The following is a 57,190-nucleotide window of genomic DNA, read 5'->3' as shown; positions in this document are numbered from 1 at the left end:
GCGAGCAGGTCGTGCCCGCCACGGTCGGGAAGGTCGCCGGCGCCCAGGCCCCGGTCACGGGCGAAACCGCCGCCTCGGTCGACTTCAACAAGCAGATGTCGGGCTCGATGCTCCCGGTCTTCGGCTTCGTGGTCGCCTTCGCCTTCCTGCTGATGCTCTGCTCGTTCCGATCGCTGTCCATAGCCGTCACCGCCGTGGTGCTCAACCTGCTGTCGGTCGGCGCCGCCTACGGCGTGCTGACGGTGGTCTTCCAGCACGGCGTCGGCGCCTCGCTGGTCGGCACCGAGGGCGTCGGCGCGGTGGAGAGCTGGATCCCGCTGTTCCTGTTCGTGATCCTGTTCGGCCTGTCGATGGACTACCACGTCTTCGTGGTCTCCCGGATCAAGGAGGCGTACGACCGGGGCCTGCCCACCCGCGCGGCCGTCGCCCACGGCATCCGCACCACCGCCGGCGTGGTCACCAGCGCCGCCATCATCATGGTCGGGGTGTTCTCGGTCTTCGGGACGCTGTCCATGCAGGTGATGAAGCAGATGGGCATCGGCCTGGCGGTCGCCGTCCTGATCGACGCCACGGTGATCCGCGCCGTCCTGCTCCCCGCCCTCATGTCCCTGCTCGGCGACAAGAACTGGTACCTGCCGCGCTGGCTGCACTGGCTGCCCCGGATCGAGGGCGAGGCGCCCGCCCCCGCCCCGGCCGGCGCCGGCGCCCACCGCGGCCGCGACGAGCACGAGCTGACCAGCTGACGCCACCCCCTCCCTCCTGGGACGCCCCCGGTTCGCCGACAATGAGCAGGTGATCTTCGACGAATCGGGGGCCCAGGCCCTCCTGCAGCAGGCGTGCGCCCCGGCCGGCATCGACCCGGCCGGGGCCACGCTCATTTCGCTCGGCCAGAACGCCGTCTTCGACCTCCCGGAGCTCGGCCTGGTCGCCAAGGTCGGCCGCGCCCCCGGCTCGGCCGACCGCGCCGCCCGCGAACTCGCGCTGGCCGGCTGGCTGGACGGCGCGGGCGTGCCGGTGGTCCGCCCGGCCGACCCGGTCGTGCACCTGGCCCAGCAGCATCCCGTCACGCTGTGGCACCGGCTGGAGCCCGCCGTCCGCCCGGCCCGGCCCGCGGACCTCGCCCCGCTGCTGCGCGCCCTGCACGCCCTGCCCGCGGAGCCCGCCCCGCCGGTGCCGCTCGGCCGCCGCGACCTGCTGGCCCCGGTGGACAGCTGGCTGGCGACCGCGGAGGGTCACATCGACCCGGCGGACGCCGCCTTCCTCCGTGACCGGAAAGAGACCTTTGTCACCGCCATTTCCGAATTGACCCCTTACCTCCCGGCCGGCCCGATCCACGGCGACGCGCTGCCGCGCAACGTCCACATCACCCCCGCCGGCCCGGTGCTGCTCGACCTGGAGTACATGGCCTCCGACCTGCGCGAGCACGACCTTGTGGTGCTGGCGCTCAGTCAGGACCGGTACGGCGTACCGGCCGAGGAGGTCGCGGCGTTCAACGCGGCCTACGGCTGGGACGTCCGGGAGTGGCCGGGCTTCACGGTGCTGCGCGGCGCGCGGGAGACCGCGAGCGCCGCCTGGGTGGCGCAGCAGACGGCCGGAAACCCGTCCGCCCGGGCCGAGTTCCGTCGCCGTGTCGACTCGCTGCGTGACGGCGAGGCGGCAGTACGCTGGTTCGCGTTCTGACCGCTTCCGTTCGGTGCCCGCCCTGTGGCGCAGCGCACATCCGGACGGAACCACCTCGTTCGTGCCTGGCGTCGTATCCGACCAGACGCCCCGCCGCACAGGCGGCCGCGGTGCGACGTCAGGAGTCGTTCCATGGTGAAGTCCCGCATAACCGCCCGTCGTCGTCCTCTTCTTCTCGGTGTCTCCGCCGCGCTGCTCGCCCCGGCCGTGCTGGCGGCGTGCGGTGCGCACGGCACCCCGCTGGCGGCGGGGGGCGCCGCGCAGCACTCGGCGTCGCCGAGCGCGAGCACGAGCACGGCGCCGAGCGGGAGCGGGAGCTCCTCGGCGGCGGCCCGGCCGACCCCGGGCGGGGTCTCCCCGTCCCCGTTCGCCTCCCCGGACCGGACCGCCCCGGCCGCTGCCGGGTCGGCCGGCCCGACCGGCGCTGCCGCCACGACGCCGCCCGCCGCCCCGGCCACCACCCCGCCTGCGGGAGCCGGCGCCGCCCCGAAGCCGGCCGACGGGCACCAGACCCCCGCCCCGGCCACCCACGTGCTGGCGCACACCGCCTCGGGCGGCAGGACCGTGGCGCTGACCTTCGACGACGGCCCGGGCCCGGCCACCGGCCAGGTGCTGGACCTGCTGGCGCAGTACGACGCGAAGGCGACGTTCTGCGAGATCGGCAACAACGCGAAGGCCCACCCGGCGGCCGTCAAGCGGATCCTCGCCGAGGGCCACCGCCTGTGCGACCACACCGTCGACCACCCGCAGCCGATGCACACCCAGTCGCACGAGCGGCAGGTGGCGGAGATCGCCGACGCCAAGGCGCAGATCGTCGACGCCGCCGGAGGCGACGCGCAGATCACCTGGTGGCGCGCCCCGGGCGGCGACTTCACCGCCGAGAACGAGCAGATCGGCGCCGACCAGGGCATGAAGTCCCTGGGCTGGTCGGTCGACCCGCGCGACTGGTCCCGCCCGGGCGTGCAGTCGATCGTCCACACCGTGCAGCAGAACCTCCGCCCGGGCGGCGTGGTACTGATGCACGACGGCGGCGGCGACCGCACCCAGACCGTGGCGGCCCTCAAGCAGCTCCTGCCGTGGCTGGTGGCCCAGGGCTACACTTTCGACTTCCCGCAGTCCTGACCGGCCACCCTGCCGAGGCGTCCTGACGGCCCGTCGGGACGCCTCGTCGCGCTGCCGACCACGGTCGACGACCGCCGTCCGCTGCTCAACGGCGTGCTGCCGGACGCGGACGGCGTCCTGCGGGCCCGCTGGCGCACCGGCTGGTCGCCGTGCGACGAGAGCTGGATGTTCCTGAAGTCCCTGCGCCCCGGTCAGGCCGTCACCGGCACTGTCACCGGGATCGCCGACACCGTCGTGTTCGTGGACGTCGACGGCTTCACCGCGCGGGTCCGCCGACCCGAGCTGTCCTGGCGGTCGTTCGCCTCCGCGTCCGACCTGGCCCCGGTGGGTGGGCAGGTCACGGCCGCTGTGCTCGGCGTCAACCTGGTGCGCGAGGAACTGCAACTGTCGCTGCGGGCGCTGCGGGACAACCGCTGGAGGAACTGTCCACCCACGTCGGCGAGTCGGTCGGCGGCGTGGTGACGAGGGTGCTTCCGTTCGGCCTGCTCGTCCGGATCGAGGACCGGGCCGATGGCCTCCAGGGGCTGGTGCCCGCCGCCGAGTCGACCGGCGGGGCCGTTCGGGTCGGCGACGGCCTGACCGTGCGGATCCTCGAAGTCGACCTGGCCCGGCAGCGGTTCGTGCTCTCCTGCCGCTGATCGTCGGCCGCCGCCCTCAGGAGGCCGCCTTGAGCGGCCAGCGCGGGTCGACGGTGGCGGCCGGGTCCTTGCGGCGCAGCCAGGCCTGGAGGTCGGTGGCCCAGGTGCGGTACCAGTCGATCTGGCGGCGGTGGAGTTCGTCGAGCGGCAGGTCGCCGGCCTGGTCGGGGTAGCGGTGGCCGAGGGCGACGGCGACGCGGACGGCGGCGAGGGCGTCGCTGCCGGCTTCGTGGGCGTCGTGGAGTTCGACGCCGTAGACCTCGCAGACCCGCTGGAGGGTACGGGAGCCCTTGCGGTACTTGTCGAGGGCGCGGTCGACGACCATGGCGTCGACCACGGGGGTGACCGGCCCGCCGAGGCGGTCGGCGAGGGTGGGGCGGCCGTGGCGGCGCAGTTCGGCGTCGAGCAGCGACAGGTCGTAGGGGGCGTTGAAGGCGACCACGGGCCGGCCGGCGGCGAGCCGCTGGTGCAGGGCGTGGGCGATCTCCTCGACGGCTTCGGCGGCGGGCCGGCCGTGGGTGCGGGCCTCGGTGTCGGTGATGCCGTGGATGGCGGTGGCCTCGGCGGGTATCGGGACGCCGGGGTCGAGCAGCCAGTTGGTGACGCCTTCGACGCGGCCGCCGAGGGTGTCGACCACGGCGGCGGTGACGATCCGGGACTCCTCCGGGTCGGTGCCGGTGGTCTCCAGGTCGAAACCGGTGAGCGGCCCCTTCCACCAGGTCATGGGCTGTGTCCTTCCGTCAGCACTGCCAAGACGCGGACCATCATCGCCTGCCGCTGTGACAGCGCCGACGGCGCGTCCGCTCCGGCGGGGGCGATCCGGCCGGTCAGGAGACCGCGCGGGAGTCTCCCCAGAGGTCTTCGAACTCCTCCCGGTAGACCTCCAGCAGTCCGGGTTCGGTGCCGCCGGCCTCCTGGCCGGCGCCGCCGCGGAGGACCAGGGCGGGCGATTCGATACCGCGGGCCTTGCGCAGGTAGGGCTGGACGACGCCGATGTCGGTGGAGCGCCGGCGGCCGCCCGTGCCGGCGGTGCGCGGGCCCTCGACCAGGTAGGCGGTGAACCGGGGCAGTTCGTCGAACACCCGGATCTCGAACGAGCCGGGGTCGCGCAGCCGGGCCCGGACCCGGCGCACGTGCATGATGTTCATCTCCACCGTGCGGCCCAACTCGCCGCGCCCGATGCCGAGTTCACGTTCGCGGCGGCGGACGGCGCTGCTCGCCGGGTTGAGGAACAGCAGCCGGACCCGGCAGCCGTCGGTGGCCAGCCGCACCAGGCGCTTGCCGGTGTAGTTCTGGCAGAGCATGCCGAGGCCGATGCCGACCGCGTCGAGCCGCCGGGCGCCGTCGAGCAGGTCCTCGACCGGCAGGTCGCGCTGGAGCCGGACCCGGTCGGGGTGGACGGCAACCACGTCGGCGTAGCGGCCGGCGACGAGTTCCTCGACCACGTCGGCGGGCACGCCGCCGTGGGCGCCGTCGAGCAGGGCGAGCAGCCGGGCGGCGGCGCGTTCGGTCTGGTCGAGGACGGTCTGGGTGAGGGCCCGGTTGCGGGAGACGACGTGCCGGGCGACCTCGAGTTCGTCGAGGGCGAGTTCGATCTCGCGGCGGTCCACCAGGTGGGGTTCGAAGCACGGCCAGTGCTGCACCATGAGTTCGCGCAGCTGCGGCAGGGTGAGGAAGACCAGCGGGTCGTCGTCGACGGGGTCGAGCAGGTAGCCCTTGCGGCGGGAGACCTCGCGGACGGCGGCGGCCCGGTGCACCCACTCCTCGCCGACCGGCCCGGCGGCGGCGGTGACCCACTCCTCGCCGTGGGCGGGCGCGTAGACGGGGCGCAGCACCTCGTGGACCAGGGCGCGCATCCGCTGTTCGACCAGGTTGAGCCAGACGTAGGCGCGGCCGGCCAGCCGGACCCTGCGGTAGGCGTCGTCCCACTGCTCGGCGGCCCAGGCGGGCGGCATGCCCTCGACGGGGCCGCCCTGCGGGGGCAGCGGTCCGCGTCCGGCTCCGGTGCGGACGACCAGCGTCGGGGCCTCGCTGCCGCCGGCCCGCGGGTCGGGTCCGTCGCCGTCGGCGGGGAACGCCATCCGCCACCTCACCTCTCGCCCGCCGCCCACCGGCTGACGGCCTGTCCGCTGACTCGGTCCACCATGACGGCCTCTGGTCCTCGGCCGCACGGGCCCGGGGTTCTCGCGGTCCGGACGATCAAGGGTATCGCCCCCGGTGGCCGCGACACAGCCCTCTTGACAGCACGCGCCCCGGCAGCCGACGGACCGTCACGCCCCGGCCACGGCGGGCTGTCCGGCCCGGAAGCTGGGACACCCGTTCGGGCGAACAACGGGCGAATGGCCACGGATGGGCGCGGAGTCGGGGCGTCCGGCGAGGAGGATGCGAAGGTGCCGTGTGCCACTCCCGTGACGCACGCACCTGTTCGGGCGCTCCACCGGGTGACCACCCGCGGGGGCGCCGATTTGGCGTCTGGCACGGGGAAGTCGAGGACACATGCAGGTCTGGCCGGGGCAGCCCTACCCGCTCGGCGCCACCTATGACGGCGCGGGCACCAACTTCGCGGTGTTCTCCGAGAGCGCGGACCGGATCGAGCTCTGCCTGATCGCCGAGGACGGCTCGGAGACGGCGGTCGAACTGCGCGAGACCGACGCCTTCGTCCGGCACGCGTACCTGCCGGGCGTCCAGCCGGGCCAGCGCTACGGCTTCCGGGTGCACGGCCCGTTCCAGCCGGGGCTGGGCCTGCGGCACAACGGGTCGAAGCTGCTGCTGGACCCGTACGCGAAGGCGATGAGCGGCCACATCGACTGGGACGAGTCGGTGTACGGCTACCACTTCGGCGCGCCGGAGCGCCGCAACGACCTGGATTCGGGGCCGCACACCATGCACTCGGTGGTGATCAACCCGTACTTCGACTGGGGCACCGACCGGCCGCCGCGCACCGACTACCACCGCACGGTGGTGTACGAGGCGCACGTGAAGGGCCTGACCAGGCTGCACCCGGGCATCCCGGAGGAGATCCGCGGCACGTACGCGGGCCTGGCGCACCCGGCGGTGATCGAGCACCTGGCGAAGCTGGGCGTCACCGCGATCGAGCTGATGCCGGTGCACCAGTTCGTCCGCGACCACCGGCTGCGCGACCTGGGGCTGTCCAACTACTGGGGCTACAACACGATCGGCTTCTTCGCCCCGCACTCCTCGTACTCCTCGACGGGCGACCGCGGGCACCAGGTGCAGGAGTTCAAGTCGATGGTGAAGGCGCTGCACGCGGCCGGCATCGAGGTGATCCTCGACGTGGTCTACAACCACACCGCGGAGGGCAGCCACCTCGGGCCGACGCTGTCCTTCCGGGGCCTGGACAACGCCTCGTACTACCGGCTGGCGAAGGACCAGCGGTTCTACGAGGACACCACCGGCACCGGCAACTCGCTGCTGATGCGTTCGCCGCACGTGCTCCAGATGATCATGGATTCGCTGCGCTACTGGGTCACCGAGATGCACGTCGACGGGTTCCGCTTCGACCTGGCGGCGACGCTGGCCCGGCAGTTCCACGAGGTGGACCGGCTGTCCTCGTTCTTCGACCTGGTCCAGCAGGACCCGGTGGTCTCGCAGGCCAAGCTGATCGCCGAGCCGTGGGACCTCGGCGAGGGCGGCTACCAGGTCGGCAACTTCCCGCCGCTGTGGACGGAGTGGAACGGCAAGTACCGCGACACCGTCCGCGACTTCTGGCGCGGCGAGAGCGCCACCCTGGCCGAGTTCGGCTCCCGGCTGACCGGCTCCTCCGACCTGTACCAGGACGACGGCCGCCGCCCGATCGCCTCGATCAACTTCGTCACCTGCCACGACGGCTTCACGCTGCGCGACCTGGTGTCGTTCAACGACAAGCACAACGAGGCCAACCGGGAGGACAACCAGGACGGCGAGTCCTTCAACCGCTCGTGGAACTGCGGCGCCGAGGGCGACACCACCGACCCGGGCGTGCTGGAGCTGCGCACCCGGCAGCAGCGCAACTTCATCGCCACCCTGATGCTCTCCCAGGGCGTGCCGATGCTCTCGCACGGCGACGAGCTGGGCCGCACCCAGCACGGCAACAACAACGCCTACTGCCAGGACTCCGAGCTGACCTGGGTGGCCTGGCCCAGCCGCGACGGCGAGCGGGCGGACATCCGGCTGCTGGAGTTCACCCAGGGCATGATCTGGCTGCGCCGCGACCACCCGGTGTTCCGCCGCCGCCGGTTCTTCCACGGCCGCCCGGTCTCCGGCACCCACGACGCGCTGACCGACATCGCCTGGTTCACCCCGGGCGGCGAGGAGATGACCGGGCAGGACTGGTCGACCTCGTACGCCAAGTCGCTGACGGTCTTCCTGAACGGCAACGCCATCTCCGAGCCGGACCGGCGCGGCGGCAAGATCGTCGACGATTCGTTCCTGCTGATGTTCAACGCCCACTCGGAGCCGATCGCCTTCACCGTCCCGGCCGGTCACGGCGAGGTCTGGCAGGTCGTCGTCGACACCTCGCTGCCCGCGCTCCCCGCCCCCGGCACCGGCCCGCGCGCCAAGGCCGGCGACACCCTGCAGCTGCTGGACCGCTCCCTGATGGTCCTTCAGCGACCGGCCTGACGACGCCCGTTCGGCTGAGTGAGCGGTACTGGCCCGGCGACCCGGGTAGGGATGCCGGTATGACGTCAGCCGCTGCGCGCCCTTCCACGGCCCGCTTCCCGACGGCCACCTACCGGCTCCAGCTGCAACCGGGGTTCACCCTGCACGACGCCCGCCGGGCGGTGCCGTACCTGGCGGCGCTCGGCGTCTCGCACCTGCACCTGTCGCCGCTGCTGGAGGCCGTACCGGGCTCCACGCACGGCTACGACACGGTCGACCACGGCCGGGTCGCCGAGCAGCTGGGCGGCGAGCCGGCGCTGCGCGAGCTGGCCGAGGCCTGCCACCGGCACGGCCTCGGCCTGATCGCGGACGTGGTGCCCAACCACATGGCGCTGCCGGTGCCCGAACAGCTGAACCGGCCGCTGTGGCAGGTGCTGGCGAACGGCCCGGACGACCCGTTCGCCGCCTGGTTCGACATCGACTGGACGGCTCAGCCGGGCCCGGTCGACGCCCCCGGGCGCGGCCGGCTGCTGCTGCCGCTGCTCGGCGACCGCCTGGGCGCGGAACTCGGCGCGCTGACGGTCGACGGCGAGGTGCTGCGCTACCACGAGCACGAGTTCCCGCTGCGCCCCGGCACCGCGCGGCTGCCGCTGCCGGAGCTGCTGGACCACCAGTGGTACCGCCTCGCCTGGTGGAGACTGGCCGACGAGCAGATCAACTACCGGCGGTTCTTCACCGTCAACGAGCTGATCGCGGTGCGGATGGAAGTCCCCGAGGTGTTCGAGGCGACGCACGCGGTGCTGCTGCGGCTGCACCGCGAGGGCGTCCTGGACGGCTTCCGGATCGACCACCCGGACGGGCTGGCCGACCCGCGCGGCTACCTGCGGCGCCTGGCGGAGGCCACCGGCGGCGCGTACACGGTGGTGGAGAAGATCCTCACCGGCGACGAGCGGCTGCCCGCGGACTGGCCGTGCGCGGGCACCACCGGCTACGACGCGCTGCGCCGGATCGACGGCGTGCTGACCGACCACCTGGGCGCGGAACGGCTGGCGGTCGCCTACCGGCGCGACGTCGGGGACAGGGCGGACGCGGCGGCGTCGGCGCTGATCGGCCGGGCCGAGATGGTCGCGCCGGACGGTGCGCTGTCGGCGGAGACCGACCGGCTGGTGCGCCTGGTGGAGCGGATCTGCGCGGACGGCCCGGAGCTGGCCGACCACTCGCCGCTGGCGGTGCGCCGGGCCCTGGAGGGCCTGCTCACGCAGTACCCGGTGTACCGCCCGTACGTGGTGCCGGGCGAGCCGGCCCCGCCCGAGGCCGCCGAGGCGCTCGCCCCGCCCGAGGGCGCGTCGGACACCGAGCGGCTGGTGCGCCGCCTCGCCCTGGGCGAGCTGGGCCGCTCCCCCGCCAAGGACGAGTTCTGCCACCGGTTCGGGCAGACCGCCTCCGCGGTGGCGGCCAAGGGCGTGGAGGACACCGCGTTCTACCGGTTCAACGCGCTGCTGTCGCTGAACGAGGTCGGCGGCCTCCCCGAGCACCCGGGCGTGCCGCCGGCGGAGTTCCACCGCTGGTGCGAGCGGCAGGAGCGCGACTTCCCGCACGCGATGACGGCGCTGTCCACCCACGACACCAAGCGCAGCGCGGACGCCCGGGCCCGCCTCGCGGTGCTGGCGGAGCTGCCGGAGGCGTGGACGGCGGAGTGCGCGGCGTGGACGGTGGCGGCCGGGCCGTGCCCGGACCGGGCCTCGGCGTGGCTGCTGTGGCAGACCCTGCTGGCGGCCTGGCCGCTGTCCGAGGAGCGGCTGCTCGGCGTGGTGCTGAAGTCGGTGCGGGAGGCGAAGCGCCGCACCTCGTGGACGGCGCCGGACGAGGCGTTCGAGCAGCGGCTCGCCGGGTACGTCCGGGAGGCGCTGGCCAACCCCGGGCTGTGCCCGCGGATCGCCGGGTTCGTCGGCATGCTGGAGCCGTTCGCCCGGGTGAACTCGCTGTCGGCGGCGCTGCTGCACCTGCTGGCGCCGGGCGTGCCGGACGTCTTCCAGGGCGGCGAGGAGCCGCTGTACACGCTGGTCGACCCGGACAACCGGGCGCCGGTCGACCTGGACGCGCTGGCGGCGCGGCTGGCCGACGCGCCCACGCCGCGCCCGGGCGACCTGGCCCGGGAGAAGCTGCACCTGACCGCCGCCGCCCTGCACCTGCGCCGCGAGGGCCCGCTCGGCGCCTGGCACCCGCTGGCGGCGGCGGGCCCGGCGGCCGACCACCTGGTGGCGTTCGCCCGCGGCGGGCGGGTGCTGGGCGCGGCGACCCGGCTGCCGTACGGGCTGCACCGGGCGGGCGGCTGGGGCGGCACCCTGCTGGAGCTGCCGCCGGGCCGCTGGACGGACCGCCTGACGGGCCGGCACTTCACCGGCGGCCCGGTCGAACTGTCGTATCTGTTGCAGCAGTTGCCGGTGGCGCTGCTGGTGGAGGGGGCGTAGATGCGGTACCGGGTGTGGGCGCCGGCGGCGAAGGTCGTCGAGGTGGAGGTCGGGGCGATCCCGTACCTGCTGGAACGCGACCCGGCGCACCCGGGCTGGTGGCACGGGGACGGCCCGGACGGCGACTACGGCTTCCGGCTGAACGGCGGCCCCGCGCTGCCCGATCCGCGCTCGCCCCGCCAGCCGTTCGGCCCGGACGGGCTGAGCCGCCCCGTCGACCACACCGAATTCGCCTGGTCGGAGACCGCCTGGCGGGGCCGCCCGCTGCCGGGCGCGGTGGTGTACGAGCTGCACGTGGGCACCTTCACCGCCGACGGCACCTTCGACGCGGCCGCCGACCGGCTCGACCACCTGGTCGAACTCGGCGTGGACTTCGTCGAGTTGATGCCCGTCTGCCCGTTCCCGGGCCGCCACGGCTGGGGCTACGACGGGGTGTCGCCCTGGGCGGTGCACGAGCCGTACGGCGGCCCGGACGGGCTGAAGCGCTTCGTGGACGCGGCGCACCTGCGCGGCCTCGGCGTGATCCTCGACGTGGTGCACAACCACCTCGGCCCGTCCGGCAACCACCTGCCCCGGTTCGGCCCGTACTTCACCGACCGGCACCGCACCCCGTGGGGCTCGGCGGTCAACCTGGACGCGCCGGGCTCGGACGAGGTCCGGGCGTACCTGATCGGCAGCGCGCTGGCCTGGCTGCGCGACTACCGGATCGACGGGCTGCGGCTGGACGCGGTGCACGCCCTGGCGGACGGCCGGGCGCTGCCGTTCCTGGAGGAACTCTCCGCCGCCGTCGAGGAGTTGGCGGAGGCGACCGGCCGCCCGCTGTTCCTGGTCGCCGAGTCGGACCTGAACGATCCGCGCACCACCGCGCCCCGGCCGGCCGGCGGCCTCGGCCTGACCGCGCAGTGGAGCGACGACTTCCACCACTCCCTGCACGCGCTGCTGACCGGCGAGAGCCAGGGCTACTACGCGGACTTCGCGGCCGACCCGTGGGCGGCCCTCGCCAAGACCCTCACCGGCGGGTTCTTCCACGACGGCAGCCGGTCCTCGTTCCGGGGCCGCTCGCACGGCCGCCCCTTCCCGGCCGGCTACGGGCACCGGCTGCTGGGCTACGCGCAGACCCACGACCAGATCGGCAACCGGGCCACCGGCGACCGCCTGTCCGCGTCGCTGCCGCCCGGCCGGCTGGCCGCCGCGGCGGCCCTCGTCCTGACCTCCCCCTTCACGCCGATGCTGTTCATGGGCGAGGAGTGGGGGGCGTCCACGCCCTGGCAGTACTTCACCGACCACACCGACCCGCAGCTCGCCGAGGCCGTCCGGCAGGGCCGGCGCCGGGAGTTCGCCGAGCACGGGTGGCGCGCCGAGGACGTCCCCGACCCGCAGGACGCCGCCACGGTGCGCGCCTCCACCCTGGACTGGTCCGAGCCGGGCCGCGCCCCGCATGCCGAACTGCTCGCCTGGTACCGGGAGTTGATCAGGCTGCGGCGCGCCGTTCCCGAGCTGGCGGCCGGCGACCTGGCGGCGGTCCGGGTGCGGCACGACGCGGCGGCGGGCTGGCTGGCCGTGCACCGCGGCCATCACCGGGTGCTCGTCCGGCTCGGCGGCCTCGGCGGCGGCCGGCCCCTCGCCGTCCCGTTGGAGGGCGAACTCGCCGCCCTGGAGGCCTCGTTCGGCGAGGTCCGGGCCGGGGCGAACGGGGCGGTGCTGCTCGGGCCGGACGCGGTGGCGGTGGTGCGGACGGCCTGATTCACCACAGGAAGGAAGCGATCCGGGCGTTCAGGTGGGTCGCGTCCAGGCCGTACGCCGCCAGGTGCTCGGGCAGCGACCCGTAGTGCCGGTGCTCGGCCACCGGCACGCCCAACCCGAGGACGCGGTGCGGCAGTTGCTCCAGCGCCAGGTGAGCCTCGCGCTCCGAGGTGCCGGCCAGGTACGGCTCGACCAGCACCACGTCGGCCCGGCCGCCGATCGCCGCCCGCAGGCCCGCCGCGTCGAACGGCCGGACGGTGGCCGCGTACAGCACCGTCACGTCCAGCGTCTCGGTGGCCTCCAGCACCGCGTCCAGCATCGGGCCGACCGCCAGCACCACGCCGCGGGAGCCCTCACGGACCGTCAGGAACCGCCCGGGGACGATCGGCCGGGCCTCCCGGTTCTGCTGCACGGACAGCCGCACGTACTGCAGGCTGTCGCCGGCCGCGACGGCGTGGCGCAGCAGCAGGTCGGCCTCGGCGGGGTGGCCGGGGACGTGCACGCTCCAGTCCGGCAGGGTGTCCAGCAGGGCGACGTCGCCGGGCGCCATGTGGGTGCGCCCGCCGGCCGGCCAGTCGTAGGAGCCGGCCGCGCTCACCAGCACCGCGCCGACGCCCTGGTGGTTCAGGTCCAGCTTCACCTGCTCGAAGGGCCGCTCGATCAGGAAGCTGGCGAAGGTGTGCGCGATCGGCCGCATCCCGGTCAGCGCCAGGCCGCCGGCCACCCCGATCAGCAGCTGTTCGCGGATGCCGACGTTCACCACCCGGTCGGGGTGGGCGCGGGCCGCCTCGGGGAACTGGGCGGCGCCGATGTCGGCCAGCACCAGGGCGGTGCGCGGGTCCTGGTCGAGCAGTTCGGCGGTGGTCAGCGCGAACTGGTCGCGCATGGTGAACTCTTCGGTGGTCATGGCCTGCTGTCTCCGCTCTCGGCTGCTTCAGCTGTTCTTCGGCTCGGTACGGGCCACCACCACGTGCGGGCGGCCGGGGTGCGGGGCGGTGTACGCCCGGTACAGCTCCTCGTGGTCGCGGCCGTCCACGGTGGCCGTCGACCAGCCCTCGCCGGCGAACCGGGCCGCGATGCCGCCGCTCCAGCCGTGCGTGGCCGAGGAGTTGTCGATCACCACGACGTGCAGCCGCTCCAGGCCGTACGCCCCGGCGAACGCCACCGCCTCGTGGTTGCTGCCCTCGTCGAACTCGGCGTCCCCGACCAGCACCCACACCGCCGGCCCGTCCAGGCCCTGCGCCCGCAGGCCCAGCGCGGTGCCCACGGCCAGCGGCAGGCCGTGCCCCAGCGACCCGGAGCCGATCTCCGCGCCGGGCACCAGCAGCCGGTCCGGGTGGTGGCCGAGCGGCGAGTCGTACGACCCGAAGCTGGACAGCAGCTCCACCGGGAAGAAGCCCTTCGCGGCCAGCACCGCGTAGTACGCCATCGGGCCGTGGCCCTTGGACAGCAGGAACCGGTCCCGGTCGGCGGCGTCCACGGTGTCCGGGCCCACCTCGAGCACCCGGTCGTACAGCACCCACAGGGCGTCCAGGGTGGAGGTCGCGGCCGGCGAGTGCTTCTCGTCGCCGGTCATCAGGGAGATCAGGTGCGGCAGGTCGTCGAAACCGCCGGGAGTGCGCGTCGCTTCGCTCGTCATGCCTACGAGCATCCAACTTCAAGTCCGCTTCAGGTCAAGCCCCGCCCGCCGGTAGTCTTCCGGGCCATGACGCCCACCCGGCACGACCGCCTCACCATCGGCCAGCTCGCCGAACGCAGCGGCCTCGCCACCTCCGCGCTGCGCTACTACGAGAGCCTCGGCCTGATCCACGCCGAACGCACCAGCGGCAACCAGCGCCGCTACCCGCGCGCCGCGCTGCGCCGGATCGCCTTCGTCCGGGCCGCCCAGCAGGTCGGCCTCTCGCTGGAGGAGGTCCGCACCGCACTCGCCCGGCTGCCCGTGGACCGCGCGCCCACGCCCCGCGACTGGCACGCCGTGGCCAGCACCTGGCAGCACCGGATCGACCGGCAGATCGCCGAACTGCAACTGATGAAGGCCAAGTTGACGGGCTGCATCGGCTGCGGCTGCCTCTCCATGAGCCGCTGCCAGCTGTACAACGCCGACGACCGCGCCGCCGCCGCCGGACCGGGCGCCCGCTACCTGCTCACCCGCGACCCGGACGACGGGCCCGAACCCGAACCCGCTGTCGGACCGGACCGCTAGCCTGCCCGGAGGGACCGGATTCGGCCATCCGTCGTCGAACCGGTTTCCCCGCCGTCTATGCTGCCCCCGAAAGCGTGTTCCACCGACCCGGGGGCCGGATATGACCGATCATCAGGAGATTTCGCTCGACTGGATGTCCGGCGACCAGAGTCCGCCGCCGTCCTCCGAACTGCGCCCGGAGATCCCGCACCCGGCCCGGATGTACGACTACTACCTCGGCGGCAAGGACAACTTCCCCGCCGACCGGGCCGCCGCCGAGAAGGTGCTGGCGCTCAGCCCGCTGGTGCGGATCAGCGCGCTCGCCAACCGCGCCTTCCTCCAACGCGCGGTGCGCACCCTCGCCGCCGAGCACGGCATCCGCCAGTTCCTCGACATCGGCACCGGCATCCCCTCCGCCGGCAACACCCACGAGATCGCCCAGGCCGTCGACCCCGCCGCCAAGGTCGCCTACCTGGACAACGACCCGATCGTGCTGGTGCACGGCCGGGCCCTGCTGTCCGGCGCGCAGCAGGGCAGCGTCAGCGTCCTGCAGGCCGACCTGCGCGACCCCGGGGCGATCCTCGCCGACCCCGCCGTCCGCGAACTGCTCGACCTCGAACAGCCGGTCGCCGTCCTGCTGTTCGCGATCCTGCACTTCATCGACGACGCCGACGACCCGTTCGCCGTCGTCCGCACCCTGATCGACGCCCTGCCCTCCGGCAGCTTCCTGGCGCTCTCGCACGGCACCGCCGACTTCATCGACAACGCGGAGCACGCCGCGAAGGGCCCCGCCGTGTACCGCAGCGCGACGGCGCAGCTCACCATGCGCAGCCACGCGCAGGTGCTGCGCTTCTTCGACGGCCTGGAACTGCTCGAACCCGGCCTGGTCACCGCGCCCCGGTGGCGCCCCGACCAGGCGCCGCAGGACACCGACAGCCAGGTCGCCATCTGGTCCGGCGTCGCCCGCAAGCCCTGACACCGCCTCAACTGCCGGGCGGCGGCAGTGCGATCATTCTCGCCTCCCTCACCTCTGGAGCCTGCGCCATGACCGCACTGCCGCCGCCCCTGGTCGACCCCTCGTGGCTGGCCGACCGCCTCGCCGACCCGGACCTGGTCGTCCTCGACGCGAGCATCGGCGCCCACCGCCACGCCGCCCGCCGCATCCCCGGCGCCCGGCCGTTCGACCTCGACGGACCGCTCTCCGACCCCGCGTCCCCGCTCCCCCACACCATGCCGTCGGCCGCCGACTTCCAGCGCGAACTGCGCGCCCTCGGCGTCGACGACCGCTCCACCGTGGTGGTCTACGACGGCGCCGGGGTGTACTCCAGCCCCCGCGCCTGGTGGATGCTGCGCGCCATGGGCTTCGACCGCGCGGCCGTCCTGAACGGCGGACTGCCCGCCTGGCAGGCCGCCGGCCACCCCGTCACCGACCGGCAACTCCCCTGTGCCCCCGGCGACTTCACCGCCCGCCCGCGCCCCGGCCTGCTGGTCGACCGCCCCGCCGTGGCCGCCGCCCTGGCCGACCCCGACACCGCCGTCCTGGACGCCCGCTCCCACGACCGCTTCACCGGCGACGCCCCCGAACCCCGCCCCCAGCTGCGCCGCGGCCACCTCCCCGGCTCCACCAGCCTCCCCTTCACCGAACTCCTCACCCCCGACGGCCGCTACCTCCCCCTCCCCGACCTCCACGCCCGCCTCGCCGCCGCCACCGCCGGACGCCCCCACCTCCTCACCACCTGCGGCTCCGGCGTCACCGCCTGCATCCTCGCCTTCGCCGCCCACCTCACCACCCACCCCACCCCCACCGTCTACGACGGCTCCTGGTCCGACTGGGGCCGCCCGGAGACCGACCTGCCGGTGGCCACGGGAGACTGACCGCCCGACACCTCGCGCACACCTCGTCCACGTCGGACAGCCCGGGGACGAGGACGGCGAGCTCGTCCGCGATCCGGGTCAGGTCGAGGTGCGAGGTGCGCAGGTCCAGTCGCCGGTGCTGGCAGTGGGCGAGGGCGGCGAGCGGCTCGGGGAGGCGCTCGCGGCGCAGCCTCGGGGTGTCGCCGACCAGCACCGGAACGACCAGCGCGCCCGCCGCGAACGCCTCGGCGATCTCGCGGCGCGGCCAGTCCTCGGGGTCCTCCACCGCGGGGCGCCCGTCCTCGCCCGGGAGGTCGAGCCAGCGCGGGCCGATCACCGCGAGCAGCACCCGGCAGCCGCGGGCCGCCGCGATCAGCTCCTGCGGGTAGCAGCTGCCGGGCGCGATGGACCTGCCGGCCCGGAACACCCGTTCGCTGCCGAACCGGTAGGACAGCCCGTGGTCCAGCAGTGCCGCGACCGCTTCCTGGTCGCCCGTTCGGTAGTTCACGAAGATCTCGGGCATGGCACGTCGACCTCGTCTCTGCACGCCGGACCCGGGCCGTGCGGCTGCCGGGTCAGCCCCGGCGCTGTTCCAGGTGGTGCCAGAGTTCGTGGACGCGGGTGGTGAGGTGGTCGAGGTCGCCGCTGTTGTCGAGGATCAGGTCGGCGACGGCGAGGCGGTCCTCGCGGGTGGCCTGGGCGGCCATCCGGGCGAGGGCCTCGGATTCGGGCATGCCGCGGAGGGCGGTGAGGCGGCGGAGGCGTTCGGCGTCGGGGACGTCGATGACCACGACCAGGTCGTACAGCGGGGCGAGGCCGTTCTCGGCGAGCAGCGGGACGTCGTGGACGACGATCGCGTCCGGGCCGGCGGCGGCCTCCAGTTCGGCGGACCGGGCGCGCACCAGCGGGTGGACGACGGCGTTGAGCGCGGCGAGGCGGGCCGGGTCGGCGAAGACGATCCGGCCGAGCGCGGGGCGGTCGAGCGAGCCGTCGGGGAGCAGGACGTCGGGCCCGAACTCGGCGACCACCGCGGCCAGTCCGGGCGTCCCGGGGGCGACCACCTCGCGGGCGATCACGTCCGAGTCGACGATCACCGCGCCCAGCGCGGCCAGTTGGCGGGAGACCTCGCTCTTGCCCGCGCCGATGCCGCCCGTCAGTCCGATCCTCAGCATGCCGTCAGGCTACCGGCCCGTACCGGGAGGCCCGAAGGGGCCCGCCCCGGGACGAACGCGGGACGAACTTCACGGGAACTCTCCGACCCCTTCCCCATGGGGCGTCCGGAAAAAGTTGTCCGTACAGGTCTACGGGCCCGATCGGGCCGCTAGGGTGCCGAACACCCGCACTGCCATCGAACGCACCTGCGCCACCTCGAACGATCGGAGCACCACCCCGTGTCCAGCATCTGGCCCGCCGGCCCGCGCCGGGTCCTGGTCGTCGGCATCGACGGCGTCCGTCTCGACCTGCTGCCCGAGCTGCACACCCCGCACCTGGACGGGGTCGCCGCCGCCGGCTTCCTCGCCCCCGTCGAGGTGGACGACGCCACCCCGACCATGTCCGGCCCGTGCTGGGCGACCATCGCCACCGGCGTCGGCGTCGCCAAGCACGGCGTGCTCGGCAACCACTTCGGCGGCCACCGGCTCGACGTCTTCCCCGACTTCACCACCCGCCTGGCCAGGCAGCACCGCCGCCGCACCTTCGCCGTCGGCGGCTGGGAGCCGCTGTTCCTGGCCCGCGACGGCGGCCCGCTGTTCAACGCGCCCGGCCGCCTCTCGTACATCGCGCCGCTGGAGGACACCCCGGAGGCGTGGGAGGTCTGCGACGAGCGGGTCACCGCCGAGGCCGAGTACGTGCTGGCCCGCTCCGACGACGACCCGCAGGCGTCGTTCGTCTACCTCGGCGCGGTCGACGAGACGGCGCACTTCCGCGGCTGCGGCGAGGACTACCGCCGCTCGATCGAGGCCGCCGACGTCCGCCTCGGCCGCCTGCTGGCCGCGCTGCGCGAGCGCTCCACGTACGCCGCCGAGGAGTGGACGGTCGTCGTGGTCACCGACCACGGCCACGTCGACGCGGGCGGCCACGGCGGCCGCAGCGCGCTGGAGCGCACCGCGTGGATCGCCGCGTTCGGCCCCGGCATCACCCCGGGCGCACCCGTCGGCCCGCTGCACCACACCGACGTCGCGGCACACGTGTACGCGGCGCTGGAGATCGTCCCCGACCCGCACTGGACGCTCGACGGCCGCCCGTTCACCGCCGCCGCCCCTGCGCTCTGACCGTCCGTCAGGCCAGGTCGACCGATTCGCCGGCGGCGAGCATCCGGTACGCCACGCCGCCGGTGCCGGGCCCCTGCGGGCCGAGCAGCCGCCCGTGCACGGCCTGCCCGGCCTCGCTGAGCGTCGCCTCGTGGATCCCCACCGCCTGCCGGGGGCGGGCGTCGCGCAGGTAGTCCACCAGTTCGCCGACCTTCACCCAGGGCGCGCCGACCGGCAGCAGCAGCGTGTCGACGGTGTCCGGCGGGACGGTCAGCGCGTCGCCCGGGTGAAACACCCGGCCGCCGAGCAGGAACCCGATGTTGGGGATCCGCTCGATGTCCGGGTGGATCTCCGCGTGCCACTCGCCGTGCACCGTCACCGGCAGCCCGTCCAGTTCGAACGCGTCGCCCTCGCCGACCACCGTGACGCGCGCCCCGATGCCGTCCAGCTGCCGGGCCACCGAGCGGTTGGTGAACACCCGCAGGCCCGGGTTGGCCTCGACGGCGGCCCGCACCTGCGGCTCGGTGAAGTGGTCGGCGTGCTCGTGGGTGATCAGCAGGGCGCTCACGTCCCGCACCGCCTCGGGGCCGGTGAACATGCCGGGATCGATCAGCACCGCCCCTTCCGCGTGCTCGATCCGGACGCAGGCATGGCCGAACTTCGTCAGTCGCATACCGCCAGACTAAGGCGCACCCACCAGGCCCGGCCGCTTCGGAAGGCGCGGCGCGGGCACCGCCGGGGGCGGCAGCGGCGGCAGTTCGACGTGCTCGCTGAGGCCGATGATCCGGTGCAGGCGGCGCAGCGGGGCGGGCGCCCACCAGTTGAGCCGGCCGAACAGCGACATGGTGGCGGGCACCAGCAGGGTGCGCACCAGGGTGGCGTCCACCGCGACGGCGATGGCCAGTGCGATGCCCATCTGCTTGACCATGAGCATCTGCCCGGCGGCGAACCCGGCGAACACGATCACCATCAGCAGCCCGGCCGAGGTGATGATCCGACCGCTGCGCTGCAGTCCGAGCTCCACCGACCGCAGGCAGCCGTGGCCCTGGTCGTGCAGCTCCTTGATCCGGGACAGCAGGAACACCTCGTAGTCCATCGACAGCCCGAACGCGAACGCGAACACCAGCACCGGGATCATCGTCTCCAGGCCGCCGGTCGGGGTGAACCCGAGCAGTCCGCTGAAGTACCCGTGCTGGAACACCAGGGTGAGCGCCCCCAGCGACGCGCCCAGCGACAGCACGTTCATCAGCAGCGCCTTCACCGGCAGCACCACCGACCCGGTCATCATGAACAGCAGCAGCAGCGTCCCCGCCGCGACCAGCCCCACCGCCCACGGGCCGCGCGAGGCGATCTCGTGGTGGAAGTCCACCAGCGACGCCGCGTCCCCCGTCACGTACGTCTCCAGGCCGCCCCGGTGCTCGCGCAGCTCGGCGACCACCCGCTTGGCCTCCGCGCCCTGCGGGTCGCCCTTCACCAGGACGTCCACGGTCTGCACGCCGTCCGAGACGGGGGTGACGGCCCGCACTCCCGACACGCCCGGCAGCCCCGCCACCACGGTGTCCGCGTAGCTCTGCGCCTGCTGCGGCGTACCCTCGACGACCACCTGCACCGGGGCCGGGGCCTGCGCCGGGAAACGTTCCTGCACGGCCTCGGCGACCTGCCGGGACGCGAAACTCTTCGGCAGCACGTCGGCGCCCGAGTTGCGGAAGTGCGACCCCAGGAACGGCGCGCCCGCCGCGAGCAGCAGCGCCACGCACGCCAGCATCACCGGCACCGCCCGCCGCTGCACCCGGCGCACCGTCCGCGAGAAGAACCCCTCGTCCGGGACGGGCGTGCTCGGCGCCTTGATCCGCCGCCCCATGAAACCCAGCAGCGCCGGCACCAGCGTCAGCGCCGCCGCCACCGCGATCACCACCACGCTCACCCCGGCCGCCGCGACCGCCCGGAACACCGGGCTGGTGAAGACGAACAGGCCGCTCAGCGCGACCGCCACCGTCAACCCCGAGAACGTCACCGTCCGGCCGGCCGTCGCCGACGTCCGCTCCACCGCCTGCGCGATCGTCGCGCCCAGACCGCGCTCCTCACGGAACCGGTTCACCATCAGCAGCGCGTAGTCGATCGACAGACCCAGCCCCAGCACCGTCGCGATCGGCAGCACGCTGGTGTCGATGTCCATGATCCGGCTGAACCCGAACATCGCCAGCAGCGCCCCGCCCACCGACGCCACCGCCCCGATCCCCGGCAGCCCGGCCGCGGCCAGCCCGCCGAACACCAGCACCATCACGATCAGGGTGAGCGGCAGCGTCACGATCTCCCCGAACCGGGTGTCCCTCGCGGTCTGCTCCTTCACCTCCTGCTGCAGCACCAGGTCGCCGCCGACCACGGTGTGCGCCCCGTCCGCGGTGATCTGCTCCAGCCGGTCCGTCACCGCCGTCAGCTGCTTCGCCGACGCCCCGTCCGCCATCCGCACGTTCACCAGCGACGCCCGGCCGTCGCCCGCGCTCAGCTGTCCCCCGGTCGAGTACGTGTCCGCCACCGAGAGGACGCCCGGCAGCTTCGCCACCTCCGAACTCGCCTGCTGGACGGCCGCCTTCACCCCGTCGCTGCCCACCTGCGGCCCGTCCACCACCGCCGTCACGGTCCCCTGCGCCGGATCCGCGGCCTGCACGACCGCCGTCCCCCGAGCCGACTCCGACCCGCCGCCGCCCGTCCCCGCGACCGACCCCTCGAACACCCGCCCGCCGATCAGCACCCCCGCCGCGAGCACCAGCGCCCAGAACCCCAGCACCCAGCGCCGATGCCGAAAACACGCTCGCCCGAGCCCGGCCAACCGACCGGACACCTGGGGAACCTGGACCTCTGCTGCGGTGGAGCGGGAGCTGCGCATGCGGGGAGCCTTTCGGACAAACTCACCCCAAGGTATGCGTGCCACCCCGAACGTCCTATAGCCGGACGATGAGCCTCATCTCACAATTCCCTTCACATAAACGCCACTTAAGCTCCTCCACTCCCACCCAGCCGCAGCGCAGAGGGCGCGCTGCGCAGCGCAAGGCAAGCACGTGGCGTTCCGACCGCCCGGCGCACCATCTGCCGGTGGCTGGGCGCAAAAACAGGAACCCCCTGCCCAGGGAAAGCCTGGGCAGGGGGTTCCTGTTGAGTCAGCTACTCAGCGAGAGCGAGCTTTCAGCTCTGGCCGCCGGCCAGCTTCTCGCGCAGAGCGGCCAGGGCCTCGTCGGACGCCAGCGCGCCCGAGCCCTCGTCGCTGCTGGAGGAGTACGAGCCGCCACCGGACACCGGGGCCTCCTCGCCGGCCTCGGCGGCAGCAGCCGCGTCCGCCTCGCGGGACTTGATGACCTGGGCCTGGTGCTGCTCGAAGCGGGCCTGGGCCTCGGCGTACTGCCGCTCCCACTCCTCGCGCTGCTTCTCGAAGCCGGGCAGCCAGTCGTTCGCCTCGGGGTCGAAGCCCTCCGGGTAGATGTAGTTGCCCTGGTCGTCGTACGAGGCAGCCATGCCGTACAGGGTCGGGTCGAACTCGACCGACGCCGGGTCGGCACCGAGGGACTCGTTGGCCTGCTTCAGCGAGAGGCTGATGCGACGACGCTCGAGGTCGATGTCGATGACCTTGACGAAGATCTCGTCGCCGACCTGGACGACCTGCTCCGGGATCTCGACGTGGCGCTCGGCCAGCTCGGAGATGTGGACCAGGCCCTCGATGCCCTCGTCCACGCGGACGAACGCACCGAACGGAACCAGCTTGGTGACCTTACCCGGCACGACCTGGGAGATCTGGTGCGTGCGGGCGAACTGCTGCCACGGGTCCTCCTGGGTCGCCTTCAGCGACAGGGAGACACGCTCGCGGTCCATGTCGACGTCGAGAACCTCGACGGTGACCTCCTGGCCGACCTCGACAACCTCGTTCGGGTGGTCGATGTGCTTCCAGGACAGCTCGGAGACGTGAACCAGACCGTCGACGCCGCCGAGGTCCACGAACGCACCGAAGTTGACGATCGAGGAGACGACGCCGGAGCGGACCTGGCCCTTCTGCAGGGTGGTGAGGAAGGTCTGGCGGACCTCGCTCTGGGTCTGCTCGAGCCAGGCACGGCGGGACAGGACCACGTTGTTGCGGTTCTTGTCCAGCTCGATGATCTTCGCCTCGAGCTCCTTGCCCACGTAGGGCTGGAGGTCGCGGACGCGACGCATCTCGACCAGCGAGGCCGGGAGGAAGCCGCGGAGGCCGATGTCGAGGATGAGACCACCCTTGACGACCTCGATGACGGTACCGGTGACGATGCCGTCCTCTTCCTTGATCTTCTCGATCGTGCCCCAGGCACGCTCGTACTGAGCGCGCTTCTTGGACAGGATCAGGCGACCCTCCTTGTCCTCCTTCTGGAGAACCAGGGCCTCGATGTTGTCGCCAACAGCGACAACCTCGTGGGGGTCGACGTCGTGCTTGATCGAGAGCTCACGGGACGGGATGACACCCTCGGTCTTGTAACCGATGTCGAGGAGCACCTCGTCACGGTCGACCTTCACGATGACGCCCTCAACGATGTCGCCGTCGTTGAAGTACTTGATGGTCTCGTCGATGGCGGCGAGGAAGGCCTCGGCGTCGCCGATGTCGTTGACCGCAACCTGCGGGGTGGTGCTGACAGAGGTGTCGGTGGGGCTCGTCATTAGGAAAAGGGCTCCGGTACGGACATGAAGTCGTAGTAATGCCACGCGGAGGGCCCTGATCGCTCCCACCGAAAGCCGTACAGGCCAGAAAACGGCCACCGAATTGATTCCATCGACCGGAATCCCGATGCCCGTCTGACGACCGTGGGGTCTTCGACAGATGCGAGCGCGACCTGCTCCGTCCGAGGCGCGCAGGCCCGCAGCGCAACTTGTAGCATACGGGGACACCCGGACACGGTCAATGCCGAAGTCGGCGAGACCGGTAGAGGCCGGGACGGATCAGGCCATATTCTCCGAAGGCGCACCTCGCGGCGGCTCGAACACCGGCCCTACCCCGGATGCCACGGCCCGACCCGGTCCCGTCAAGGACCGACTCCGCGGCAGTGGCGCTTCCGCGTTCCATAGCCTACGTGACGGATTCCATGAACCACTCCACCACCCCCGGTCCCATCGAGCCCGGCGACTACGACCCTGCCGGGTACGACGTCCCGAGCACCTACCACGTCGAGTCCGAGCAGGACGACGACGGCGACGAGGCGCTCCGCCGGGAGGCCGGTGAGCAGGAGTCGAGCCGGGCGAGTCGGCACTGGTGGGACCGGAACGCGGACGAGTACCAGGACGAGCACGGCGAGTTCCTCGGGGACGACCGGTTCACCTGGTGCCCGGAGGGCGTGGACGAGGCCGAGGTGCGGCTGCTCGGCGAGCCGGCGGGCCTGAAGGGCGCGGACGTGCTGGAGATCGGCTCGGGCGCCGCCCAGTGCTCGCGCTGGCTGGCCGCGCAGGGCGCCCGGCCGGTGGCGCTGGACATCTCCTACCGGCAGTTGCAGCACTCGCGGCGGATCGACCTGGGCCGCGGCCTGGAGCCGGTCGCGGTGGTGCAGGCGGACGCCGCGACGCTGCCGTTCGCGGACGGCTCGTTCGACCACGCGTGCTCGGCGTACGGCGCGGTGCCGTTCAGCGCGGACACCTCGCGGCTGATGCGCGAGGTCCACCGGGTGCTGCGGCCGGGCGGGCGGTGGGTGTTCTCGGTGACCCACCCGATCCGCTGGGCGTTCCCGGACGAGCCGGGCGAGGAGGGCCTGACGGCGTCCTCCTCGTACTTCGACCGCACGCCGTACGTGGAGCAGGACGAGCAGGGCGTGGCGACGTACGTCGAGCACCACCGGACGGTGGGCGACCGGGTGCGGGAGCTGGTCGGGGCCGGGTTCGTGCTGCTGGACCTGATCGAGCCGGAGTGGCCGGAGGAGCTGGAGCAGGAGTGGGGCGGCTGGAGCCCGCTGCGCGGCGCGCACATCCCCGGGACGGCGATCTTCGTCGCCCGCCGGGACGGCTGACGGTGCGCACCGGGGGGCTCGAACTGCCGGTCCGCACCGCGCTGCCCGCCCTGGCCGGGGCGTTGGAGGAGCACGGCGCGGCGGTGCTGTCCGCGCCGCCGGGCACCGGCAAGACCACCCTGGTGCCGCTGGCGCTGGCGGGCCTCGTGGACGCTTTCCCGGGCCCGCCGCGCCGGGTGCTGGTCGCCGAGCCGCGCCGGCTGGCGGTGCGGGCGGCGGCCCGGCGGATGGCCTGGCTGCTGGGCGAGCCGCTGGGCGATGGGGGCACCTCCCAGCCCCCCCGGGGCTGGGGGAAGGTCGGCGGGCAGGTCGGGTTCACCGTGCGCGGCGAGCGCCGGGTCGGCCCGGACACCGTGGTCGAGGTGGTCACCACCGGCGTCCTGCTGCAACGCCTCCAGCGGGACCCCGAGCTGCCGGGCGTCGACACGGTGATCCTCGACGAGTGCCACGAGCGGCACCTGGACGCCGACACCGCGCTGGCGTTCCTGCTGGACGTCCGGGCGGCGCTCCGCCCGGAGCTGCGGCTGCTGCTGGCCTCGGCCACCGCCGACACCGACGCCTGGGCCGAACTGCTGGACGGCGCGCCGGTGGTGGCCGCCGAGGGCGTCTCGCACCCGGTCGAGACGGTGTGGGCGCCCCCGCCGTCCGCCGTCCGCCCGCCGCACGGGACGCGGGTCGACCCCGCGCTGCTGGAGCACGTCGCGGCGACGGTGCGCCGGGCGCTCGCCGAGAGGGACGGGGACGTGCTGTGCTTCCTGCCGGGCGTGGGCGAAATCGCCCGGGTGGCCGGGCAGTTGGGCGGCGTCGAGGTGCTTCAGCTGCACGGGCAGGCGCCGCAGGCGGTGCAGGACGCGGCGCTGAGCCCGGGCGAGCGGCGGCGGGTGGTGCTGGCCACCTCGGTCGCCGAGTCCTCGCTGACGGTGCCGGGCGTGCGGGTGGTGGTCGACTCCGGGCTGACCAGGGAGCCGCGCACCGACCACGCCCGCGGCCTGTCCGGGCTGGTCACCGTCCGCACCTCGCTGGCCGCCGCCCGGCAGCGGGCCGGCCGGGCCGGGCGCGAGGCCCCCGGCACGGTGTACCGGTGCTGGGCGGAGGTGGAGGACGCCCGCGCGGCCCGCTTCCCGACGCCCGAGATCGCGCTGGCCGACCTGACGTCGTTCGCCCTCCAGGCCGCCTGCTGGGGCGACCCGGACGCCGCCGGCCTCGCTCTCCCCGACCCGCCGCCGGCCGGGGCGATGGCCGCCGCCCGCGGCACGCTGCGCGCGCTGGACGCGGTGGACGCCGACGGCCGCCCCACCGACCGCGGCCGGGCGATCGCCCGCACCGGCCTGCACCCCCGGCTGGCCCGCGCCCTGCTGGACGGCGCCCCGGCCGTGGGCTCCCGGCGCGCCGCCGAGCTGGTCGCGCTGCTCTCCGAGGAGCCGCCGCGCGCCCTCGGCGACGACCTGGCCCACATCTGGCGCACCGTCAAGCAGGGCAACGACCCGTACGCGCGCCGCTGGAAGGAGGAGACCCGCCGGCTGGAACAGCAGGTCGACAGGTCGTCGGGCGGATTCTCGGACGCGGCCGCCGCCGGGCTGGTGGTCGGCCTGGCGTACCCGGAGCGGCTGGCCCGGGCCCGGGAGGGCGGCGAGGGCGCGTACCTGATGGCCTCCGGAACGGCGGCCCAGGTGCAGGGCGGCTCGCGGCTGCCGGCCGGCGGGTGGCTGGCGATCGCGGTGGCGGACCGGCCCGCCGGGTCGCCGTCGGCGCGGGTGTTGCGGGCGGTGGCGATCGACGAGGCGACGGCCCGCCGGGCGGGCGGGCCGCTGCTGGACGGGCGCGAGGAGGTCCACTGGTCGTCCCGGCAGCGGGAGGTGACGGCGCGTCGGGTGGAGACCCTCGGCGCGATCGAGCTCGCCGCGGCGCCGCTGACCTCGCCCGATCCGGCGCTGGTGCGCGAGGCGCTGCTGGAGGGGCTCGCCCGCGAGGGCGTCGGCGCGCTGCTGTCCTGGCCGCCGGCCGCGACAGGGCTGCGCGAGCGGCTGGCGTTCCTGCACCGCACCCTCGGCGGGGTGTGGCCGGACGTGTCCGACGCGGCGCTGCTGACGTCCGCCGAGGAGTGGCTGGAGCCGGAGCTGTCCCGGGCCCGCCGCCGCGCCGACCTGGAGCGGATCGACACCGCCGCCGCCCTGCAACGCCTGCTGCCGTGGGCGAGCGGACAGGCCGGCCGGCTGGACGAACTGGCCCCCGAGCGGATCACGGTGCCCACCGGCAGCCGGATCCGGGTCGACTACTCGGGCGACCGCCCGGTCCTCGCCGTCAAGCTCCAGGAGCTGTTCGGCTGGGACGCCGCCCCCGCCCTGGCCGACGGCCGCGCCCCGCTCACCGTCCACCTGCTCTCCCCCGCCGGCCGCCCGGCCGCCGTCACCGGCGACCTCGCCGCGTTCTGGCGCGAGGGCTACCGCGCCGTCCGCGCCGACCTGCGCGGCCGCTACCCCCGCCACCCCTGGCCGGAGGACCCGACCACGGCCGAGCCCACCCGCCGCGCCAATCCGCGCAAGTGACGCCGCGTCGGGTCAGCCGGCGCGGAGCGAGGACGGCGAGGCGCCCGGGTTCGGCGCGGCCGGGCTGAGGGACAGGATCGGCCCGCACGCCATCAGCCGGCCCGACTGGTTGTAGTGGCAGTCCGGGTTCCGCGTCGACCTGGTGTCGTCGCTGTTGGGGTGCGTCCCGGGCGTCGCCTCGGTGATCGGCTTCCACGTCGCCTTCGGCTTCGTCCCCGTCGCGGTCGACCGGGGCGTGGCGGCGGCCGTGGTCTCCGGTTCCCCGGTCGGGCTCGGGCTCCCGAGGGGTGACGGCGAGTCGGCGGGCGTGGGCGACGCGGTGGGCGTGGGCGGGGCGCTCCCGCTCGGCGTCCCGGCGACCACCGCAGCGGCCTGCGGCGGGGTGGCCGGCTGCGGGGCGGGCCCCGAGTGCGCCGCCCACAGCATCCCGCCGGCCACCACCGCGACCGCGGCCGACACGATCCCCGCCCGTGCTCTTCCGCCCTGCGGCGCCTTCATCCCGCCCCACCCCTCGCCCACCTGCCGAACGTGCGCGCGGAGCCTACCGGTCGGTGCGCACCCAGTCCTCGGCGAGGACCGCCATGTCGATGTCGTCGATCCACTCGTCGCCGTACCGCAGCACCTGCCGGCGGACGCCCTCGACCTTGAACCCGGCCTTCTCGTAGGCGCGTTGGCCGCGCCCGTTGAAGGCGTAGACGCCGAGCGAGACCCGGTTCAGGCCGAGCGCGCGGATGGCGTGGTCGGTGACGAGCCGGACGGCCTCGGTGCCGAAGCCGCGGTCGCGGCCGTCGGGGCCGATGCAGATGCGGAGGTTGCAGGAGCGGTTGGCCTCGTCCCACTCGTTGAGGACCACCTCGCCGACGCCGCGCCCGGTCGACCTGTCGACGATGATCAGGTCGAGCCGGTCGGTCTGCTCGTTGCGGGTGGAGTACCACTCGACGACGCGCTTCTCCATCGCCTCGTCCCACTCGGGCGCGACGGGCGTGTACACGGGGGAGGTGTACCGCAGCACGTCCGGGTCGTCGAGCATGACGCGCAGCCAGGGCAGGTCCTCCTCGGCGTCGACCGGCCGGAGGATGATCCGCTCCCCCTCCAGCGTCGGCTTGTCGGCGAACGTGGCGGTGGGCGCGTGGAGTTGATCAGTCATCCGGCCAGTCTCCGGGCCCCGGGCGGAGGCCTGCAAACGATTTGGCCGCCCGGGGCCCGGGGCCGGTGGAACTAGTGCGCGGCCGCCTCCCAGTCGGCGCCGATGCCGACCGAGACGTCGAGCGGGGCGCGCAGCGGGTAGGCGTCGGCCATCTGTTCGCGGACCAGGGCCTCGACCTGCTCGCGCTCGCCGGGGGCGAGTTCGAGGACGATTTCGTCGTGCACCTGGAGCAGCATCCGGGACGTCAGGCCGGCGGCGCGCAGGGCGTCGTCCACCCGGAGCATGGCGATCTTGACGATGTCGGCGGCGGAGCCCTGGATGGGGGCGTTGAGGGCCATCCGTTCGGCCATCTCGCGGCGCTGGCGGTTGTCGCTGGTGAGGTCCGGCAGGTAGCGGCGGCGGCCGAGCAGGGTCTCGGTGTAGCCGACGGCGCGGGCCTCCTCGACCACGTTGTGCAGGTAGTCGCGGACGCCGCCGAAGCGCTCGAAGTAGGTGTCCATCAGGCCCTGGGCCTCGCCGGGCTTGATGCCGAGCTGCTGGGACAGGCCGTACGCCGAGAGCCCGTAGGCGAGGCCGTAGGACATGGCCTTGATCTTGCGGCGCATCTCGGCGTCGACCTCGTCGCGGGCGACCGAGAAGACCTGGGAGGCGACGGTGGTGTGCAGGTCCTCGCCGGAGGCGAAGGCCTCGATCAGGGCCTCGTCCTCGGACAGGTGGGCCATGATGCGCAGTTCGATCTGCGAGTAGTCGGCGGTGAGCAGCGACTCGTAGCCCTCGCCGACCACGAAGGCGCGGCGGATGGCGCGGCCCTCCTCGGTGCGGACCGGGATGTTCTGCAGGTTCGGGTCCTGGGAGGAGAGCCGGCCGGTGGCGGCCACCATCTGGTTGAAGGTGGTGTGGATGCGGCCCTGCGGGGAGACCGTCTTGAGCAGGCCCTCGACGGTGGTGCGCAGCTTGGCCTGGTCGCGGTGGCGGAGCAGGATGACCGGCAGTTCGTTGTCGGTCTGGGTGGCGAGCCAGGTGAGGGCGTCGGCGTCGGTGGTGTAGCCGGTCTTGATCTTCTTGGTCTTGGGCAGGTTGAGGTCGCCGAAGAGGATCTCCTGGAGCTGCTTGGGCGAGCCGAGGTTGAACTCGCGGCCGGCGGCGGCGTGCGCCTCCTCGACGCAGCGCTGGATCTCGGCGGCGAACTGGGCCTCCAGGCCCTGGAGCCAGGCGCGGTCGGCGGCGATGCCGTAGCGCTCCATCCGGGCGAGCAGGGCGGCGATCGGCAGTTCCATGTCGTGGAACAGCTTGTCGGCGCCGACCTCGGCGAGGCGGGTGTCGAAGAGTTCGGCGAGGTCGTGGACGGCGCGGGCCTCGGTCATCAGGGTCTGGGCGCCGGCCGTCGGGTCGGGCTCGTCGGCGTCGAAGGTGAGCTGGCCGGTCTCGGCCTGGGCGGCGGCGGGGGCGAGCGAGCGGGCCAGGTACTCCTCGGCGAGGACGTCGAGGGTGAAGGTGCGGCGGCCGGGCTTCTCCAGGTAGGCGGCGAGCGCGGTGTCGGCGGTGACGCCGGCGAACTCCCAGCCCTGTTCGGCGAAGGCGCGCATGACCTGCTTGGCGATGTGCAGGGCCTTGGGGCGCGCGGGGTCGGCGAGCCAGGCGGTGAACGCCCGGTCGTCGGCCTCCTCCAGCGCGGCGGGGTCGAACCAGGCGGCGGCGCTGCCGGTGGCGAGGGCGACCTGCTCGACCTGGCCGGTGCCGAGGGCCCACTCGTAGTCGGCGGCGAGCGCGGTGCGTTCGCCGTTGCCGGTGTGCTCGTCCAGCCAGGCGGCGAGCGCGCCGGGGACGGTGAGCAGGTCGCCCTCGACGGCGGGGCCGGTGGGGAGGTCGGCGGCGGCGGTCTCGGCGCCGGCCGGGTCGATGCCGTGCACCCGGTCGCGGAAGTTGGGGTTGCGGAACTCCAACGCCTCCATCAGCCGGGCGATTTCCTCCCGGTCGAACGGCGTGCGCTCCAACTGGGTGACGCCGAGCGGGAGTTCGACGTCGCGGACGAGTTCGGTGAGGACCCGGTTGCGCTTGACGGAGTCGAGGTGCTCGCGCAGCTTCTCGCCGATCTTGCCCTTGACCTCGTCGGCCCGCTCGACCAGCGCGTCGAACGAGCCGAACTGGTTGACCCACTTGGCGGCGGTCTTCTCGCCGACGCCGGGGATGCCGGGCAGGTTGTCGGACGGGTCGCCGCGCAGCGCGGCGAGGTCGGGGTACTGGTCGGGGCGCACGCCGTACTTCTCGGCGACCGCCTCGGGCGTGTAGCGCTTCATCTCCGAGACGCCCTTGGTCGGGTAGAGCACGGTGACGTGCTCGTTGACCAGCTGGAGCGAGTCCCGGTCGCCGGTGACGATGAGCACCTCGAAGCCCTCGGCCGCGGCGGCGGTGGCGAGGGTGGCGATGATGTCGTCGGCCTCGAAGCCCTCGGCGGTGAGCCGGGGGATCTTCATGGCGTCGAGGAGTTCGCCGATCAGCGGGATCTGGCTGCGGAACTCGTCGGGGGTCTTGGCGCGGTTGGCCTTGTACTCGGGGAACTCGGCGGCGCGGAAGGTCTGCCGGGAGAGGTCGAAGGCGACCGCGAGGTGGGTGGGCGCCTCGTCGCGGACGGTGTTGACCAGCATCGAGGTGAAGCCGTACACCGCGTTGGTGTGCTGGCCGGTGGTGGTGGAGAAGTTCTCCACCGGCAGGGCGAAGAAGGCCCGGTAGGCCATCGAATGCCCGTCCAGCAGCATCAGCCGGGGCCGCCCGGCCGCACTCTTGCCTGCACCCTGTGTCGCCACGTCACGTCCTGTTCCTGCCGGATTGCACTGCCGTCCCCGATCCTATGGCCCGGGGCCGACATCTCCCGGCGCGGCGCGGAGCACCTCCCTACCGGCGGGTAGACAGTCGTACGATCGACGCGCACAACGAAGTGAACCCCCCGAACAGGAGCACCATGACCGACGCGGCGCCCGTACTGAAAGTGCCCCAGGACGTGCTGGACCACTTCGCGAAGCTGGGGGTGAGCCCGGAGACCTTCTCGGGCGGCCACCTGGGCGAGAAGCTGGGCATCACCATCGTCGAGGCCTCCCCGGACCGGGTGGTGGGCACCATGCCGGTGGAGGGCAACCAGCAGCCGTACGGGCTGCTGCACGGCGGGGCGTCGGCCGCGCTGGCGGAGACGCTCGGTTCGATCGGCGCGATGCTGCACGCCGGCCCGGGCCGCTACGCGGTGGGCGTGGACCTGAACGCCACCCACCACCGCTCGGCCACCTCCGGCCTGGTGACGGGCGTGGCGACGGCGGTGTTCAAGGGCCGCACGGCGGCGACCTACGAGATCGCGGTGACGGACGACACCGGCCGCCGGATCACCAGCTGCCGACTGACCTGCATGCTGCGCGACCTTTAGCCGAGAAATCCCCAACTCCCCACGCGCCCCCTGGGTTTGGCCGCTTCCCGGCACGGGAAATCTCGGCTGGACGAGGGGGCGCCGTCATGCCTGCAGACAGTGAGAGACCGGGCGAGCCGGGGGGCTTCCTCGGCCCGGTGGAGCCGGGCGAGGGGACGTGGACGCAGCTCCGGCTGTACACGGAGGTTCCGCCGCGGCTGCTGAGCAGACGCCTGAAGACGCTGCTGGTCGTACTGGCGCTGGCGCTCGCGCTCTTCCTGACGGCCCGTCACGCGATCGAGCGATCCGCGGCCGCCGCGCCGCCGTCACCGCTGCTGCCGTTCCCCTCGCAGTCCACCCGGTTCGGGTACGGCGGCCCGCTGCCGGCCGGGGAGGACTCGTTCGCGCTGTCGCTGACGGTGCACAACTCCGGCGCCGGCCAGGTCGAGGTGCTGGGGGTGAGCCAGGGGTACCGCGGGCTGTCGGTGCTGGTGGGCGGCTGGCTGCCGCAGGCGGTCCAGCCGGGGCAGACGGTGTCGCTGCGGATCGGCCTGAAAGTGACGGACTGTTCGGCGGCCCCGGCGGACGCCGGAATGCCCTTCCTCGATGTAACACTGCGTAACACGCGCGCCATGGAGACGACAAGTCAGATTCTGGGCGATTCCTACGCCCGCGACCTCTCCGCGGCACTGCACGCGACCTGCGACGCTCCCGATAATCGAACAGCGGCGACCAGCTCAGGCAGCCCGGACAAACCTGTCCGATAAGCGGATCTCCCCATGCTGACTTGGGAGTTGAGAAACCCAACCATTCGCACGGCGGCTCGAAGCCCGGCCTCGCGGGCCCCACCTGCGGCTTTGGCTCACACTCCGAGATCAACTTCCGGCGTGGTCATAACAAGAGAATCACAGCCTCAGTCGCCCCACTGCCCGAGCCGCCGCGCCCGGTCTAGAGTCACGCCCAGTCACCGGCCGTCCGATTTTCGGGCTCGGTCGACGCGTTCCGGCACCGCCAGCCCTGTGCGCGTGTCCAGTCCAGAAGGAGACCCACGTCGTGCGAAAGAGCTCACTTCTTGTCGTGACCATTGCAGTTACCGGAGCGCTCACCCTCTCGGCCTGTGGCTCGCGCGGCGCCAAGTCCGGCTCGGACAACGCGGGCGGCGGCACCACCAAGGTCGTCATCGGCGTGGACGCCCCGATCAGCGGCAAGCTGTCCGCGCTGGGCCTGGGCATCAAGAACTCCGCCGACCTGGCCGTCCGGAAGGCCAACAAGGACAACCTGGTCCCCGGCGTCACCTTCGCCCTGGAGGCCAAGGACGACCAGGCCAACCCGACCTCCGGCAAGCAGAACGCCGCCGCCCTGGTCGACATGAAGGACGTCGTCGGCGTGGTCGGCCCGCTGAACTCCAGCGTCTCGCAGACCATGCAGAAGGTCTTCAACGACGCCAAGCTGACCCAGGTCTCCCCGGCCAACACCAGCCCCGAGCTGTCGCTCGGCCCGGACTGGGGCAGCAGCAAGTTCACCCGCCCGTACGCCTCGTACTTCCGCACCGCCACCACCGACGTGGTGCAGGGCAAGTACGCCGCCCAGTACCTGTTCACCGAGGCGAAGAAGACCAAGGTCTACGTCATCGACGACAAGAAGACCTACGGCGCGGGCCTGGCGGCCATCTTCCAGGACGAGTTCAAGAAGCTCGGCGGCACCGTGGTCGGCACCGACCACATCAACCCGGACGACAAGGACTTCTCCGCGGTCGCCACCAAGGTCGCCTCCTCCGGCGCCGACTCGGTGTACTACGGCGGCGAGTACCCGGAGGCCGGCCCGCTCAGCGACCAGATCAAGAAGGCCGGCGCGAAGGTCCCGCTGATGGGCGGCGACGGCATCTACGACCCCGAGTTCATCAAGCTCTCCAACAACGACAGCGAGGGCGACCTGGCCACCTCGGTCGGCGCCCCGGTGGAGGAGCTGGACTCCGCCAAGACCTTCGTCGCCGACTACAACGCGGCCGGCTACAAGGACGCGTACTCCGCGTACGGCGGCTACTCGTACGACGCCGCCTGGTCGATCATCGAGGCCGTCAAGGCCGCGGTGGAGCACAACGGCGGCAAGGTGCCCGCCGACCTGCGCACCAAGGTGCTGGCCGAGATGGCCAAGGTGAACTTCGCCGGCGTCACCGGCCAGGTCTCCTTCGACCAGTACGGCGACACCACCAACAAGCAGCTCACCGTCTACAGCGTCAAGGGCGGCGAGTGGAAGGCGGTCAAGAGCGGTACCTACAACGGCTGACCCTGCCACCTGCACCAGCCGCTGTCCGGCGGGGGGCGCCACAAGTGCCCCCCGCTCTCTCATACCCCCTATCCACGGAGGCCCGCGGTGCACGAACTGCCGCAAAATCTGGCCAACGGACTGATGCTCGGCCTGATGTACGGCCTGATCGCCATCGGGTACACGATGGTCTACGGCATCGTCCAGCTCATCAACTTCGCCCACGGCGAGATCTTCATGATCGGCGGCTTCGGGGCACTGACCGCCTACGCGGCGCTGCCGCACGGCACTTCGCTCTGGCTGGCCCTGCCGGTCATGATCCTGGGCGGCGTGATCGCCTCCGTGCTCACCGCCACCGCGGCCGAGCGGTTCGCCTACCGGCCGCTGCGCACCGCGCCCAGGCTGGCGCCGCTGATCACCGCGATCGGCCTGTCCATCGCGCTCCAGCAGGTGGTCTGGGCGTTCTACCCGGGAGCCAAGAAGGCCATCTCCTTCCCGCAGTTCGAGGGCGGCAACGTCGGCTTCGGCCTGTTCCACCTCCAGCGCAACGACCTGTTCCTGCTGGTCGCCGCGCCGCTGTGCATGCTGATCCTGGCCTCGTTCGTCCGTTTCACCCGCACCGGCCGGGCCATGCAGGCCACCGCGCAGGACCCGGACACCGCGAAGCTGATGGGCATCAACACCGACCGGATCATCGTGATCGCCTTCGCGCTGGGCGCGGCCTTCGCCGCCGTCGCGGCCGTGGCGCACGGCCTGAGGTACGGTCAGGTCGACTTCATGATGGGCTTCCTGGCCGGTCTGAAGGCCTTCACCGCCGCCGTCCTGGGCGGCATCGGCAACATCTACGGCGCGATGCTCGGCGGGCTGGTCCTCGGCGTCGCCGAATCGCTGGCCACCGCGTACATCCAGAACGTCCCCGGCATGCACCAGCTCGGCGGCGGCGCCTGGGCCAACGTCTGGGCGTTCGTCCTGCTGATCGTCGTGCTGCTGGTCAGGCCACAGGGCCTGCTCGGCGAGCGCGTCGCGGATCGGGCGTGAACAGATGACCACAACCACCCACGAGACCAAGCCCGTTCTGCCGCTGCCCGGCGCCGCGGCGCTCGCCGCGACGGTGGCCGGCGGGGTGCTGGCCGCCGCGTCCGCGGCGATGTCCTGGACCTGGACCGACGCGTTCCCCGGCGACCTCACCTACTACGCCTCCCCGGCCGGCCTGCAGTGGCTGGCGCTGGTCGGCGGCGTGCTGACCGCGCTGCTGGCACTCGCCGCCCACGGGCTGAAGGGCCTGCGGTGGCTGAGCCCGTCCGGCAGCCACAACGGCGTGCTGTTCGCCGCCCTCGGCACCCTCGCGGTGTGCTGGTACTCGGTCGTCGCGATCACCGTCGAGCTCGACGGCCTGGTCAACCTCGACCCGGGCGGCTGGGTCGCCGCGGTCGGGTCGCTGATCGCCGTGCTCGGCGCGCTCGGCCTGCCGCTGGACCGCCGACGCACCGTCAAGCAGCCTGTCGTGGCCCGGTGGTGGTACCTGGTGGCGGCCGTCGCCGCGGTGCTGCGCCTCGGCTTCGGCCAGGGCTGGGCGCTGCACGCCGTCCCGCCCGGCATCCGGCCGGTCTTCACCGAGAACCTGTGGTTCTTCGTCGCGGTGCCGGTGGTGATCCTCGGCTTCCGGCTCTGGTTGCTGCTGGACGCCTGGCTGCGGATCGGCCGGATCGAGCGCCCGCTGCCCGCCGGCCGCCCGCTGCCGTCCTGGGCGGAGATCCTGGTGATCACCGCGGTGTTCGCGCTCGGCCTGGGAATGGTCGAGTTCGGCATCTCCACCGAGTACGGCGAGCTGTTCGTCGGCTTCCTGCTGCTGACGGTGTTCGCCACCGCCGCGCTGCTGTCCAGCGGCGCGGTCGGTCGGCTGCGCGAACTGACCGTCCGGCACCGTGCGGTGACCACCGGCGCGGCGTTCGCCGCCGCGGGCGCGTTCCCGTTCACCCAGAACAGCGACCAGTACGTGCTGATCGGGGCGAACATCCTGATCTTCGCCACGGTGGCGCTCGGCCTGAACGTGGTGGTCGGCCTGGCCGGTCTGCTGGACCTCGGCTACGTGGCCTTCCTCGGCGTCGGCGCGTACGCCGCCGCGCTGGTCTCCGGCTCGCCGTACTCGGTGTTCCGCGGCCTGCACCTGCCGTTCCCGCTCGCGGTGCTGATCGGCGCCGCCGCCGCGCTGGTGTTCGGCGTGGTGATCGGCGCCCCGACGCTGCGGCTGCGCGGCGACTACCTGGCGATCGTCACCCTCGGCTTCGGTGAGATCTTCCGGATCGCCATGAACAACCTGGACGGCCGCTCCGGCCCGTCCCTGACCAACGGCCCGAACGGCGTCGCGGCGATCCCGGACGTCAGCCTGTTCGGCTTCGACTTCGGGCAGCCGCACGACTTCGGCTTCGTGCACCTCGGCAAGTTCGGCAACTACCTGCTGCTGATGCTGGTGGTCACCGCGTTCGTCGTGGTGGTGTTCGGCCGGGTCGCCAACTCCCGGATCGGGCGCGCCTGGGTGGCGATCCGCGAGGACGAGACGGCGGCCGAGGCGATGGGCATCAACGGCTTCCGGGTGAAGCTGATCGCCTTCGCGCTGGGCGCCACGCTGGCCGGCATCGCCGGCGCGGTGCAGGCGCACGTGGCCGGCGCGGTCTCCCCCGACCAGTACCAGTTCGCCGGGCCGGTCCCGCCGAACTCGGCGTTCCTGCTGGCCGCGGTGATCCTCGGCGGCATGGGCACCATCAGCGGCCCGCTGGTCGGCGCGGCGCTGCTGTTCCTGATCCCGGCGAAGCTCCAGTTCCTGCAGTCCTACCAGCTGCTGGCGTTCGGCATCGCGCTGATCCTGCTGATGCGCTTCCGCCCGGAGGGGCTGATCGCGAACCGCCGGCAGCGGCTGGAGTTCCACGAGGCCGAGGTGCCCGCGCAGGGCGGCCCGGCCGACGACGCACTCTCGAAGGCAGGGGCGTGAGCACCATGACCACCGAAACCGCCCCCGCCCCGCTCGCCGAACCGGTGCTGGAAGCCTCCGGCGTGGTGATGCGCTTCGGCGGCCTGACCGCCGTCAACCAGGTGGACCTGACGGTCCGCCAGGGCGAGATCGTCGGTCTGATCGGCCCGAACGGCGCCGGCAAGACCACCTTCTTCAACTGCCTGACCGGGCTGTACGTCCCGACCGAGGGCACCGTCACGTACAAGGGGCGGGTGCTGCCGCCCAAGCCGCACCTGGTCACCCAGGCCGGCATCGCCCGGACCTTCCAGAACATCCGGCTGTTCTCCAACATGACGGTGCTGGAGAACGTCCTCGTCGGACGGCACACCCGCACCCGGGAGGGCCTGTTCTCGGCGATCCTGCGCGGGCCCGGCTACCGGCGGGCCGAACAGGAGAGCCGCGAGCGGGCGACGGAGCTGCTGGAGTTCTGCGGCCTGGCCGCGAAGGCCGACCACCTGGCCCGCAACCTGCCCTACGGCGAGCAGCGCAAGCTGGAGATCGCCCGGGCGCTGGCCTCCGACCCGGGCCTGCTGCTGCTGGACGAGCCCACCGCGGGCATGAACCCGCAGGAGACCCGGGCCGCCGAGGAGCTGGTGTTCGCCATCCGGGACCTCGGGATCGCGATCCTGGTGATCGAGCACGACATGAAGTTCATCTTCAACCTGTGCGACCGCACCGCGGTGCTGGTGCAGGGACAGAAGATCGTCGAGGGCGACCGGGAGACCGTCCAGAACGACGAGCGGGTGGTCACCGCCTACCTGGGCGCCCCGCTCGAAGACACCACCGCAACGGAGGCCGACCAGTGAGCGCTCTGCTGGAGGTCGAGGACCTTCGCGTCGCCTACGGCAAGATCGAGGCCGTCAAGGGCATCAGTTTCACCGTCGAACAGGGCCGGGTCACCACCCTGATCGGCACCAACGGCGCCGGCAAGACCACCACCCTGCGCACCCTGTCCGGTCTGCTCCGGCCGACCTCGGGCCGGATCCTGTTCCAGGGCGAGCCGATCGACACGGTGCCCGCGCACCGGATCGTCGCGCTGGGCCTGGCCCACTCCCCCGAGGGCCGGCACATCTTCCCGCGGATGACCATCGAGGAGAACCTGCTGCTGGGCGCGTTCCTGCGGCGGGACCAGGCGGGCATCGCGCAGGACATGGAGCGCGCCTGCACGCTGTTCCCGATCCTCGCCGAGCGCCGGAAGCAGGCCGCGGGCACGCTGTCCGGCGGCGAGCAGCAGATGCTGGCGATGGGGCGGGCGATGATGTCCAACCCGAAGCTGCTGATGCTGGACGAGCCGTCGATGGGCCTGTCGCCGCTGATGATGCAGAAGATCATGGCGACCGTGGTGGAGCTGCGCGCCTCGGGCACCACCATCCTGCTGGTGGAGCAGAACGCACAGGCCGCGCTCTCGCTCTCGGACCGCGCGTACGTGATGACCACCGGCGAGATCACCCTCTCCGGCACCGGCGCGGAGCTGCTGCGCGACGACACGGTGCGCCGCCAGTACCTGGGCGAGGACTGACGGCCGATCAGCACGGTGCCCGCCGTCGGACCTCCGACGGCGGGCACTCTCGCGTCGCGGGCCGGCTCAGCCCTCGGCGGCCTCGGCCTTCTTGCGGTCCTGGGCGGCGCCCTCCTCGATCACGGCCTCGGCGACGGCGGCCATGGTCATCCGGCGGTCCATCGAGGTCTTCTGGATCCAGCGGAACGCGGCGGGCTCGTTCAGCCCGAACTTGGTCTGCAGCACGCTCTTCGCCCGGTCGACCAGCTTGCGGGTCTCCAGGCGCTGCGCGAGGTCCGCGATCTCCTGCTCCAGGGTGCGCATCTCGGTGTAGCGGGAGACCGCCATCTCGATCGCCGGCACCAGGTCGCTCTTGCTGAACGGCTTGACGATGTACGCCATCGCGCCGGCGTCGCGGGCCCGGTCGACCAGTTCGCGCTGCGAGAAGGCGGTGAGCATCAGCACCGGGGCGAGGTGCTGCTCGTGGATCTGCTCGGCGGCGGACAGGCCGTCCAGGACCGGCATCTTGACGTCCAGGATGGCCAGGTCGGGCTTGAGCTCCTCGACCAGCCGCACCGCTGTCGCGCCGTCACCGGCCTCACCGACGACGGTGTAGCCCTCCTCCTCCAGCATCTCCTTGAGGTCGAGGCGGATCAGCGCCTCGTCCTCGGCGATGACGATTCGGGTGATCTGGGGCGAGTCGGTGTCAAGCGGCTGGGCCTGCTCGTCGGCGGTGCTCACGGGGCTCCTCGGTCCGGCGGGGTGCTGCATGCACGAGCCTACCCAGACACGGTATGTTTGGTTCACCACGGTGGGGGGTTTGACCTTCGAACCGCTGGGCCCCGATAGCCCAATCGGCAGAGGCAACGGTCTCAAACACCGTCCGGTGTGGGTTCGAATCCCACTCGGGGCACTTTCTCTTCAATTCCAAGGTCACCGACCTTGGCTTGCGCGCCGCCGCGGTGACCACCACCACGGCGGCGCGAATCATTTCCCCGGCCTGTCCCCCCGGCCTCCCCGGCCTCCCCGGCCGCTCAGGACGCCAGGTGCAGCCCGGCGGGCGGGCCGGCCCGGTGGACGAGCGCCGCGGCCTCGCCCCGGGAGGCGACGCCGAGCTTGGCCAGGATGTTGGCCACGTGGAACTTCACCGTGGACTCGCTGATGTGCAGCGCCGCGGCGATGTCCCGGTTGCGGCGGCCCCGGGCGAGCTGCTCCAGCACCTCCCGCTCGCGCGGCTGGAGGCCGTCCAGGGGGTCGGGGGCCTCGGCGGGCTCGGGCAGTGCGAGCGGCAGGTCCACGGTGACGGTGGCGCCCCAGCCGGGCACCGCCTCGACGGTGCTGCGCCCGCCCAGTGCGGCGATCCGCTCCGCGGTGCGGTGCACGCCCAGCGCGTCGGCCGCCAGTGCGCCGAGGCCGTCGCCGCGCACCACCGCGCGCAGCGCCGAGTCCGCGGTGAACGTCCAACTGACGTGCAGCCGGCCGGGCTTCTCCTGGTCGAGCATCACCAGCACGGCGGCCCGGACGGCGTCCCGGGCGGTGTGCGCCAGGTCGGCGGGGACGGAGCGGGCGGCGTCCGCCGGGGGCGCCACGTCGAGCCGGACCCGGGTGTGGCGCAGCAGCGGGCGCAGTTCGCGGGCGAGGCGGGCGAACGCGGCGTCGGCGGGCTCCTCGCTGAGGGTGCGGTCCAGGTCGGCGGAGCGGCGCAGGTCGAGCAGGGCGGTGACGGCGAGTTCGGTGGCGGCGCGGCGGGCGGCGGCGTCGTCCAGGTCGGCGGAGCGCAGCGGGGCGAGGATGGCGGTGAGGGCGGCGCTGTGGGTGCCGGTGGACTTGGCGATCGCCCAGGCGCGGGCGTTCGCGGAGACCCGGGAGACGGCGGCCTGGGCGGGGGCGGCGTCGGTGGCGCGGTGCTCGGAGTGGGTGACCACCAGGTCCCAGAACTGTTGCAGGATCTCCGGCACGTCCGGTGCGAGCGGCGCGCCGTCCGCCCGGACCAGCACCAGGACGGCGCCCCGGCCGGCCCCGGGCGTGGTGGCGACGACCACCAACGACCGTTCTGCTCCGGCGAGTTGTTCCGTCCCCTGCCAGGGCCTGCCGGGCCCGGCCTCGGCCAGAGCGCGTTCGCCGAGCCGGGACAGCAGCAGGCTGCCGAAGGCTTCGGCGAACTCGGGCGCCCCGACGGTGTTCGCCGGGGAGTAGGCGCAGACGCCGCTCAGTTGGGCCGCCGCCAGGTGCGGGACCAGCGGCCCGAGCACCTCGGAGACCTTCGGCAGCAGGCCGGGGCGGGGTTCGCGGAGCACCTCGACGGCGCGGGCCAGCGCGTCCTGCGGGCGGGCCCAGGGGGCAGTCTCGTCCATGTCCGTCAGCCTAGTTCGGGCCCGGCCCCGGGGCCCTGGCTTTTCGGCCAGGTCGAACTGTCCGAAAGGCGGGCCGGGCGGTGCCTGGCCGGAGCCCAGGATTGAGGTGTCGGAGCGACCGACTCCCCTGGACGACAAGGACATTGCCATGACCAAGGCCATTGCGTTCGCACAGTACGGCGACCCGGAGGTGCTGCACCCGATCGACGTCGAGGTCCCCGAGCCGGGGCCCGGCCAGGTCCGGATCGCGGTCCGCGCCGTGGGCGTCAACCCGCTGGACCGGCGGCTGCGCAGCGGCGAGCTGGCGGAGCGCTTCGCGGTCGACCTCCCGTTCGTGCCGGGCTGCGAGGTGGCGGGCACCGTGACGGCGGTCGGCGAGGGCGTGACGGGCTTCGCGCCCGGTGACGAGGTGTTCGGCGGGACGATGAGCGGCGGCTACGCCGAGCACGTCCTGCTGGCGGCCGACTCGGTGGGGCACAAGCCGGCCTCGCTGGGCTGGGAGGAGGCGGCGGCGCTCCCGACGGCGGCGGAGACCGCGGAGCGGGTGCTCACCGAGCTGGGGGTGCGGGCGGGCGAGACGCTGCTGGTGCACGGCGCGGCGGGCGGGGTCGGCACGCTGCTGCTCCAGTTCGCCCGGGCCCGCGGGATCACCGTGGTGGGCACCGCGAGCGAGGCCAACCACGACCACCTGCGGGAGCTGGGCGCGATTCCGGTGACGTACGGGGAGGGTCTGGCCGACCGGGTCCGGGCGGCCGCCCCCGGCGGCGCGGTGCACCGGGCGGTGGACGCCTCCGGGCGGGGCGACGAGATCCCGGTGTCGATCGAACTGACCGGCAGCGCCGACCGGGTGGTGACCATCGCCAACACCGCCGCCCACGAGCACGGCGTCCGCTTCAACGGCGGCAACGGCGAGCGGTACCACCGGCAGGCGTACGCGGCCGCGCTGGCGCTGCACGAGGCCGGCGCCCTGTCCCTGCCGCTGCACCGGGTGCTGCCGCTGGCCGAGGCCGCGCAGGCGCACCGGATCAGCGAGCAGGGCCACCTGCGCGGCAAGATCGTGCTGACGGTGTGACAGCTCGGGGCGGAAGGACCGCTCCCGGAACGGCGGTTTCCCGGGGCGACCCTTCGAGCCTCGACCGACGGTGCGACAGCTCGAAGCCGACGGCGTGACGGCTCGAAGCGGAAGGGCCGCTCCCGGAACGGCGGTTTCCAGGAGCGGCCCTTCGAGGCTCAGTTGTCCAGCTCGCCGACGTGGTGCACGCGCACCAGGTTGGTGGAGCCGGCCAGCCCGGGCGGGGAGCCGGCGGTGATCACCACGATGTCGCCGCGCTTGCAGCGGCCGAGGCTCAGCAGCTGGGCGTCGACCTGGGCGACCATCTCGTCGGTGGTGGTGACGAACGGGCCGAGGAAGGTCTCCACGCCCCAGGTGAGCGCCAACCGGCTGCGCACGGCGGGCTCGTAGGTGAACGCCAGCACCGGGATCGGCGAGCGGTAGCGGGTCAGCCGGCGGGCGGTGTCGCCGCTCTGGGTGAACGCGATCAGGTACTTGGCGTCCAGGAAGTCGCCGATCTCGGCGGCGGCCCGGGCCACCGCGCCGCCCTGGGTGCGGGGCTTGCTCTTCTCGGTGAGCGGCGGCAGTCCGCCGGCCAGGATGTCGGTCTCGGCGGCCTCGACGATCCGGGCCATCGTCCTGACCGTCTCCACCGGGTACTTGCCGACCGAGGTCTCGCCGGACAGCATCACCGCGTCGGTGCCGTCCAGCACCGCGTTGGCGACGTCGGACGCCTCGGCGCGGGTCGGCCGGGAGGCGTTGATCATCGAGTCCAGCATCTGGGTGGCGACGATCACCGGCTTGGCGTTGCGCCTGGCCAGCTTGATCGCCCGCTTCTGGACGATCGGCACCTGCTCCAGCGGGAGTTCGACGCCCAGGTCGCCGCGGGCGACCATCAGGCCGTCGAAGGCGTCCACGATGGAGTCCAGGTTCTCCACCGCCTGCGGCTTCTCGATCTTGGCGATGACCGGGATCCGGCGGCCCTCCTCCGCCATGATCCGGTGCACCTCCTCGACGTCCCTGGCGCTGCGCACGAACGACAGCGCGATCAGGTCGGCGCCGGTCCGCAGTGCCCAGCGCAGGTCTTCGACGTCCTTGTCGGAGAGCGCGGGCACGGAGACGGCGACCCCGGGCAGGTTGAGGCCCTTGTGGTCGGAGACCAGGCCCCCTTCGATGACGATGCAGTGCACCCGGGGGCCGTCGACGTGGGTGACCTCCAGGCAGACCCGGCCGTCGTCGATCAGGATCCGCTCGCCGCGCGACACGTCGGCGGCCAGGCCCTTGTAGGTGGTGCCGCAGATCTCCCGGTCGCCCGGGACGTCCTCGGTGGTGATGGTGAACTCGTCGCCCCGTTCCAGCAGGACGGGGCCTTCGGCGAAGGTGCTCAGCCGGATCTTCGGGCCCTGCAGGTCGGCGAGCACTCCGACGCTGCGGCCTGACTCGTCCGAGGCCTTGCGGACCCGGTGGTAACGCTCCTCGTGCTCCGGGTGGGAGCCGTGGCTGAGATTCAGTCGGGCAATGTCCATGCCGGCGTCGACCAGGGCCTTGATCTGGTCGTACGAGTCTGCGGCAGGCCCGAGGGTACAAACGATTTTTGCTCGGCGCATACCTCAGCAGCCTAGGTATTACCGGGCCGTAACAGCACGCTTCCGGCCAGTCGTCCCATGGCAGTTGGCAAAATATTTGATGAACGAACCTCCACAGTCGGGGCGGTGGGGTGCAGGGTGAGTGCGCGCCGCCCCGATTGACGCACGGGCGTGCGGCCTGCGGACCGGCGTCACGGGAGAGTTGCCCAGATCTCACCTGTTGGACAGCTCTCGGGGCTGGTACCCGGACCGAGAAGAGGGCAGACTGCCACACGCGTTTTTCTACGCGCGTCACGGCAGGTGGCGGAGTGTCAGCCGCCCTGTCGCCGACGCCTGCTGACGGCCCGTACCGCCCGACTTGGAGACCTCGATGGCCCTGAACCGCCGTGACTTCGTCACCCGCTCCGCCGCCACCGCGGCCGGGGCCGCCCTGGCCGGCGGCCTGACCGCCGCCACGGCCACCCCCGCCGCCGCGGACCAGGACAAGGACCAGGACCGCGGCCGGGGCCCCGTCCCGTTCAAGGCGAGCTTCACCGTGATGGGCACCACCGACCTGCACGGCCACGTCTTCAACTGGGAGTACTTCACCGACTCCGAGTACGACGACAAGGCCCACAACGACGTCGGCCTGGCCAAGATCTCCACCCTGGTCGAGCAGGTCCGCAAGGAGAAGGGCCGCGGCCACACCCTGCTGATCGACGCCGGCGACACCATCCAGGGCACCCAGCTGTCCTACTACTACGCCCGGGTCGAGCCGATCACCGGCAAGAAGGCCCCGCGCCACCCGATGGCCGTCGCGATGAACGCCATCGGCTACGACGCCGCCGCGCTCGGCAACCACGAGTTCAACTACGGCATCCCGCTGCTGCGCGCCTACCAGGAGCAGCTGGAGTTCCCGCTGCTCGGCGCCAACGCGCTGAACGCCAAGGACGAGAAGCCGGCGTTCCCGCCGTACGTGATCCGCGAGCTGCACCTCGGCCACGGCCGTCCGATCCGGGTCGGCATCCTCGGCCTGACCAACCCCGGCATCGCGATCTGGGACAAGGCCAACGTCCAGGGGCAGCTGACCTTCCCGGGCATCCCGGAGGTCGCCGCCAAGTGGGTGCCGAAGCTGCGCGCCGCCGGCGCCGACGTGGTGGTGGTCTCCGCGCACACCGGCGCCGACGACCCGTCCTCCTGGGGCGACCAGCTGCCGTACGCGGAGAACGCGGGCGTCACGATGGCCGCCACCGTGCCCGGCATCGACGCGGTGCTGATCGGCCACGCCCACAAGGAGGTCGTGCAGCGCGACGTCGTCAACACCAGGACCGGCAAGACCGTGGTGCTGTCCGAGCCGCTGTGCTGGGGCGAGCGCCTGACCTGCTTCGACTTCGAGGTCGAGTTCGCCCGCGGCGAGTGGACCGTCACCGGCGTCACCTCGCGGCTGCTGAACTCCAACACCGTCGCCGAGGACCCGAAGATCACCAAGCTGGTGGAAGCCCAGCACAAGAAGGTCGTCGCCTACGTCAACCAGGTCATCGGCACCTGCAAGGAGACCCTCTCCATCGCCGAGTCCCGGTTCAAGGACACCCCGATCATCGACCTGATCGGCCGCGTCCAAGCCGACGCGGTGCGCGACGCGCTGGTCGGCGGCCAGTACGCGGGCCTGCCGGTGCTGGCCCAGGCCGCGCCGTTCAACCGCACCGCGGTGATCCCGGCCGGCGAGGTCAAGCTGCGCGACGCGGCCGGCCTGTACATCTACGAGAACACCCTGGAGGCCCGCCTGCTGACGGGCGCCCAGATCAAGGACTACCTGGAGTACTCCGCCAAGTACTACGCCCAGGTCGCCCCGGGCGCGTCGATCGACCTGGACACCCTCACCAACCAGGCCAACAACACGCCCGACTACAACTACGACTCGCTCTACGGCGTCAGCTACGACATCGACATCGCGCAGCCGGTCGGCAGCCGCATCGTCAACCTGTCGTACCAGGGCAAGCCGGTCGACCCGGCCGCGCAGTTCGTCCTGGCCGTCAACAACTACCGGGCCAACGGCGGCGGCAACTTCCCGCACGTCGCCCAGGCGCAGCAGGTGTGGGCGAACTCCGACGAGATCCGCAACACCATGATCGCCTGGGTGAAGGCCAAGGGCGTCATCGACCCGGCCGACTTCTACGGCCAGTCCGCCTGGCGCCTGGTCCGGGCCGGCGTGCCGGTCTTCTGACCCGCCGCCGCGTCGGGGCCGTTCGGACCTCGTCCGGACGGCCCCTTCCTGCTCGGAGCGGAACCCGATCGCCCGCCTCGCCGTCCAACTCCCGACCGGAGCACGGGCCTTGAGGAGGGCGACGGAGATGCGTGGACGGATCGCGGTGGCGGCGCTGGTGCTGCTGCTGAGCGGGTGCGCGAGCGCCCCGGCCCCGGACCCGAGCAGCTGGGCGGTCCGGCCCGCCCCGGTCACGGCCGGACCGGAGGTGCGCACCGCCACCGGCGACGCCGCCCGACGGGCCGCCGAGGTCGCTGCCGCCTGGCCCGGCTCGCCCGCCCAACAGGCCTGGGATCACGGCTACTTCCCCGTCGAGGACGCCACCGAATGGGCGCCCGAGGGGGCGTTCCGCAGCGGCGCGGACAAGGCCGCCTACCTCTCCGGCCACCTCGACCTCGCCACCGCACTGCCGGTGTCCGTCTCCGGCCTCGCCGAGGTGCGGTTCCCGGACGGCTCCCGGCTGACCCTGCCGCAGCGCTCCGCGCAGGACGTCCTCGGCCGGCTGACCCACCGCGGCGACCCCTGCGCCACCGACTGCGACACCCGGCTGACCATCACCGCCGTCCGCCCCGGCACCACCACGGTGGCCACCTCCCGCGGCCGAGCCACCATCCCCGTCTGGGAGTTCACCCTCTCGGGCTACGACGGGCCGTTCCGCTACCCCGCCGTCGCCTCCCAGGCCCCGGCCCCCGGCCCCACCGTCGACCTCGTCGACGGCGTCTCCACCGTGCTCGACTCCGTCTCCGCCGACGGCCTGGTCCTCACCGCCGGTGTCCCGCACGGCAGTTGCGACACCGTCCGGCCCGGCGAGGTCCACGAGACCGACCGGGCGGTGGTCCTGATCGGCCGGGTCGACCACGCCTCGTCCCGGCACTGCGACGCCGCCCTCCGCTTCACCCCGGTCGAGTTCCGCCTCTCCCGCCCGCTCGGCGCCCGCACCGTCCTCGGCCTCGCCGACGGCCGCCCGCAGGCGCAACCGAACCTGCGGGGTTGAGCGTCCGACCGCACAGGGGTCGGGGAATCGGGGGGACGGTCTCGTGTCCGGTTGGAGAAGCGCGGTGCGTTGCTGCACCGTGTTCGTGAGCGTGATCCTCGCCGGGGTCCTCGGGGTGGCACTCTGGATCGCGGTGGCGCTGCACGACGATCCCCGGCCCGACGTCGCGAAGGCCGCCCGGTCGGAGCCCGCCCGGACGGCGGACCGGGCGGCCGCCGCCCGAATGGACCGGCAACTCGACCAGCTGCGGGCCGCGTTGCCCTGGGCGACCCACCTGGGGACTGCCGTCGCGGACTCCTGCACCACCGACACCGTCCCCCACACGGGCTTCGCCCGCACCCGGTGGACCGCGGTGACCTGCACCCGGACCGCCACCGCCTACCTGGCCTTCGACGGCGACTTCCGCCGAGAGCTGGGGCAGCTCGACACCGTCCTCGCCGCCGCGGGCTGGAAGCCCGGCGACGAACCGGGGGATCAGCCCGGGCTGGTCGCCGCCTGCGACCACCTGCACCGGGCGGACGGCCGACCGGACGAGGCCACCGTCTGGTACACCCCGCCGATCCCCTCCGACTTCGTGCTCCCGTCCGGCGACGGCGCGTACCCGCGCGGGCCGAGCGCGACGGTCCGGGCGGTCCAGGCCCCCGGCCTGCCGAACGTCGACGACGGAACGGACGTGCACGACCGGGCCCTTGAAAACCCGTCGGGCGGCACGTACTTCGTGGACTGGCAGCCGTACAGCCGCACCCGGCTCTCCGCCGCGTACCCCGCGCACGGCGCGGTCCTCGCCGTCACCGTCCGGGTGCCGTACAACACGTAGCCGGCGGGCACGGGCGGGCACGGAACCGGGGGCGCGCGGGGGCGCCCCCCGGCCGCCCGGGCGGTTCGTCCGAACCCTGGGTCGAAACCGTCCGGATTCCCCCTCGGAAAGCCCCGGAGCGGATATGTCCGCCGCTTTTCCGGCGGCGCGTCGGCGAGGGGCGGAAATCACTCCGCGGCGATCGGGAAATGGCCGGTCGATTTCTCCTTCGACCCACCGTCGGTGATTCCTTCCGTTCCGCTCCGGGACCGCCCCGGCCCACCGGTCGGCGGCCCGCCCGACACCCGGGCCGCTCCGCGTACACGGGGGCTGTCAAGTCGCTCCCGACCGGGTGTCCCGGCCCGCGCGGGCCGGGCGGCTCCGGGGCGGGCCGGCTTGTGCCCGATGTCGGCAGAGCTCGCAAAATGTCCTGACAAACAGGCAAGTTGATGGTGCATCAGATGCACCAGGGGCCCCTTCCGGAAAGTCGCGACCACGTGCGCCGGAAGCCCCGTCCCACCGGAGACTGGTCTACTCCAATCCTTGACAACGCTCACGCGGGTGCCCCAGGATGATCGTCGGCCGCCGCTCGTCCAGGGCGCTGAACAGGTAATTCGTCCACTTCGTAGGCCGTTCACGGGGAACGGGCCGTCGGCGCGCGCAATGGCGCGGACGGCTCCGTCAGATCGAAGTCCGTACACATTTCCCCGTGGCCGCCGCATGCCATCCGCTGAACGGGCCGGGGGCTTTCGCATGCCCTCTCGCATGCCTGGTCGGCTGCGCCACCAGACGGAATGAGGTGTCGTCAGACATGCAAAGCAATGCAGAGACGAAAGTCGCACGAACAGTTCACGCCCGGCGGACCGCCCAGAGAGCCGGGCACGCCCCACCGGGCTTCGAGACCGACATGTGGGCCCGGATGGCCCTGCCCGCGGCGCCGTCCTTATCGCCCGCCGAACCGGCCTCGGCCGCGGGGCTGAAGCTCGCGCTGTCCCTCCTGGAGGAGGGCGTGCTGACCAGCCGGGGCGAGCGCTCCCGCAGCTCGCACGGGGCCCGGGCGGTACCGTCCGCGGGGGCCGTGTACCCGTACGAGTTCGCCGTCCTCACGATGGAGAACGGCCGTCCGACCGCTTTCCGGGTCGACTCCGACCGCCGCGCCTGCACCCGCCTGGCCACCGGGGACGTCGCCGAAGCGCTGCTCGCCTCGACGCTGGAGATCCCCGCGGACGGCGGCGCGGTGATCGTGACCCTCACCCGCCCCTGGCTGTCGATGCGCAAGTACGGCGACCGCGGCTACCTGTACACCCAGCTCGATGCCGGCCACGCCGCCGGGAACCTGCTGCTGGCCACCACCGGCCGGGGCGCGCCGGGCACGCTCCGGCTGCGCTTCCCCCGCTCGCCCCTGTCGGAACTGCTGGAGGCCGGCGAGAACTGCCGGGAGGTGCACTCCGCCCTCCTGGCGCCGGCGGCCGGGGCCGACGACGCCTGGGCCCGCTGGACCGTGCACGACGACGCCGACCGGGACCGGCGCACGCCGACCTGGCGGTCCTGGCTGGAGGAGACCTGCTGGGACTCCCTCTCCGCACGGGCGGAGCACCCCGGGAGCACCCGCGCGCCGGACGCCCCCGCACCCCTCGTGCAGCTGCCCGACCGCGGCCGGCCGGCCGGCGCGCGGGACGGCCTGGGCGATCCGTCCGACTGGCCGGAGCTGCTTGCCACCCGGGCCTCCAGCAAGGCGTTCGTTCCCGGCACCGTCCGCACGGCCGACCTCTGGCGGGCCGTCTCGGCCCTGTCCACGCCGGTGCGGACGGACCTGCCGGCCCACTCCCCGATGGGCGCCACGCTGGTCCTGCGGTCGGCGGAGGAACCCGAGAACAACGCCGTTCACCCGCTGACCGGCGAGGGCGCGCGGCGACCCGGCCGGCTGCCGTCCACCGACGAGGTGGTCCGCGCCTGCATGCAGCAGCGCAGCCTGGCCGACACCGCAGCCGTCGTCCTGCTGCACGCGCCGCGCACCGCGCTCACGGACACCGCCGCCGGGGCGGCCGCCGACAGCGAGGACCTGCGCGAACTCGCCTTCCGCTGCGGCGCCCTGGGGCAGCTGCTGTACCTGGGGGCGAATCGCGCCGGGATCGGGGTGACCGGCGTCGGCGGCTTCGACGCGGCGCTCTGGCACTCCCTGGCCGGGCTGCCGGACAGCGACGAGATCCTCTACGTCCTGCTGCTCGGGCGCCCGGACGAGTCCGGCGTCAAGCTCGACCGGCTCGCCACCGCGCACGCCCAGAACGAACGGTGAGGCCACGATGAACGCCGTCCTTCCCGGCGCCTTCACGGACGCCCTCGCCCGGCACGGCGACCGTGTCGCGGTCACCGACACCGACACCTCGCTCAGCTACGCCGAACTCGCCGACCGGGCCCGGGCCGCCGCCGCCCGGCTGGCCCCGCACGGCGCGGCCGGCGAGCGGCTGCGGATCGGCTTCTACGCCGCCAACTCCACCGACTACGTGGTGGGTTACCTCGCGGCCCTGTTCGCCGGCGCGGTCCCCTTCCTGGCCGACTCGGCCTTCGGGCCGTTCGAGCTGGCCCGGATCGCCGAGGACTGCGGCCTGGACCTGCTGGTCCACGCACCGGACGCCGACGTCGAGCAGGTCACCGAGCAGATCCTCGGCGCGGGGGGCGAGTTCGGCGGCCTCACGGTCAGCCGGGTGCGCCGCTTCGACACCGCCGTCCCGCCGCTGCTGCCCGACACCGAGGTCTGCCGCTTCACCTCCGGCTCCACCGGCCGGCCCAACTGCATCGAGTTCTCCGGCGCGGCCGTGCTGGCGGCGGCCCGCAACTGGGCCGACGGGACCGGGCTCTCGGCCCAGGACCGGATCGTCTGCCTGGCCGCGCTCTCCAACGGCCTGGCCTTCAACACCTCCCTGCTCGCCGCCTTCCTGCCCGGCGCCTCGCTGCACCTGTCGCGCGGCCTGCCGACCGCCTCCCGGATCGTGCGGCTGCTGGAGAGCACCGGCGCCACCCGGCTGGTGGCCTTCCCGGCGCTGTACGAGTCGATCGTGCGGCGCTCCTCGACCGGGGGCTTCGCCGGCGTCCGCGCCGCGATCTCCTCGGGAGCCCCGCTGCGCGACAGCGTCCGCGAGGAGTTCACCCGGCTCACCGGCGTGCCGATCCACAACTACTACGGCGTGGCCGAGGCGGGACCCCTGACGTACGCCGTCGACGGCGCCGGCGCCGGGCTCGGCGCCCCGCTGCCCGGTGTGGAGATGATCGCGGACGAGGAGGGGATCCGGGTCAGGAGCGAGTCGATGGGCTCCCGCTACCTCAACGCCCCCGGGGTCTTCGAAGCGCGGATCGACGACCGGGGCCACTACCGCACCGGCGACCAGGGCCACCTGCGCGACGGCGTGCTCCACCTCACCGGCCGCACCGGGCGGATGGTCAACGTGGGCGGACGCAAGATCGACCCGATCGAGATCGCCGAGGTGCTGCGGAAGGCCGCCGGCGTGCTCGACGTCGTCGCCTTCGAGGCCGAGGGCCGGCACGGCGACCCGGTCCTGGCCGCCGTCCTCGCCGTCGAGCCCGGTCCCACCGTGCAGTCCCTGCGCGCCCACTGCGCGGCGCTGCTGCCCTCCTTCAAGGTGCCCTCGGTCCTCCACCTGGTGGACCGGATCCCGGTGAACTCGATCGGCAAGCCGTCGGTCGAGCGCCTGCGGCGGCTGCTCGCCGAGGCCCGGAGCAACTGACCCCCTCCCCAGCCCAGGAGACCCCCATGGACCACAGCTCCCTCCACACCAAGATCCTCGACCTCGCGGTCGCGGCCGGCGACGGCAGCTTCACAGCCGGCGAACTCACCGAGGCCGGCTACTCGTTGCCCGCGGTCGGCTTCTCCTCGCTCTCCTACATGCGCCTGATCGACAGCATCGAGAACGAGCTCGGCGTCTACCTGGACCCGGAGGTCGGCGCCGAGCACTACGAGACCATCGACAGCGTCGCGGCCCTGGTGGTCGCCAGCGGTGTCGGCGCCGATGCCTGACGAGACGCCCGCGGCCGGCGGCCCCACCCTGGGCGTCGTCGGTCGCGGGCGGCTCGGCTCGGCCCTGCTGGCCGCCTGCCGGGCCGACGGCACGCAGGTGTCGCTGACCGCCTCCCGCCGCGACGGCTGGCAGGTCGACGCCGTGCCCGACGTCCTGGTCGACGCCAGCGCGCCCGAGGCGCTCGCGGACGTCCTCGACTACTGCACGGCGCACCGGGTACCGCTGGTCGCCTGCGTCTCCAACCTGACGGACGCCCAGTGGAAGTCCCTGGAGGAGCTGGCGACGGTGGTGCCGGTGGTACGCGCCACCAACCTGTCCTTCGCCCACTACGTCCAACTGCGCATCGCCGAGTTCACCGCCGCCCTCGCCCGGGGCCCGCTCGCCGCTGCCACCACCACCGTCCGGGAGCGGCACCCGGTCGGCAAGGCGCACCGACCGAGCGCCACCGCGCTGGCACTGGCGCAGACCTGGGCCGGGGCGAGCGGCCGGACGGTGGCCGACATCGCCGACGAACGCGCCGGACTTCCGGTCAGCGAACACGAGTTGACCCACACCTGGAACGGCGAGTCGCTGCACGTGCGCCACCACGTCGGCAGTTGGGCGGTACCGGCCGCGGGCGCGCTGACCGCCGCCGGCTGGGCCCGCACCGCCGCGCCCGGCCTGGTCACCATGCGGACCGTCTACGACGACCTGACAGCAAGGAGCACGCCATGACCACCGCAGAGGGGCGGCCGCTGAGCCCCGCCGAACGCCGGCTCGTCCTGCAGGTCGCGGTCGGTGCCCGGATGCTCTCCCTCGACGGGCACGACGACTTCAACCAGGGCCAGATCTCGGCCCGGATCCCCGGCCGCGACGAGTTCTTCATCAAGGGTGCCCTGGTCGGCTTCGACGAGGCCGCCCCCGCCGACGTGGTCCGCTGCTCGGTCGACCACACGCTGCCCGCCCCGCCGCTGGCGCCCCCGGAGCTGCCGCTGCACCAGGCGATCTACCGGGCGCGTCCGGACGTCAACGGCATCGTGCACAGCCACGCGCCGTACACCCTGCTGTTCGGGGCCACCGACCTGGCGATGCGCCCGATCTCCCACGACGGCGCGTACTTCCGGGACCGGCTCGGCCTGTTCACCGAGACCAGCAACACCGTCCTGGACATCGGGACCGGTGACCACATCGCCAAGGACCTCGGGGACCACCCGGCCGTCCTGCTGCGCAACCACGGCGGGGTGATCGTCGGCAAGAGCGTGCGGCACGCCGCCGTCTTCGCCCAGGTGCTGGAGCGCGCCTGCCGGCTCCAGCTGACCGCCGAGAGCACCGGGGTCCCGTACGTCTGGTCCACCGAGCAGGACGTGGCCGCCAAGCAGGACTTCATCTACGCCGACCTCTCCGTCCGCTCGTACTGGGACTACGCCGTCCGCCGGGTCGGCCGGCACTGGCCCGAGACCGTCGACTGGGCCCGCGGCTGACCGCCGTCCCGCCCGCCGCGGACGGCTCCCGGAGCGGTCCGGGGCCCGTCACTCCCCACCCACGCACCCACGCACCCACGCACAGAGCCGGAGCGCCATGCCGACCTTGACCACCGCCGACCCGCCACGCCACGACCGCGCCCGGGTGCAGCGCCGGACCGTCCGGACCCTCGTCGTCGCCGAGGTGATCAGCGGCAGCGGCATCGCCACGGGTTTCGCCGTCACCAGCCTGCTGGCCGAGCAGCTCGGCGGGAGCGCCGCCGTCGCCGGCCTGTCGCAGACCGCGGCCACGCTCGGCGGCGCGGCCGCGGTGGGGGCGATCGCGGCGATCACCCACGTCCGGGGGCGGCGCCCCGGGCTGGCCACCGGGTACCTGGCCGCCGCGGTGGGCGCGCTGGCCTGCGTGGTGGCCGCGGTGGTGCACAGCTTCCCGCTGTTCCTGGTCGGCATGGTGCTCTACGGGGCCGCCGGGGCGACCGGCCTCCAGGCCCGGTTCGCCGCCGCCGACCTGGCCGAGCCGCAGCGCCGGGGCCGGGCCATGTCCCTGGTGCTCACCACCACCGTGGTCGGCGCCGTGATCGGGCCCAATCTCACCGGGCCCGGCGCCGCGATCGCCGAACACCTGGGCCTGCCGCCGCTGTCCGGCACCTACCTGTTCGCGATCGTCGGCTTCGCCGTCGCGTTCACCGCGATCGCCGTCTTCCTGCGCCCCGACCCGCTGCTGCTCGCGCGCGGGCAGGACGAGGCCGGGGAGCGGGAGAAGCCGCCGCCGCTGCGCGCCATGCTGAAGGCGCTGCGCGGGAACCGCCCGGCCGTCCAGGCGATCCTCAGCATCGTCGCCGGGCACCTGGTGATGATCGCGGTGATGTCGATGACCGGCATCCACATGCACCACGCCGGCACCGGACTGGGCGTCATCGGCATGGTGCTCAGCGGCCACCTGGCGGGGATGTACGGGTTCTCCACCGTGTTCGGCTGGGCCGTGGACCGCTTCCGCAGCACCCCGGTGCTCTACGGCGGCACCGTCGTGATGCTGCTCTCGCTGTGGCTGTGCGGCACCGCCGACGGCGGCGACGTCGTCCGGCTCTCCGTCGCCCTGGCCCTGCTGGGACTCTCCTGGTCGGCGGTGCTGGTGGCGGCCTCGGTCCGGCTCTCCGAGAGCGTCCCGGTCGCCGAACTGCCGGCCGCCCAGGGGTTCTCCGACATGGCGATGAACCTGGCCGCGGCCGCGGGGGCCGCCCTGTCCGGCGTCGTCCTCGAACGGCTCGGCTTCGCCACCCTGAGCGCGCTGTCCGCGATCGTCCTGCTGCTGCCCCTTCTCGCCCACCCCGCGCTGCGCCCGCAGTCGAACCGATCCGCCTGAAGCCCGGACCGCCCCGGGCCCCTCCCTGCGAACGGACCGCCACACCATGACGATCCCCACCACCGTCCACGTCACCCGGCCGACGCCCAACACCTCCACGGAGGTCCGCCCCGCCGCCCGGGGCGCGGCCGTGCCGGCCACCCACACCCAGCAGGAGCGCCTGATCTGGGGCCGGCACGTGCACCAGGTGAACAACAACATCGCGCTCGGCCTGCGCCTGGAGGGCCGGCTCGACGTCGCCCTGCTGGAGCGCAGTCTCCACCTGCTGGCCGAACGCCACGAGACGCTGCGCACGGTCTTCCCCGAGGTGGACGAGGAGTCCTCCGAGGAGCACGTGATGCTGCTGCTCCCGCCGCAGCCGCGCGCCCTCCCCGTCCTGGAGGCGCCCGACGAGCCCGAGGAGACCCGCCTGCCGCGGGTGCTCGCGCTGCTCGCCGAGCACGCCAACCAGCCCTTCGACCTGGCCGCCGGGCCGCTGTTCCGCCCCGTGCTCGGCCGGGTGGGCGAGCACCTGCACGTGCTCTCGATGACCACCGACCACATCGTCTTCGACGCCTGGTCGGCCCGGATCATGATCAACGACCTGCTGACCATCTACGCCTCGGAGCAGGGCGACGACGTACCGGCGCTCGCCGCGCTCCCCGTCCAGTTCCCGGACTTCGCCCTGTGGCAGCACGGCCACCTGAACGGCGTGCAGCTGGAGCGCCAGCTCGGCTACTGGCGCAAGCAGCTCGACGGCATCACCCCGATCCCCGCCTCCGGCCTGGCCGACCCGGACGCGCCCACCGGCGCCGAGCCGGGCGTGACCAAGCTGCTCGAACCGATCGGAGCGGAACTGAGCACCGCCGTCGAGGAGTTCGCGGTGCGCGAGCGGGTGACCTCGGCCGTGGTGCTCGCCGCGGCGCTCAAGGCCGCCATGTGGCGCCTGCGGCTGGAGACCGTGGGCGAGGACGCCGCCGGCGACGTGGCGACCTTCGGTTCGCTCGCCAACCGGACCCGGCCGGAGACCGACGCGATGGTCGGCTACGTGGCCACCCCGGCCACCTTCCGCACCCGCTTCACCGGGGCGACCCCCTTCCGCGAGCTCGTCCGCCTGGAGGCGCAGACGCTGTTCAACGCGATGCGCCACCAGCGGATCCCGTTCTCGCTGATCAGCCGGGAACTCGCCCCCGAGCAGTACGGCGTCCGCTTCCGCGAACCCGGCAGCGTCCCGATCTACCTCAACTTCGACATGGACATGGTGGAGGACGAGCGCGAGCCGCTGCTCCAACCCACCGGCCTCGACGTGCAGCCGATCGGCATCCCGATGCCCGAGGTGCCGCGGGGCGGCCTGCGGGTCATCGGCTACCGGCGCAGGGACGGCATCGCCGTCGAACTCCGCTACCGCCACGACCTCTACGGCCACGACTGGTCCACCCGCTTCGTCCGCCTGATCCACGCGTTCCTGCAGCACGGCGTGGACGCGCCCGACACCCCGATCGAGGAGCTCCCCGCATGACCGCCGTCCCCGACCTGCCCCGCCTGATCGCCGTGGACCTGGACGGCACCCTGCTGCGCCCCGACCACTCGGTCTCGCCGCGGACCCGCCGGGCGGTCGCCCTGGCTCGCGAACAGGGCATCGAGACGGTCTTCGTGACCGTCCGTCACGCCGCCGCGATCGAGTACATCGTCGAGGCCCTGGACCTGACCGGGGAGGCGATCTGCTGCGGCGGCGCCGCGCTCTGGCAGGTGCCGTCGATGGAGCTGACCGAGGCCGGCACGATCGACGCCGCGACCGCGCGCGAGACGGCCGCCCGGCTGAAGCGGGCACTGCCGGACGCCGCGATCGGCTGGATGCTGGCGGACCGGCGCGTCGGCTACGCGCCCGACTACCCCGAGCCGCTGCTGATCGGCGAGTCCTACCGCGCCGACCCGGCGACCATCGACGTCCCGGTGCTCAAGCTCTTCGCCGTCACGCCCCGGCTGCGCGAGATCGACACCGCGGAGGTCGAGGAGATCCTCGGCGGGCTGGTCACCGTCTCCCACCACCACAGCGGCGTCGTCGACCTGGTGACCCACGGGGTGAGCAAGATCGCCTCGCTGGAGAAGCTCTGCGCCGCGCGCGGCATCGCCCCCGCCGAGGTGATCGCCTTCGGTGACGCCCGGACCGACCTCGACATGATCCGCTGGGCCGGCCGCGGAGTGTTCATGGCGAACGCCGATCCCGCCCTGCACCCCGAGGCCGACCTGATCGCGCCCTCCAACGCCGAGGACGGCGTCGCGGTCGTCCTGGAGAACCTGCTGCGGCCGCAGCACCCGACGCTCACCGAGGTGGCCCGATGAAGATCCAGCGCATCCTGCCCAGCGAGGAGGCCGCCGACCTGCTCGACCTGGTCCGGGACCTCGCCGCCAACGAACTCGCCCCGCGGGTGGCCGAGTTCGAGGCCAACCACGAGTTCCCCCGGGAGGTCGTGCGGACGCTCGGCAAAGCCGGGCTGCTGAGCCTGCCCTACCCCGAGGAGTACGGCGGCGGCGGGCAGCCGTACGAGGTCTACCTCCAGGCGCTGGAGGAGGTCGCCTACCACTGGCTGGCCGTGGCCGAGTCGGTCAACGTGCACAACCTCGCCTGCTTCGGCACCGCCGCGTACGGCACCCGGGCCCAGCGCGAGGAGCTGCTGCCCGGCATGCTCAGCGGCGAACTCCTCGGCGCGTACTGCCTGTCCGAGCCGGAGGCCGGTTCGGACGCGGCCTCGCTCTCGACCAGGGCGACCAAGGAGGACGGCGGCTACCGCATCTCGGGGACCAAGTCCTGGGTCACCCACGCCGGCCACGCGGACTTCTACAACGTGTTCAGCCGCACCGGCGGCCCGGGGGCCCGCGGCCTGTCCTGCCTGGTGGTGCCCGCGGGCACGCCCGGCATGGTGGTGC

The 57,190-nt window shown here is 73.2% G+C and carries 49 protein-coding genes and 1 tRNA gene (2 of these 50 cut by a window edge); 35 read left to right on the top strand and 15 right to left on the bottom strand.

All coding sequences use genetic code 11. From position 1 onward, the window contains the following. From ACIQF6_RS16945 to ACIQF6_RS16925, 5 genes are all read left to right on the top strand, one after another. A protein-coding gene (locus tag ACIQF6_RS16945; protein WP_400895359.1) for an MMPL family transporter crosses the window boundary here: on the top strand, positions 1-743 show its 3' end. Its footprint begins 1,465 nt before the window's first position; 743 of the gene's 2,208 nt are visible here — the last part of the coding sequence; the start codon falls outside the window, past its left edge; its stop codon occupies positions 741-743. Positions 744-792: 49 nt separating this feature from the next. Beyond that, the gene (locus ACIQF6_RS16940; protein WP_400895290.1) at positions 793-1,680 is read left to right on the top strand and encodes a phosphotransferase enzyme family protein; all 888 of its coding nucleotides are present in this window, start codon (positions 793-795) and stop codon (positions 1,678-1,680) included. A gap of 132 nt (positions 1,681-1,812) precedes the next feature. After that, a complete protein-coding gene (locus ACIQF6_RS16935; protein WP_400895288.1) occupies positions 1,813-2,802 on the top strand; it encodes a polysaccharide deacetylase family protein in 990 nt (329 codons plus the stop codon). A 93-nt stretch (positions 2,803-2,895) separates the two neighbouring features. After that, positions 2,896-3,264 carry a S1 RNA-binding domain-containing protein gene (locus ACIQF6_RS16930; protein WP_400895286.1) on the top strand — a complete coding sequence of 123 codons (369 nt, stop codon included), beginning with the start codon at positions 2,896-2,898 and terminating at the stop codon, positions 3,262-3,264. 5 nt (positions 3,265-3,269) lie between these two features. Beyond that, a complete protein-coding gene (locus tag ACIQF6_RS16925; protein WP_400895284.1) occupies positions 3,270-3,440 on the top strand; it encodes a S1 RNA-binding domain-containing protein in 171 nt (56 codons plus the stop codon). A 16-nt stretch (positions 3,441-3,456) separates the two neighbouring features. Here ACIQF6_RS16925 and ACIQF6_RS16920 read toward each other — a convergent pair whose 3' ends face one another. Further along, on the bottom strand, positions 3,457-4,164 hold the full coding sequence (locus tag ACIQF6_RS16920) for an exonuclease domain-containing protein (RefSeq protein WP_400895281.1): 708 nt from the start codon (positions 4,162-4,164) through the stop codon (positions 3,457-3,459). A gap of 103 nt (positions 4,165-4,267) precedes the next feature. After that, on the bottom strand, positions 4,268-5,521 hold the full coding sequence (locus tag ACIQF6_RS16915; protein WP_400895279.1) for an SAV2148 family HEPN domain-containing protein: 1,254 nt from the start codon (positions 5,519-5,521) through the stop codon (positions 4,268-4,270). A 415-nt stretch (positions 5,522-5,936) separates the two neighbouring features. Here ACIQF6_RS16915 and glgX point away from each other — a divergent pair, with 415 nt between their 5' ends. From glgX to treZ, 3 genes are read left to right on the top strand one after another with little or no spacing between them, the layout of a single operon-like run. Next, the gene (gene glgX / locus ACIQF6_RS16910; protein ID WP_400895277.1) at positions 5,937-8,060 is read left to right on the top strand and encodes a glycogen debranching protein GlgX; all 2,124 of its coding nucleotides are present in this window, start codon (positions 5,937-5,939) and stop codon (positions 8,058-8,060) included. A gap of 59 nt (positions 8,061-8,119) precedes the next feature. Beyond that, the gene (gene treY, locus ACIQF6_RS16905; protein ID WP_400895275.1) at positions 8,120-10,510 is read left to right on the top strand and encodes a malto-oligosyltrehalose synthase; all 2,391 of its coding nucleotides are present in this window, start codon (positions 8,120-8,122) and stop codon (positions 10,508-10,510) included. After that, entirely contained in the window at positions 10,511-12,253 is a 1,743-nt protein-coding gene (gene treZ / locus ACIQF6_RS16900; RefSeq protein WP_400895273.1) for a malto-oligosyltrehalose trehalohydrolase, read from the top strand. It begins immediately after the preceding gene. A gap of 1 nt (position 12,254) precedes the next feature. On the opposite strand, the gene ACIQF6_RS16895 is transcribed toward treZ, so the two are convergent. Both ACIQF6_RS16895 and ACIQF6_RS16890 read right to left on the bottom strand, forming a co-directional pair. Then, a complete protein-coding gene (locus ACIQF6_RS16895) occupies positions 12,255-13,160 on the bottom strand; it encodes a transketolase family protein (RefSeq protein ID WP_400895271.1) in 906 nt (301 codons plus the stop codon). 27 nt (positions 13,161-13,187) lie between these two features. Continuing rightward, the gene (locus tag ACIQF6_RS16890; RefSeq protein WP_400895269.1) at positions 13,188-13,892 is read right to left on the bottom strand and encodes a thiamine pyrophosphate-dependent enzyme; all 705 of its coding nucleotides are present in this window, start codon (positions 13,890-13,892) and stop codon (positions 13,188-13,190) included. A 66-nt stretch (positions 13,893-13,958) separates the two neighbouring features. Here ACIQF6_RS16890 and soxR point away from each other — a divergent pair, with 66 nt between their 5' ends. The 3 genes from soxR (at position 13,959) to ACIQF6_RS16875 (ending at position 16,310) form a co-directional block, all read left to right on the top strand. Beyond that, positions 13,959-14,456 (top strand): redox-sensitive transcriptional activator SoxR, encoded by a 498-nt coding sequence (gene soxR, locus ACIQF6_RS16885; RefSeq protein ID WP_400895267.1) that lies wholly within the window; start codon positions 13,959-13,961, stop codon positions 14,454-14,456. Between the two features lie 100 nt (positions 14,457-14,556). Beyond that, positions 14,557-15,411 carry an SAM-dependent methyltransferase gene (locus ACIQF6_RS16880; RefSeq protein ID WP_400895264.1) on the top strand — a complete coding sequence of 285 codons (855 nt, stop codon included), beginning with the start codon at positions 14,557-14,559 and terminating at the stop codon, positions 15,409-15,411. Positions 15,412-15,479: 68 nt separating this feature from the next. After that, positions 15,480-16,310: a sulfurtransferase gene (locus tag ACIQF6_RS16875; RefSeq protein WP_400895262.1), complete on the top strand. Its 831-nt coding sequence runs from the start codon at positions 15,480-15,482 to the stop codon at positions 16,308-16,310. Here ACIQF6_RS16875 and ACIQF6_RS16870 read toward each other — a convergent pair. Then, positions 16,219-16,812, bottom strand: coding sequence for a TIR domain-containing protein (locus ACIQF6_RS16870; RefSeq protein ID WP_400895259.1), 594 nt, complete (start codon positions 16,810-16,812; stop codon positions 16,219-16,221). The two genes, ACIQF6_RS16875 and ACIQF6_RS16870, sit on opposite strands and share 92 nt — an antisense overlap. Before the next feature lie 52 nt (positions 16,813-16,864). Further along, positions 16,865-17,461, bottom strand: a complete 597-nt coding sequence (gene coaE, locus ACIQF6_RS16865) for a dephospho-CoA kinase (RefSeq protein WP_400895255.1) — start codon at positions 17,459-17,461, stop codon at positions 16,865-16,867. A gap of 219 nt (positions 17,462-17,680) precedes the next feature. Between coaE and ACIQF6_RS16860 the strand changes: the two genes are divergently transcribed. After that, positions 17,681-18,559: an alkaline phosphatase family protein gene (locus ACIQF6_RS16860; protein WP_400895252.1), complete on the top strand. Its 879-nt coding sequence runs from the start codon at positions 17,681-17,683 to the stop codon at positions 18,557-18,559. Positions 18,560-18,566: 7 nt separating this feature from the next. Here the strand turns inward: ACIQF6_RS16860 and ACIQF6_RS16855 are convergent, their stop codons facing one another. The 3 genes from ACIQF6_RS16855 to rpsA form a co-directional block, all read right to left on the bottom strand. Then, a complete protein-coding gene (locus ACIQF6_RS16855) occupies positions 18,567-19,211 on the bottom strand; it encodes an MBL fold metallo-hydrolase (RefSeq protein ID WP_400895249.1) in 645 nt (214 codons plus the stop codon). Positions 19,212-19,220: 9 nt separating this feature from the next. After that, on the bottom strand, positions 19,221-21,425 hold the full coding sequence (locus ACIQF6_RS16850; RefSeq protein WP_400895247.1) for an MMPL family transporter: 2,205 nt from the start codon (positions 21,423-21,425) through the stop codon (positions 19,221-19,223). 296 nt (positions 21,426-21,721) lie between these two features. After that, positions 21,722-23,212 carry a 30S ribosomal protein S1 gene (gene rpsA / locus ACIQF6_RS16845; protein WP_043913368.1) on the bottom strand — a complete coding sequence of 497 codons (1,491 nt, stop codon included), beginning with the start codon at positions 23,210-23,212 and terminating at the stop codon, positions 21,722-21,724. Between the two features lie 410 nt (positions 23,213-23,622). Here rpsA and ACIQF6_RS16840 point away from each other — a divergent pair, with 410 nt between their 5' ends. Together ACIQF6_RS16840 and hrpB are read left to right on the top strand one after the other, a co-directional pair. After that, positions 23,623-24,546: a class I SAM-dependent methyltransferase gene (locus ACIQF6_RS16840; protein WP_400895243.1), complete on the top strand. Its 924-nt coding sequence runs from the start codon at positions 23,623-23,625 to the stop codon at positions 24,544-24,546. Between the two features lie 2 nt (positions 24,547-24,548). Next, a complete protein-coding gene (hrpB, locus tag ACIQF6_RS16835) occupies positions 24,549-27,092 on the top strand; it encodes an ATP-dependent helicase HrpB (protein WP_400895241.1) in 2,544 nt (847 codons plus the stop codon). 12 nt (positions 27,093-27,104) lie between these two features. Here the strand turns inward: hrpB and ACIQF6_RS16830 are convergent, their stop codons facing one another. The 3 genes from ACIQF6_RS16830 to polA all read right to left on the bottom strand — a co-directional run bounded on the left by ACIQF6_RS16830 (position 27,105) and on the right by polA (position 30,995). Continuing rightward, positions 27,105-27,551 (bottom strand): hypothetical protein, encoded by a 447-nt coding sequence (locus tag ACIQF6_RS16830; protein WP_400895239.1) that lies wholly within the window; start codon positions 27,549-27,551, stop codon positions 27,105-27,107. Between the two features lie 82 nt (positions 27,552-27,633). Further along, positions 27,634-28,239: a GNAT family N-acetyltransferase gene (locus ACIQF6_RS16825; protein ID WP_400895237.1), complete on the bottom strand. Its 606-nt coding sequence runs from the start codon at positions 28,237-28,239 to the stop codon at positions 27,634-27,636. 71 nt (positions 28,240-28,310) lie between these two features. Beyond that, the gene (polA, locus tag ACIQF6_RS16820) at positions 28,311-30,995 is read right to left on the bottom strand and encodes a DNA polymerase I (RefSeq protein WP_400895357.1); all 2,685 of its coding nucleotides are present in this window, start codon (positions 30,993-30,995) and stop codon (positions 28,311-28,313) included. A 203-nt stretch (positions 30,996-31,198) separates the two neighbouring features. On the opposite strand from polA, the gene ACIQF6_RS16815 reads away from it, so the two are divergent. The 7 genes from ACIQF6_RS16815 to ACIQF6_RS16785 all read left to right on the top strand — a co-directional run bounded on the left by ACIQF6_RS16815 (position 31,199) and on the right by ACIQF6_RS16785 (position 38,424). Then, complete coding sequence (locus tag ACIQF6_RS16815; protein WP_014135167.1) at positions 31,199-31,651, top strand: PaaI family thioesterase; 453 nt, start codon at positions 31,199-31,201, stop codon at positions 31,649-31,651. Positions 31,652-31,737: 86 nt separating this feature from the next. Beyond that, entirely contained in the window at positions 31,738-32,397 is a 660-nt protein-coding gene (locus ACIQF6_RS16810; RefSeq protein ID WP_400895233.1) for a hypothetical protein, read from the top strand. 286 nt (positions 32,398-32,683) lie between these two features. Continuing rightward, positions 32,684-33,916, top strand: a complete 1,233-nt coding sequence (locus tag ACIQF6_RS16805; RefSeq protein ID WP_400895231.1) for an ABC transporter substrate-binding protein — start codon at positions 32,684-32,686, stop codon at positions 33,914-33,916. 87 nt (positions 33,917-34,003) lie between these two features. After that, entirely contained in the window at positions 34,004-34,933 is a 930-nt protein-coding gene (locus ACIQF6_RS16800; RefSeq protein ID WP_400895229.1) for a branched-chain amino acid ABC transporter permease, read from the top strand. Between the two features lie 4 nt (positions 34,934-34,937). Continuing rightward, positions 34,938-36,884: a branched-chain amino acid ABC transporter permease gene (locus ACIQF6_RS16795; protein ID WP_400895227.1), complete on the top strand. Its 1,947-nt coding sequence runs from the start codon at positions 34,938-34,940 to the stop codon at positions 36,882-36,884. Positions 36,885-36,889: 5 nt separating this feature from the next. Continuing rightward, complete coding sequence (locus ACIQF6_RS16790; protein ID WP_400895225.1) at positions 36,890-37,711, top strand: ABC transporter ATP-binding protein; 822 nt, start codon at positions 36,890-36,892, stop codon at positions 37,709-37,711. Next, the gene (locus ACIQF6_RS16785) at positions 37,708-38,424 is read left to right on the top strand and encodes an ABC transporter ATP-binding protein (RefSeq protein WP_400895223.1); all 717 of its coding nucleotides are present in this window, start codon (positions 37,708-37,710) and stop codon (positions 38,422-38,424) included. The genes ACIQF6_RS16790 and ACIQF6_RS16785 overlap by 4 nt, the downstream gene beginning before the upstream one ends. A gap of 66 nt (positions 38,425-38,490) precedes the next feature. Here the strand turns inward: ACIQF6_RS16785 and ACIQF6_RS16780 are convergent, their stop codons facing one another. Continuing rightward, positions 38,491-39,174: an ANTAR domain-containing response regulator gene (locus ACIQF6_RS16780; protein WP_400895221.1), complete on the bottom strand. Its 684-nt coding sequence runs from the start codon at positions 39,172-39,174 to the stop codon at positions 38,491-38,493. Between the two features lie 68 nt (positions 39,175-39,242). Here ACIQF6_RS16780 and ACIQF6_RS16775 point away from each other — a divergent pair. Next, positions 39,243-39,316: transfer RNA gene (locus ACIQF6_RS16775), tRNA-Leu, on the top strand. Positions 39,317-39,437: 121 nt separating this feature from the next. On the opposite strand, the gene ACIQF6_RS16770 is transcribed toward ACIQF6_RS16775, so the two are convergent. Continuing rightward, positions 39,438-40,757 (bottom strand): LuxR C-terminal-related transcriptional regulator, encoded by a 1,320-nt coding sequence (locus ACIQF6_RS16770; protein ID WP_400895218.1) that lies wholly within the window; start codon positions 40,755-40,757, stop codon positions 39,438-39,440. A gap of 148 nt (positions 40,758-40,905) precedes the next feature. On the opposite strand from ACIQF6_RS16770, the gene ACIQF6_RS16765 reads away from it, so the two are divergent. Next, positions 40,906-41,829, top strand: coding sequence for an NADP-dependent oxidoreductase (locus tag ACIQF6_RS16765; RefSeq protein ID WP_400895216.1), 924 nt, complete (start codon positions 40,906-40,908; stop codon positions 41,827-41,829). A gap of 158 nt (positions 41,830-41,987) precedes the next feature. On the opposite strand, the gene pyk is transcribed toward ACIQF6_RS16765, so the two are convergent. Next, positions 41,988-43,415: a pyruvate kinase gene (pyk, locus tag ACIQF6_RS16760; RefSeq protein WP_400895213.1), complete on the bottom strand. Its 1,428-nt coding sequence runs from the start codon at positions 43,413-43,415 to the stop codon at positions 41,988-41,990. Between the two features lie 349 nt (positions 43,416-43,764). Here pyk and ACIQF6_RS16755 point away from each other — a divergent pair, with 349 nt between their 5' ends. The 12 genes from ACIQF6_RS16755 to ACIQF6_RS16700 form a co-directional block, all read left to right on the top strand. After that, positions 43,765-45,597, top strand: coding sequence for a bifunctional metallophosphatase/5'-nucleotidase (locus ACIQF6_RS16755; protein ID WP_400895211.1), 1,833 nt, complete (start codon positions 43,765-43,767; stop codon positions 45,595-45,597). A 127-nt stretch (positions 45,598-45,724) separates the two neighbouring features. Next, positions 45,725-46,630 (top strand): hypothetical protein, encoded by a 906-nt coding sequence (locus ACIQF6_RS16750; protein ID WP_400895209.1) that lies wholly within the window; start codon positions 45,725-45,727, stop codon positions 46,628-46,630. Between the two features lie 85 nt (positions 46,631-46,715). Further along, a complete protein-coding gene (locus ACIQF6_RS16745; RefSeq protein ID WP_400895206.1) occupies positions 46,716-47,447 on the top strand; it encodes a hypothetical protein in 732 nt (243 codons plus the stop codon). An 898-nt stretch (positions 47,448-48,345) separates the two neighbouring features. After that, on the top strand, positions 48,346-49,722 hold the full coding sequence (locus ACIQF6_RS16740; RefSeq protein ID WP_400895203.1) for a nitroreductase family protein: 1,377 nt from the start codon (positions 48,346-48,348) through the stop codon (positions 49,720-49,722). Between the two features lie 7 nt (positions 49,723-49,729). After that, entirely contained in the window at positions 49,730-51,169 is a 1,440-nt protein-coding gene (locus ACIQF6_RS16735; protein WP_400895200.1) for a class I adenylate-forming enzyme family protein, read from the top strand. Positions 51,170-51,195: 26 nt separating this feature from the next. Continuing rightward, on the top strand, positions 51,196-51,459 hold the full coding sequence (locus ACIQF6_RS16730) for a phosphopantetheine-binding protein (protein WP_400895198.1): 264 nt from the start codon (positions 51,196-51,198) through the stop codon (positions 51,457-51,459). Next, on the top strand, positions 51,452-52,174 hold the full coding sequence (locus ACIQF6_RS16725) for a dihydrodipicolinate reductase C-terminal domain-containing protein (RefSeq protein ID WP_400895196.1): 723 nt from the start codon (positions 51,452-51,454) through the stop codon (positions 52,172-52,174). Before ACIQF6_RS16730 ends, ACIQF6_RS16725 begins: the two co-directional genes overlap by 8 nt. Further along, complete coding sequence (locus ACIQF6_RS16720; protein WP_400895193.1) at positions 52,171-52,920, top strand: class II aldolase/adducin family protein; 750 nt, start codon at positions 52,171-52,173, stop codon at positions 52,918-52,920. Before ACIQF6_RS16725 ends, ACIQF6_RS16720 begins: the two co-directional genes overlap by 4 nt. A 97-nt stretch (positions 52,921-53,017) precedes the next feature. Beyond that, positions 53,018-54,283, top strand: a complete 1,266-nt coding sequence (locus ACIQF6_RS16715) for an MFS transporter (RefSeq protein WP_400895190.1) — start codon at positions 53,018-53,020, stop codon at positions 54,281-54,283. A 46-nt stretch (positions 54,284-54,329) separates the two neighbouring features. Beyond that, a complete protein-coding gene (locus tag ACIQF6_RS16710; protein ID WP_400895187.1) occupies positions 54,330-55,781 on the top strand; it encodes a condensation domain-containing protein in 1,452 nt (483 codons plus the stop codon). Beyond that, positions 55,778-56,605 (top strand): HAD family hydrolase, encoded by an 828-nt coding sequence (locus tag ACIQF6_RS16705; protein ID WP_400895185.1) that lies wholly within the window; start codon positions 55,778-55,780, stop codon positions 56,603-56,605. The genes ACIQF6_RS16710 and ACIQF6_RS16705 overlap by 4 nt, the downstream gene beginning before the upstream one ends. Then, positions 56,602-57,190, top strand: partial view of an acyl-CoA dehydrogenase family protein gene (locus ACIQF6_RS16700; protein ID WP_400895182.1) — the 5' portion only. Its footprint extends 551 nt past the window's final position; the window shows 589 of its 1,140 coding nt (coding positions 1-589); it begins with the start codon at positions 56,602-56,604; its stop codon lies beyond the right edge, outside the window. The genes ACIQF6_RS16705 and ACIQF6_RS16700 overlap by 4 nt, the downstream gene beginning before the upstream one ends.

The sequence above is a fragment of the Kitasatospora sp. NPDC092948 genome (genome assembly GCF_044754805.1).
GTDB lineage: Bacteria > Actinomycetota > Actinomycetes > Streptomycetales > Streptomycetaceae > Kitasatospora.
Note: the sequence above shows the minus strand (reverse complement) of the source record. Positions and strands in the feature narration are given on the sequence as shown.

Excerpts from the sequence above, each read along its gene's own strand:
- ACIQF6_RS16870 (WP_400895259.1), bottom strand. The coding sequence starts at position 16,812 with ATGCCCGAGATCTTCGTGAACTACCGAACGGGCGACCAGGAAGCGGTC.
- ACIQF6_RS16890 (WP_400895269.1), bottom strand. The coding sequence starts at position 13,892 with ATGACGAGCGAAGCGACGCGCACTCCCGGCGGTTTCGACGACCTGCCG.
- ACIQF6_RS16770 (WP_400895218.1), bottom strand. The coding sequence starts at position 40,757 with ATGGACGAGACTGCCCCCTGGGCCCGCCCGCAGGACGCGCTGGCCCGC.
- ACIQF6_RS16915 (WP_400895279.1), bottom strand. The coding sequence starts at position 5,521 with ATGGCGTTCCCCGCCGACGGCGACGGACCCGACCCGCGGGCCGGCGGC.
- ACIQF6_RS16750 (WP_400895209.1), top strand. The coding sequence starts at position 45,725 with ATGCGTGGACGGATCGCGGTGGCGGCGCTGGTGCTGCTGCTGAGCGGG.
- treY (WP_400895275.1), top strand. The coding sequence starts at position 8,120 with ATGACGTCAGCCGCTGCGCGCCCTTCCACGGCCCGCTTCCCGACGGCC.
- ACIQF6_RS16810 (WP_400895233.1), top strand. The coding sequence starts at position 31,738 with ATGCCTGCAGACAGTGAGAGACCGGGCGAGCCGGGGGGCTTCCTCGGC.
- ACIQF6_RS16935 (WP_400895288.1), top strand. The coding sequence starts at position 1,813 with ATGGTGAAGTCCCGCATAACCGCCCGTCGTCGTCCTCTTCTTCTCGGT.
- soxR (WP_400895267.1), top strand. The coding sequence starts at position 13,959 with ATGACGCCCACCCGGCACGACCGCCTCACCATCGGCCAGCTCGCCGAA.
- coaE (WP_400895255.1), bottom strand. The coding sequence starts at position 17,461 with ATGCTGAGGATCGGACTGACGGGCGGCATCGGCGCGGGCAAGAGCGAG.
- ACIQF6_RS16735 (WP_400895200.1), top strand. The coding sequence starts at position 49,730 with ATGAACGCCGTCCTTCCCGGCGCCTTCACGGACGCCCTCGCCCGGCAC.
- ACIQF6_RS16780 (WP_400895221.1), bottom strand. The coding sequence starts at position 39,174 with ATGCAGCACCCCGCCGGACCGAGGAGCCCCGTGAGCACCGCCGACGAG.
- ACIQF6_RS16875 (WP_400895262.1), top strand. The coding sequence starts at position 15,480 with ATGACCGCACTGCCGCCGCCCCTGGTCGACCCCTCGTGGCTGGCCGAC.
- ACIQF6_RS16710 (WP_400895187.1), top strand. The coding sequence starts at position 54,330 with ATGACGATCCCCACCACCGTCCACGTCACCCGGCCGACGCCCAACACC.
- polA (WP_400895357.1), bottom strand. The coding sequence starts at position 30,995 with ATGCTGCTGGACGGGCATTCGATGGCCTACCGGGCCTTCTTCGCCCTG.
- ACIQF6_RS16705 (WP_400895185.1), top strand. The coding sequence starts at position 55,778 with ATGACCGCCGTCCCCGACCTGCCCCGCCTGATCGCCGTGGACCTGGAC.
- ACIQF6_RS16895 (WP_400895271.1), bottom strand. The coding sequence starts at position 13,160 with ATGACCACCGAAGAGTTCACCATGCGCGACCAGTTCGCGCTGACCACC.
- ACIQF6_RS16920 (WP_400895281.1), bottom strand. The coding sequence starts at position 4,164 with ATGACCTGGTGGAAGGGGCCGCTCACCGGTTTCGACCTGGAGACCACC.
- ACIQF6_RS16850 (WP_400895247.1), bottom strand. The coding sequence starts at position 21,425 with ATGCGCAGCTCCCGCTCCACCGCAGCAGAGGTCCAGGTTCCCCAGGTG.
- ACIQF6_RS16725 (WP_400895196.1), top strand. The coding sequence starts at position 51,452 with ATGCCTGACGAGACGCCCGCGGCCGGCGGCCCCACCCTGGGCGTCGTC.
- ACIQF6_RS16815 (WP_014135167.1), top strand. The coding sequence starts at position 31,199 with ATGACCGACGCGGCGCCCGTACTGAAAGTGCCCCAGGACGTGCTGGAC.
- pyk (WP_400895213.1), bottom strand. The coding sequence starts at position 43,415 with ATGCGCCGAGCAAAAATCGTTTGTACCCTCGGGCCTGCCGCAGACTCG.
- ACIQF6_RS16715 (WP_400895190.1), top strand. The coding sequence starts at position 53,018 with ATGCCGACCTTGACCACCGCCGACCCGCCACGCCACGACCGCGCCCGG.
- ACIQF6_RS16740 (WP_400895203.1), top strand. The coding sequence starts at position 48,346 with ATGGCCCTGCCCGCGGCGCCGTCCTTATCGCCCGCCGAACCGGCCTCG.
- ACIQF6_RS16755 (WP_400895211.1), top strand. The coding sequence starts at position 43,765 with ATGGCCCTGAACCGCCGTGACTTCGTCACCCGCTCCGCCGCCACCGCG.
- ACIQF6_RS16720 (WP_400895193.1), top strand. The coding sequence starts at position 52,171 with ATGACCACCGCAGAGGGGCGGCCGCTGAGCCCCGCCGAACGCCGGCTC.
- ACIQF6_RS16825 (WP_400895237.1), bottom strand. The coding sequence starts at position 28,239 with ATGACTGATCAACTCCACGCGCCCACCGCCACGTTCGCCGACAAGCCG.
- ACIQF6_RS16795 (WP_400895227.1), top strand. The coding sequence starts at position 34,938 with ATGACCACAACCACCCACGAGACCAAGCCCGTTCTGCCGCTGCCCGGC.
- ACIQF6_RS16765 (WP_400895216.1), top strand. The coding sequence starts at position 40,906 with ATGACCAAGGCCATTGCGTTCGCACAGTACGGCGACCCGGAGGTGCTG.
- glgX (WP_400895277.1), top strand. The coding sequence starts at position 5,937 with ATGCAGGTCTGGCCGGGGCAGCCCTACCCGCTCGGCGCCACCTATGAC.
- ACIQF6_RS16855 (WP_400895249.1), bottom strand. The coding sequence starts at position 19,211 with ATGCGACTGACGAAGTTCGGCCATGCCTGCGTCCGGATCGAGCACGCG.
- treZ (WP_400895273.1), top strand. The coding sequence starts at position 10,511 with ATGCGGTACCGGGTGTGGGCGCCGGCGGCGAAGGTCGTCGAGGTGGAG.
- ACIQF6_RS16790 (WP_400895225.1), top strand. The coding sequence starts at position 36,890 with ATGACCACCGAAACCGCCCCCGCCCCGCTCGCCGAACCGGTGCTGGAA.
- ACIQF6_RS16880 (WP_400895264.1), top strand. The coding sequence starts at position 14,557 with ATGACCGATCATCAGGAGATTTCGCTCGACTGGATGTCCGGCGACCAG.
- rpsA (WP_043913368.1), bottom strand. The coding sequence starts at position 23,212 with ATGACGAGCCCCACCGACACCTCTGTCAGCACCACCCCGCAGGTTGCG.
- ACIQF6_RS16730 (WP_400895198.1), top strand. The coding sequence starts at position 51,196 with ATGGACCACAGCTCCCTCCACACCAAGATCCTCGACCTCGCGGTCGCG.